Genomic DNA, 57,671 nt, shown 5'->3' on the forward strand with positions numbered 1-57,671 from the left:
AACATTAATAGAGCTTTAGTAGCTTGCTGATCAATGGAAGTTGTGAGGTGTCCAATCGTAGCCGGACTCCATTAGGGTAAATCAATTCTATGCTTCCCGTTATTTCCGATTTAGGATGGATGGCAACAAATCCCCCGCTCACGGATGCCTCCTCTTGTGCTTTCTTTTTCTTCCAGTAATAGAAGGTGGAGGGCAAAAGGCCCTTTTCCTTGCAAAATTCTCTACCGTTAAGGGAACTGTCCTCAAATTCCTCGATAAGGGCAAACATTTTCTCTTCCTTACTCATTATATACTAATTTATGGGCAAAGCTAGATGCAGGAAATTAAGTTAACAATATGTGTTTGGTGGGATGCATACGGTGTAAAGGGGAGTCTCACCCCTAAACCTCTCACAGAACCGTACGTGAACCTCTCGATTCATACGGCTCTTGTCATACAGTCGGTAGGCCTAAATAGTTAGACCAGTTTATATCCCAGTTCCCAATGGTAGAACAGATTTGGATATGACTTTGTAATGTAGGACATTTATTAAAACAACCTAATATTATAATTAAAATAGATATATCTACCCTTAGTAAAGGAAACTCATTGTTATCTCCTTCGGAAGTCCTAAAGACTCAACATTGATAACAATTCACCAGCCCATTTGGAAATACTGGAGCATCCTGACCCCTAAGCTATTTTCTCTCTGGTTTTTGTTTATTTAATAGATACTATTAAATAAAATCCTATTTTCATCAATTAATAGGTCGTTTTAAAACGTACTGCCGGTAGTTTGTATTTAGAAAAAGCTATGAGTAAAACAATAAGATTAAACAAGGCTTTACGCGAATTAAATATCTCGCTAGATAGGGCCACCGAATTTCTTGCTTCAAAAGGTGAAAACATTGAGGCTAGACCAACCACCAAATTGAACGAAAAACAATATAATCTACTTGTAAATCAATTTGAATCATTTAAAAATAAACGATTAAATATCGTATATAATTCAGAGCAAATACAAAAGACCTTACAAGAATTAGCAAGGGTAATAGAAACATCCAATATTCAAAATTTAAACCAGGTACTAGAGACCAATTTAGATTCAACAATCTCAAAAAGACAATCGGTTTTAAATTTGACCAAAGCATTTAAAGATGGGAAATTGGTATTAGTTTTAGGTGCTGGAATATCTTTGGATTTTGGTATTCCAACTTGGAATAGTCTTTTACAAAAATTAATGGTTCATACAATAGAAAAGGATAATGAAAAATCTAATCTTTTATCGAACTTATTTAATAAAATATTCACCCCAACCCCTCTTATTGCTGGTCGATATCTTCAGAATTATTTTGAGAATAACAATTCGTCATTTGAAAATATGGTAAGAGATGTTATCTATGAAAAAGTAAAGAAAGAAACAAAATCACCACTATTAGAAGAAATAGTTAAACTATGTGTAGCACCTGGAAAGCGTCCAAATTTGGACTCCATAATAACTTATAATTTTGATGATATTCTAGAATACAAATTAGAAGAAACAGAACTGGATATTCCGTTCAAATCTATTTATGGCATTGGTATGGACGTTCGAAATGATGAATTACCAATATATCACGTTCACGGTTTTCTTCCTGAAAATAAAAAACTTGATAAACTAAACGCAATTACGTTTGGAGAGAGAAATTATCATCAGCAGTATTCAGATATTTATAGTTGGAATAATATTGTTCAAATTAATAAATTCAGAGAAAACGCGTGTATATTTATTGGAAGTTCGCTGACCGACCCAAATATCCGAAGGCTTTTAGATATAGCCTTAAAACAAAAAGGTAATAATAGAAAACATCACTATATTTTCAAGAAAAAAATTAACAAGTTATCCCTAACTAGTAAAATTGAATTCGATGACTCTTCAAAAAAAGAAGATATATTAGATTTGCTAATAAAAATGTATGAACGTTTTGAGGAGAACGACTCCTCTTCCTTTGGTGTAAAAACAGTTTGGGTAAACGAATGGAATGAAATACCTGAAATTCTAAAATCAATAAGAGAACACGCAACCTAACTTTGGATTCTATGCAAAGTACCAATCCCTAACATGGGGTTCTCACAATAAGCCAATCACAAATTCCACGAAAATAATTCCAAGTGTAACCTTCACAAAAAGAATATGACAGTTGTAAAACTAATTTTTAGCTCAACATAAAACACCTTTCCCAGTTCATATTGATGGCACCAACCACCTTCTGGTATTGTAAGAAATATCAACTAATTCATACTCCCTACCTCCATTTTGTTTCGTATCTTTAACGGTTTAATCAACCGCAATTTCATTTATGGCCATTACTAAAAATGCACTCATCAGGTATCATGCGCTAGATAGGTGTTTTAGCAATCCCGGCAAGAATTATGATATAAGCGCTTTGTTGGAGGAATGCAACAAGGATTTGTACGAAGCCAATCCAGATTCGGATGGCATACAACGCAGACAGCTCTATGACGATATTAAGTTTATGGAGTCATCCCAAGGCTGGTCCATAGACCTAGAAAAATTCAGAAATGGACGAAGGGTGTACTACCGGTATGCCGATCCCAATTTCTCCATAAAAAAGGAACCGATCAACGAACTGGAAGCAGAGCAAATAAAGTCGGCCATGCTGATTCTAACGCGCTTTAAGGGACTCCCTCAATTTGAGTGGATCCACGAATTGTTGCCTAAACTGGATCAGACTTTTAAGCTATCTAATCAGTCGCAGGAAATTATGAGTTTTGAAAACAACGAGTTTTTAGAAGGTTTAGAGCATATTGCTCCGTTGTTCAAAGCCATCCTCTACAAACAGACCCTAAGCATCACCTATAAAAGCTTTAAGAGTGAGGAGGACACCGTACTTACCTTCTCCCCCTATCATTTAAAGCAATACAACAATCGCTGGTTCTTGTTTGGGAAAAATGGTGATTATGAAAGCCTTACCAATCTGGCCTTGGACAGGATAGTAAAGATTGAAAACTCCAGCATCCCCTATATTGAAAACACGGAGGTAGATTTTAACGAGTATTTTGAAGACATCATTGGGGTGTCCAAATCGGCCGGAGCGGAGGAAGTGAAAATCGTATTACAGGCCGTGCCAGATCTAGCTCCTTATATAAAGACCAAACCCCTTCATGGATCGCAACGGACTATTGTTGAGAGCGATCAAGGATTTACCTTTTCTATACAGGTGATTCCTAATTACGAATTGGAAAAACAGCTGCTAGCTTTTGGAGAACAACTCAAAATATTGGAACCAGCAGAACTTAAGGAGAAAATTAAGCTTAGATTACAACAAAGTCTTAACAATTTTGATTAGTGCACTTCTGATGCACACAAAACCTATATATTTACCATCGCATTAAAATAACGAGTATTATATGAGTACAGGAGAATTAAAATCGCAGATAGACCAGATATGGAATACCTTCTGGACCGGGGGGATCTCCAATACCATTACTATTGTAGAACAACTCACCTACCTTATCTTCATTAAGGATTTGGACGAGACGGAAACCCGTAACGAACGTAAGGCCAAGCGCGGTTTTAGTTACACCCCCATCTTTGGGGAACATCAGCAAAACTTCCGATGGAAGAACCTTAAGGAAATGGACGTAAACGATCGTCACAATATTTTTAGCAATACCGTGGATGGTATCTTTCCTTTTATACGTTCCTTAGGAAAGGAGAAAAGTTTGTTCAGCACCTATATGCAAGGCGCCTCCTTTGGTATTTCAAAACCAGTGGTATTGGATCAGGTGATGGAAAAACTGGAACGCATAGATATGACCAACCAAGATACCAAGGGCGATATCTATGAGTATTTACTCTCCAAATTGGAAGGCGGGGGTACGGCCGGTCAATTTAGAACACCGCGTCATATCATTAAGCTCATGGTAGAGCTGATGAAACCTACGCTGGAAGATACCATCTGCGACCCATCCGCTGGAACTGCCGGTTTCTTGGTAGCTGCCAAGGAGTATATAGATAAGCACACCGAACTTACGGAGCTGGACAAATACAGCGATCATATCAACCAGACCATGTTCAACGGAACTGAGTTTGATGCTACTATGCTGCGTATTGCTTCCATGAACCTATACTTGCACGGAGTAGAGGAACCCAATATTGTGGATGTAGATGCGGTGAGCAAGGACAATACCGTTTCGGACGCCTATTCCTTGGTATTGGCCAATCCACCCTTTAAAGGCACCATAGACAAGGAGAGTATTGCACCCGGATTACAGAACGTTACCAAGACCACTAAAACAGAACTATTGTTTTTGGCCTTGATCTTGCGTCAATTAAAGACTGGTGGCCGTGCAGCCGTTATTGTTCCGGACGGGGTGTTGTTTGGCAGTGGCAAGGCTCATAAGAGCATCCGGCAGGAAATTGTGGCAAACAATAAGTTGGAAGCGGTGATCTCCATGCCTTCCGGGGTCTTTAAGCCCTATGCAGGAGTAAGTACCGCCATCATCATCTTTACCAAAACAGGCTCTGGCGGAACGGACAAGGTGTGGTTCTACGATATGGTGGCCGATGGGAAGAGTTTGGACGACAAGCGAAACCTGTTGGTAGACCAGGAGCTTTTTGAGGCCTTTAGTTTTGGCGAAGGGGCCGAGGCCCTTACCGAAGCGGAGCAGAAAGCCCTGCACGATAATTTCAACCTGCCCGATATTATACGGCGTTACCCTAACCGAAATTCGGATTCCGAAGCGAACCGAAAACGTACGGAACAGAGCTTTTTGGTACCGTTTAAGGAAATTAAGGAGAACGACTGGGACCTGAGCATCAACCGCTATAAGGAAATCGTGTATGAAGAAGTGGAGTATGATGCACCAAAGGTGATTATTGAAAGAATAAAAACCTTGGAACAAGAAAAAGCCAAATTATTGGACACTTTGGAAAAACAAGTATAAATATGTTAAGAATCTTTACCTGTTTCGATTTCAGGTAAAGAGAATAAAATTATTTATACATGATGAACCTTTAGAAAAATTAAAAAGAATATCAGAATTAAAGTCTGAAAGCACAATCTTAAAAGTATTACCTATCAAAAATCTAACTAAAATATCACAATATATAGAGCAAGTAAGAGGAGTTTCATATGGTAAAGCTGATGTGTCAGAAAAACCAATAGATGGATATATACCCATACTTAGATCAAATAACATTAAAAATTCCAATATAGACCTAGAGGATTTAGTATATGTGAACCCGTCAAGAGTTAAAAATAGGCAATTTCTTAGGTCGGGTGATATATTGATAACTGCTTCAACGGGAAGCATAAAAGTAATCGGAAAGAATGCATACTGCGTTAAAGATTATGATGCCTCTTTTGGTGCTTTTTGCAAAGTTGTTCGACCTAAAAATATTGAGGCGACTTATTTGAAACATATGTTTCAATCTCCTCAGTATTTTAGTTATATTCAGAATGTTGTTAATGGAGCTAATATTAATAATATTAAGAATGAGCATTTAGATAATTTCAAAATCCCCCTCCCCCCCCTTGCCACTCAAAAGCGCATCGCACAAATCTTGGATGATGCGGCGGCCCTGCGCGATAAAACCGCCCAACTCCTCAAAGAATACGACGCCCTAGCACAGTCTATCTTCTTGGAGATGTTTGGGGATCCGGTAACTAATCCGAAGGGGTGGGATTCAGAAACAATTAATAACTGTAGTAAGAGAATTCAAATCGGCCCATTTGGATCCCAATTACATCAGTCCGATTATCAAGATTTTGGTTTTTCTTTGGTTAATCCAACAGATATTATTGACTCTAAAATTAATATAAATAGATGTAGAAAAATAGATAAGAATAAATTTGATTCATTAACTAATTATCATTTAGAAATAGGGGATATTATTATGGCAAGGAGAGGAGATTTAAGTAAAATAGCTTTAGTCCAAGATAGAAATTTATTTTGTGGTACTGGAAGCCTTTATATTCGTTTCAATAATAGAATCATTCCAACTTTCTCAAAATACTATATTTCGCATAGTTCAACTATATCAAAGCTATATGAAAAAGCAAGAGGTATTACCATGGCGAATTTAAATAAATCAATAATAAAAAATCTTGATATTATAGTACCGCCAATAGACCTCCAAAACCAATTTGAGGAAAAAATTGCGTTGATAGAGCAGCAAAAGGTACTGGCCAAGCAGGAGTTGAAAGAAAGCGAGGATTTGTTTAATTGCTTGTTGCAAAAGGCGTTTAAGGGGGAAATACAATGAACAATAAACAGTTAGCAATGATCAATGATGAACTTCTCTGATTAGGCTTGACCGGTTTTAGAAATTGAGTTCATTCAGTGGCGCCCTTTTTGTTCCTTGTTTAAAAAAGAGTCAGGATAAGTATTAATCGGATAAAAAATAATTTTAATATAAAGAAAACTAAAATAGGGTCAAGATGGCCGAGAAGAACGTTTAGCACAATTATTATCATTTGGAACATACGCCAGATGAGGTACTTATACCAAAGTCTAAAGATGACACATTTATTTGTGCACCTAAGGACACTACGGCAAGCAGCAAGCTTGTTATATGGTAAAGTAAGATGTTGTTCATAATTTGAGCTGTTATGTTTAAGACAGTTAATACAAAGATAACAATATTTATACCTGAAAAGAGTAGCGACATCGTAACCAGAAGTGGTGAAAATGTCGAAAGAGCACTGTTCAATCATAAGCCTGCTACTAGTAAATCTTGGCCCTTATTTTAAAACTTATATGGAAGATCATCCTTGGATTAAACTGAAAAAATATCCTCATATTGGTTTCCCTTTAGAACCTAAGGATATTTCATATTTAGAGAACTATATAACAAACCCTGTTATAATAGCAAAACATAGTTTTCTTCCTTTATTACACCGTACCATTTTTCAAAGAAAATTTAGAGCAAACACCAACGGCTTTAAAAATAAAAGTAAAAAGCGAAGGCGTGTACATTTAGAACCTAAAGCCCGTGAAATATTCTTTGCTGGTCATTTTGATGCACAAATCTATTCGTACTACAGTTACATACTTTCAGAAAAATATGAAACTTTTCTAAAAACCAAAAGTTTTAAGAAAGCTATCGTTGCATACAGAAAAATTGAAATTGAAGGCAAAAAGGATAAACACAAGTGCAATATAGATTTTGCATTAGAAGCCTTTCAGTTTATTAAGAATAATAAAGAAAAAGAGCTTACTGTTATTGTTGCAGATATAACTAAATTCTTTGATAATTTAGATCACAAAATTCTTAAACAAAAATGGTCAGAAGTTTGGGATGCTTCAAAAACATTACCTAAAGATCACTACAGAGTGTACAAGTCTCTAATCAATATGAGATATGTAAACGAGGACTTATTATTTAGAAATTATAAGGACAGGATATGGGTTAAAACGTACATAGAGAACGATTCAAAAAAATCCCAAAAGCGGCAAAAAAGTATTAAGCACAAACGATATTTAAAAGATAATAACGCCATTGCCTATTGCGATAAAACTGATTTTTTCAAAAACAGTTTAAACTTAATTACAAAATCCACAAGGTCAGAAGGAATACCGCAAGGAACTGCGCTTAGTGCAACATTAGCCAATATTTATATGATGGATTTTGATCAAGCAGTTCAAGATTTTATAGATAGTGATAATGTAAAAGGATTTTATCAGAGGTATAGCGACGATTTAATTATAGTCATCCCGAGGGAATTTCAAGAAGAAACCATAAAACGTCTGCGTTCATTGGTATACAATAAAGTAAAACTAGAAATACATACGGACAAAACAAAGGTGTACCAGTTTCAGGAAGTCAACGGTACATTTAAAGGTTTTGAAGTTGATGAATTAACAGGAGAAAAAACCAACAAAGAATTGGAGTACTTAGGTTTTGAGTATAATGGACAAAGAGCAATTTTAAAAACGGCTGGCTATTCAAAATTCTATAGAGCGATGAAACGATCCTTCAAACGATCGACATCCCTAGCCATTAACGCCAAAAGCACTGATGATAAAATTCATAAAAGCGCGTTATATAAAAGGTTCACTTATAAAGGAGCAAAGCGTCGCAAGCTATATACGCCAGATCCTCTAAATCCTAATAAGTTCAAAGAAAGTTTTCGCTATGATTGGGGTAATTATCTAAGCTATGTAAATAAGGCTAATGATGCTTTCAGGCATTTCAATCAAGGAGATCAAATCAAAAGACAGTCCAGAAAGGCCTGGTCAAACTTTCATGTTTTAATGGTTAAATCCCTTAATAAAATTGAAACAAAAAAGAAGTTATCTTCTTCATATAAAAAGAAAAGCTAAAATTAAAGATAAAACCCATTGTTACTGGCAAAGATTGGATATAAGGGGGCACCATTCTTTGTCATAAAGACCCGTATTTGATCCTTAGTAGGAGGTCATGAGTCAGCTACCAGCCCCTACAACCTTGGGGAAGGTTGTTTAATCTTTTTTAGTAGCGGAATGGACGCGGGACTACAGCTTGCCTGCTATAGTAGGAAACAAATTACTAAATTCTTATAAATACCGTATATTTAGTCTTTTATTACCTTAGTTTATGAATACCAACTTTCAATTTCTAGAAGAGGAGTTTTCTACCTTCTTCGATAGAGCATCCAAGGCAGAACAATTGGTGATTACGGATCCCCGCACCTCTTTGTTGTACAGTCGTATGGCTTTGGAGGAAGCCATCAACTGGATGTATGCCCATGATGCAGAATTGGAAAAACCTTACGATACAAGCTTAAACAGCTTGATGATGAACCATGAGTTTAAGGCTCAATTCAACCATAAACTATACAACGAACTCCACATCATAAGAAAAGCGGGGAACCTGGCTGCCCACAACAAAGCTGTGAATGATGTGGACTCCCACAAATCCATTGATGCTCTCTTCTATTTTGCCAAATGGTTTGCAAAATCGTACAGTCAGGAACCCCTAGGGACCATTGGTATTTTTAATTTTGATTACATCCCTAGAACAGGGGCGAATACGCTTTCTAAAAGGCAAATTGAACAGCTGCAGCAAAAACTGGATAAAGAATTAAGCAAGCACCAAGAGCAGCTAAAGGAAAAAGAGGAAGAACGACTCAAACTTGCGGAAAAGAACCAACTCTTTCAACAACAAATAGAAGCCTTACAGGCACAAATTGAAGCCAATAAGGTAAAAGCCAATACCCAGGACGAGGTACAGCATCCAAGGAATGAGGCAGAAACCCGAAAATACCTTATAGACGTGGCCCTGCGTGAGGCTGGCTGGGATTTGTCTGGGGTAAATGACAAGGAATACAAGGTGAACCATATGCCCAAGGCTACCAACCGTAGCGAAACTGGTTATGTAGACTATGTGCTCTGGGACGATGATGGGCTACCATTGGCATTGGTAGAAGCTAAAAAGACCTTGGAAAGTGCTTCCAAAGGCGAAAATCAAGCACAGCTCTATGCAGATAGTTTAGAGAAAATGTACGGCCGCCGTCCGGTAATGTACTATAGTAATGGCTATGAGACCTATCTCTGGGACGATCAGTTTTATAAACAGGCAAGACCGGTACACGGATTTTATACCAAGGCAGAATTACAAACTCTCATGTTCCGCCGTAAACACCGTAAGGATATCCGTACCGCCCCTATAGACACCGATATAGCCGGACGTACCTATCAGATGCGCTCCATAAAGAGTATTGCGGAACACTTTTCCGGGTACGATAAAAGTACAGGAAAACTCATTGGAACCAATAGAGGGGCTTTATTGGTTTTGGCAACCGGGACCGGAAAAACACGGACGTCCATCGCCTTTTCTAAATTGATGTTGGAGTGCAACTGGGCTAAACGCATCTTGTTTTTGGCCGACAGGATAAGCCTGGTGGAACAGGCCAAGCGGAACTTTGTTAAATTCTTGCCACAGCATGCCAGTGTTAACCTTTTGGAAGAAAAGGACAACCCCGATGCCAGGATTGCGTTCTCTACCTACAAAACCATGATAGGGCTAATAGACGGGAGCCGCTCGGACGAAGGGAGGTTCTATGGAGGAGGTCATTTTGATCTGGTGATTGTGGATGAAGCACACCGTTCCATCTATAAGAAATACCAAGCTATTTTTGAATACTTTGATGCCTTGTTTTTAGGACTTACGGCCACCCCAAAAAATAATATAGACAAGAACACCTATCACGTTTTTGGCCTGCCAGACAAGTCCCCTACCGATGCCTATACCTATGAGGAAGCGGTTCGGAACAAACATTTGGTTCCCTACAGATCCATAGCCGTACCTACTAAATTCCTACGGGAAGGGATAAAATACCAAGACCTGTCCGAAGAAGAAAAGGAAGCCTTTGAGAAGGAAATATTGGATGGCGAGGAAGCCACCGGAAACGAATGGATTTCCTCTAGTGAGTTAAACGACTGGCTGTTCAATAAGCCAACCGCCATTGAAACCCTGCGATACCTGGAAACGCACGGGATTAAAAAACGAGGCGGGGACGAATTGGGGAAGACCATTATCTTCGCCAAAAATAAAAAACATGCGCATTTCCTAAAGGAGATGTTCTTGGAACTGGACAAAGAAAGGTATGGGAACGATTATGTAAAAGTCATTGCCCATAGCGAACCCAAATCAAAGGAATTCATCAATAGGTTCTGTGATGAGGAAAAAGACCGTTTGCCTCAGATCGCGATTTCCATAGACATGATGGATACCGGGATAGACGCCCCTAGCTGTGTGAATCTAGTATTTTACAAACCTGTAAAATCCTATACCAAGTTTTGGCAAATGATAGGGCGTGGCACACGACTCCGACCCGATCTTTTTGGCGTTGGAAAGGATAAGACCCATTTCCTCATATTCGATCTTTGTCAGAATTTTGAATTTTTTGATGAAAATCCCGAGGGCATCGAAACCACTGCACAGAAAAGTTTAACCGAAATCCTTTTCGGCCTACGCTTGCAGTTGGCCCAATACCTAAAGAGCGATCAGTTTAAGGACCAGAAGGATTTGCAAGACTACCGCCAAGAATTATTGGATGGACTACATGGGGAGATCGCGTCTTTGGATATCACCAGATTCGATGTGAAGATGAAATTGCAGATCGTACATGAATTTGGCAACAAAAACAGGGAAGTATGGAACCATTTGTCAAAAAAAGACTGTAAACAGATCGAAGACGAACTAGCGCCTTTAGTGAAGCCCAAAAAAGGGGATTCGGACTTGGCACGCTACTACGATAAAATTCTTTATTCCCTCATTGCCAAAAGACTGGAGACGCCCAATAGCGAGGCCTTTGTAAACGATTTGGTTGTGCCCATCACCAAAGTAGCCGGCACGTCTAAAAAACTTTTGAAAAAAACGACTATTCCGGCCGTAAAATCCAAGGAACCTTTGATTAAACTACCCCTAGAGGAATCCTTCTGGAAGATAGATGGGATTGCCCATTTGGAAAAATTGCGTAAAGGAGTCCGGGAATTGGTAAAATATATAGATCCTGTGGATCAAAGGTATGTTACCACCGATTTTGAGGATGCCATTTTGGAAGATAAGGTGGTTATCCGCGACATGGCTAGCGAGCCACAAGAATCCTATGCTTCCCCCTTCCAGAACAACCTGCACCGTTTGGAAGAATTGATAAGGGAAAACAAGGACCATGTTACTATAGAAAGGATACGGAAGGGAGAGCAAATTACCAAGGAGGAATTACAGGCCCTGGAACAAATTTTATTTACGGATAAACTAAGCAAGGAATCCATTGAGAAAGAGCTGGGCAAGGAGTTTAATTTAGTCCAATTCGTCATCGCCCTAATGGGCTTGAGCGCAGAAAAAGTAGACGAAGCCTTCTCCCAATTTATCAATGACTATAAATTGAATGCGATCCAAATTCAGTTCCTGGATACCATAAAATTGTTCCTGACCAAAAACGGAAAAATAGATCCCACCAAATTATACGATTCCCCCTTTAAAAACTATCACAATATGGGAATAGATGGGGTCTTTAACGAGCAACAGGCAGACATCATTTTTAAGATCGTAGCCGATTTCAATACCCATCAACAAGAGGCATAGAATTATTTTAGGCACTATCCGCAGAAGAAATTTGTTAAAAACTTAGAAGGGGCTGATCGTTACCAAAGGTCAGCCCCTTCTTTGTGGATGAAAATCCCTTATATCCCAACTTCCATAGGGCAACATCCTTGACTAATCATAGCAAACACCCCTAATTTTCAATTATTCCAATTGGGTGCAGATAGAGTGCACGCAACAGGTTCATATTTGCAGTAATCATCTTAAACACTGTAACTATGAAACATTTTTTAAATCACTCAACCCTTCATTTACCTACTAGCTATAACAACTTACTAAGAGTGAGGTAACACTACTATAGGAACTGCTCCCCTAAATGGGACAAATACATCTGCATTCAATTTAAAATCCAAACATAAATAAAGCCTACTATGAAAAAACTAGTAATTGCAATCCTTTCTTTAACCGCCACCAGCGTAATGGCGCAAAAACAACTCGACGAACTTTCCTTCGAAGACACCCAGAACGCAGCCATATTCGAAAATATCCGGAACAACACCAAAATTCTAAAATATACCGCTGCAGATGGCTCTGTATTGAAGGTGGGCGACACCCTGGTGATCGGATTCCCGTCGGGAAGCATAACCGCTACTACAGCTGTAGGCGGCGGGTACCGGGTTGGAGCCGCCAAAGCACGTTCTAAGACCAAGAGCAATTTCCAGACCATTATCATGGGCAAACCAGCAGGTTTTGGCAACATCATGTCGGCTATGGCCGGAGAGACACCGAACAACGCAGGGGCCGAAATGCAAGGGGAAATTGTGGTGATAGCCGAAATGTCTGTCTTCCACAAGGGAAGTAGAAAGAAACCCTTGGCCTTAACCGTCCTTTTGGGAGAACCCAATGGAAGGGCCTTTGGAATCAACAAATACCTATCCGTTACGGACTATGAAAAATCCGTCCTCGCCGGGGAAATTAAAAGCATCAATGCCCCCTTGACCCGGGAAGAGGCCATCGCTAAATTAAAAGAATCCAAGGATCTGTTAGACCTGGGAATATTAGATGAGGAAGCCTACCAAGCCTTGAAAAAAGAATTGACCCCGCTAATCGTTTCGGAATAAAGATGGGAACAATGGCAGAAAAAAAACTAAAGAATAATAATTTAAAAATGAGAAAGATGAAAAAAATATTGGTATTGGTGGTATTCACCTTTATAAGCATGAGCACTATGGCGCAGGACAACTATAGGGACGTTGTGTATTTAAAGAATGGCAGTGTGCTCCGTGGGGTCATTACGGAACAACACCCAAACGTGTCCATTAAACTAGAGACGGCAGACCAGAGCATTATTGTATTCCAGATGGAGGAGATCGAAAAGATCGCCAAAGAGCCGTAAACGCAAAAAAGGGAACCCAAACGACCTAATTCCGGAATGGAGTCAGGATATGTAGGTAGTATTGAACTGGGATATCAGGCGGGGTTTTGGGACTATGGAATGGATCGCTGGAAACTGAATGTCGTCCAAAGCTATGCCTTTAGCCCAATAGTATCCTTAGGGGTTGGAACTGGGCTACGGTATTATCGAGAGTCGGAGGCCGCTCTCATACCGTTTTTTGCCAATGCCAGAATAAATTTAATGGATGCCCCTTCCACACCCTTTATCGCCTTTGATATTGGCTACAGCCTAGATGCCACCTATAGGTTTAAAGGTGTGGGCATGCTACTGAGTCCCACTTTGGGGGCCCGTTTTACGACCTCTGAGGGAACCACTTTCACTATAGGGGTAGGGTATGAGATGCAAAAAATGGATTTTTTATATATGTATAATAATGGGGAGTACTACGATATAGGATCCTCCTCCGAAAATTCTGGGGCCCTAAGCATCAGTGTAGGGATATTGTTCTAAAGACAACGATTCTTGCGCCTTTTTAAAATGAATACAGATAAAAAAAATAAAACAATATAACTTAAACCTTTTTAAAATGAAAAAATATGTAATTCTACTAGGCATTTTACTTTCTTCATGTTACACCTATGAGAGAGTTCCAATAACCATGGAACCTTTTGATAGGACCATAATGGTAGAGGGAATTAAGAACGATTTATTTGTAAAGGCTAATAATTGGATGGTAGAAATTTTCACTAGCCCCAAATCCGTCATTCAATTTTCGGACAAAGAAGCTGGCGTAGTTACTGGTCGATATCTTTTTAAGGATTTTGGATCAACGATAGTAATGGGGGAAGTGGTCGATTTTGGACAGATTTATGCTATCATTAAATTAAATGTCAAAGATGGAGCCACGAAAATCACTATAGACGCAGGAAATTTCACCGAAATACATAGCAAAACAAATGAGAGCTACCGATATACTAAAGCAAAGGCAGTTCAAGAGATACAAGTTCTAATGGACAACTACGAACAATATTTAAAAACTACTGATATCTCTTTTTAAAAAGAAATAATAAAAATGGAGGGCTATATCAAGGATCAGAATCGACACTCACCTTAAAACAGGGTTGTAAATGACTGAATGTGAAGCAGTAGCTTGTTATATGTATTGATCATATTTATAACATATAAGATGTTATGCCTACCTATTCCTGGCACAAAACGAAACGAGATATGGTTGAACAATTATTTGTTTTTTCAGCCTCCTAGTTAAACTAAATGTTTTTAGGACAGTTCAATTCCCGCGGCAAAGAACTTTAATTTATCAAGAATAAGCCTGCTTCAGTAAAAGATAAACAAGGTATATATCAGTAAACTTTTATGTACCTATGTACCAGTTACCTTAAAAAAAACACGACTAAATGAATATTAAACATAACGAAATTGAAATTCAACAAGAAAATCCTTTTGCTAATTGTAAATTGAATAGGCAAAAATATTCCGTAGTTTTAACCAATATAATCAAATCATATCCTTACGGATTTGTACTCGCCCTAAATAATAAATGGGGCACAGGAAAAACAACATTTGTAAGAATGTGGGAGCAAGATTTGAAAAATAGTGGCTTTCGAACCTTATACTTTAACGCTTGGGAAAATGATTTTGAAAATAATCCTCTCATAGCTTTAATGGGCGAATTAAAAACCCTTACAACAGAAGATACTGAACCAGAATTCAAAAACACATTAAAGAAGGCATCGACTTTAACGAAGCACATTGTACCAATAGTAGTAAAAGCAATAGCTGATAGATATATTGAAACCGAAGGAATTAAAGAGGCCATCGCTGGAGTAACTAAAGGATTGTCAGAGACTTTTGAGAATGAAGTTCACGAATATGATAATAAGAAAAAAAGTATTTCAGATTTTCGTCAAGGCTTATCCGAATTCATAGTAAATACGAACGAAGGAAAACCTTTAATCTTTATTATTGATGAATTAGACAGATGCCGACCAAATTATGCTGTTTCTCTATTGGAACAAATTAAACACTTCTTTTCTGTTCCAAACATTGTTTTCATTTTATCTATTGATAAAGAGCAACTTGGAAATGCAATTAAAGGAGTATATGGAAGTGATAACTTGGATGCTGAAGAGTATTTAAGAAAATTTATTGATTTAGAATATTCTATCCCAGAGCCAGAAGCAGATATATTTTACAGATACTTATATGATTATTTCCAATTCGATAAATTTTTCCAGTCACCAGAAAGACTAAATATTTATGAACTAACATCAGACAAATCCTTTTTTCTTGAAACTTGTAAATTATTATTCACAAATTCCCAAATTCCTTTAAGACAACAAGAAAAAATATTTGCTCATTCGAGATTAGCTTTAAGGAGTTTCACATCAAATATGTATGTTACCCCAAATATTTTTCTTTTACTTACATTCATAAAAATCATAAATAATGATTTTTATGAACAAATGAAAGGTAAAAATTTAAGTATTTCTGAAGTTCAAGAAAGCTTTTTAGCCCTAATCAAGATTAAAATCAATGATGATACTGAAAGACAATTAATGCGGTTAGAATTATCCCTAGTTAACGCGTATAATAATTATATTCAAGATGGGTATAATCAAAAGGTTTTATATGAAAGGGTTGGGGAAACTGGAAAAAACAAACCACTAATAAGCTCAATCATCAATAAAGAAGCGTATAATGAGACAATGAACATCATTAAAGGTATACAACAAAGTCGTAGAGAAGGAGATTTAGATTTATCTCATTTCACCAACAAAATAGATTTATTAGAAGATTTAAAAACTTAAATCATTAAAAATCTGTGGAATGAATTTACCTCTAGCGAAAAGATTTCTATTAAAAAAGGGATTCTAAATGCTGATAATGGAAAACTGACTTCTCACTCAAACGTGTGAGAAATTTCATGAAAAGTGGTTATAAAATACTGTGGGGAAAGGCTGTAGCTAAGCTATAGTATTAAAGTTTTGTCTAGTTGTATGATGCCGCCAAATCAGTTTAATTTTGCATTTGAAACTTAAACAAATAAGCACCAGCAAACAGCTTTGACTTGGCGGAGCAGGAATGGACATTGCTTTCTTTCTCTCTCACCGCCTATATCTCGGGCTTAGGCAAACATTTATAACTCTTCGCATATTCCTTTTTAGAAAAAGTTGTCAAGTATATTGCGCAATATACTTGACAACAACCTACACTTTCTTATATTTGCATTCGATAAACAGTACTTATCAATGAATGTAACAGAGAAAATAGAGCGTAAGATCAGCAAGATGAAGGAAGGAACTACCTTCAAGTATCAGCAGTTGGGTATTGACAGGTCTGAATATAGTGCTGCCACCAAGGCTATTGAGCGATTGATCAGGAAAGGGCTTATCAAAAGGGCAACTACAGGAGTATTCTATAAACCCAAACAATCTGTGTTTGGTGAACTTAGGCCACGTGAAGAAGAATTACTAAAACCCTACCTCTTTGAGGATGGGAAACAAATTGCATACATTACCGGAGGATCATTGTACAATCGCATGGGATTAACCACACAGGTTCCTAAAACCATCAAGGTGGCAAGCAAAGTAAAACGGGTCACCACCAAGATTGGGAAAACACAAGTTAAACCTGTTAAAAGTTATGTGGACGTAAGCAATGATAACTATTACTTACTAGAAATCTTGGATGCACTGAAAGACTTCAGGACCATTCCTGATCTGGACAAAAAATCAGCCATAACGCTACTTAAAAACAAGATCAGCAAACTATCTAAAAATGACCTTTCAAAAATAATCCGCTATGCCTTGAAATACCCGCCACGAGCAACAGCTTTTCTAGGTGCTATATTGGAACTATTAAAGAAGGATAACGAACTTGAGAGTCTGAGAGCAAACCTGAACCCACTGACCAGCTATAAACTCGGAATTAAAAAAGAATTATTGCCAACTGCACCAGAATGGAAGATTAACTGATATGAATTTACACCGCAACAAAGAACTATTACAGGATGCAATCCTCGCCACCGCAGAATATCTGGATATGAGAGATATTTATGTGGAAAAGGATTATTGGGTAACCGTTGCATTATATGAAATATTTCATTCAGATATAGCCGATCAATCAGTTTTCAAGGGGGGTACCGCACTTTCAAAATGCCACAAACTGATAGAACGATTCTCCGAGGATATTGACATGGTCGTACTCCAAAATAAAGGTGAAAATGACACCCAATTAAAGAAGAAGATCCGAGCAATTAGTAAGGTAGTGGGAAAGGTAATTCCGGAAGTAAACGTTGAAGGGTTAACCAATAAAAAGGGAAACATCCGGAAAACGGCTCATCAGTACGACAAGTTATTCGAGGGAGATTTTGGTCCAGTAAGGGAGCACGTGGTAGTTGAAGCCACCTGGTTAGGGAATTTTGAACCCTATTCTAAAATCCAGGTCAGTTCCTACGTATATGAAATGATGAAGTCCAAAGGACAAGATGCACTTATCGAACAATACAGCATGGCACCTTTCCCCGTTCAGGTATTAAGCAATCTGAGAACTTTTTGTGAAAAGATCATGAGTTTGGTAAGGTTTTCCAGAACACAAGACCCAATAACCGACCTGAGAAATAAAATCCGTCATGTGTATGACATTCATCAAATGCTGAAAGATGAAGAAGTACGGAAATTCTTTAGCGATAATGATTTTGGTGAGATGCTGATCAAAGTGGGGAAGGATGACATAATCGGCTACAAGAACAATAATGACTGGATCCCTGAACATCCTTCCACTGCAATCATATTTGACCAACCAGAAAAAACATGGGAACAACTGAGCACTGCATACAACAATGATTTCAAAGACCTAGTAACAGGTGATTTTCCAGCAGAAACAAAATTAATTGAAACCCTGAACCGAGTTGCCAATCGGCTTAAAAATGTAGAATGGAACATAACCTAACATTTACGGATTTCGTCTGCTAGATATTTGTTTCCTTATGGCACCCTGTCTATTGTATATTATCATTTATGGATATTACTGCCACCATATATACTGCAATTCAAAAAAACAAAATCACATTTCTAATTCGATCCCTAAAATACCTACATCCCAAGCCAATTCCCCTTGTACTTAGAATAATCCGTAAGCTCATCCTTAAACCCGTTATAGGCTTCCTCCTCTTGGGAAGTGGTAGGGCCCATGAGCGTTTCCAGGGCGTTATAACCTGTCTGGAGCATCCTGGCCTGTGCTCTTCGGTCCCGCTCCGTGGTGACGGCCACCAGGGCCTCCTTGAATCCGTTTGCCATATGGTGCTCCACTAGTTCGGGCGGCAAATTGGGTAATACACCTTCCAACACGTAACTATACGCAGCCTGTTTATAAAGTCCGCGTTCCATTAAGTGCCCCATCCAAAGGCTTTTTAAATTGTCCTGTCCTTTGGCTATTATATTGTTCAGGATGATCGACTGCGTGGCCATGGCACTAGAAAGCTCAGGGGACGATTGCAAATAGTCCTGCATTTTCGTTGAAAGGGCGATCGCTACCGAATGTTTGGAATACAAGGAGCCTACCCAGAGTTTTCCTCCCTGCTGTTCAAAATAGAAGCCCCTGGCATTGAAAAAGGCGATATAGTCCTTGGGCGATTTCTCAAAGGGCGCCTGCATCCTTTCGGCATAGCAATGGTAGGCCTGTAGGGCCAAGGTATCGAACCGCTCCCTAAAGGTTGGGGCCATAGCGTTATAGAGTTTCGGGAATACCATGGGCAAAAATAGGGCGGTGGGACCCGGTTTTATTTCTTTGGCAGATTTGCCGTGCAGCAGCCCTTCCAACAACTTTTCATTTTCATCTGCAAAACCAGGAAGGGAATAGGGGTTTGCACTCGTCTGTAATAGCTCTCCGCCCAGATCCACCGGTACTTGGTGGAGCTTGGAGTTCGCATAGGTCAGTGTTCCCTCATTGTAACGTACGCCCAGACTTTGTACAAGCGCACCAAGGACCTCCCTTTGGTCCAGGGTATAGGTGAACAGCTGGTTCCTGGCCCGTTGGATAAGGTCGGCCTTCTTTTGCAATTCCTGCTTTTCCTTATTAATGGCGGAAGTATATAGCTTCTCACTAAAAGGATAGTAGTGGGAGGCGATCACCTTCCATAAGTTCTGATTATCGGTATGTAGGTATTTCTTAAGGAAGAGAAAACGCTCTGATTTCATCATTTCCCTAACCAAAACATCTAAAGGCGTTTTCAGGATATGCTCTGAGAACAGTGGCTTGTACCTTAACTCCCTATAGGTCTTTTGGAAGGCTTCCCTTAAACAGCGTTGGAACTCCAATGCCAATTGCCTGCTATCCATATACATTTGGGTGTGTTCGGTTTGGAACAATTCGGGGTTCTCATGGATACCAAGGTCACTAGCGATCTCTTCGCTGCGCAGCACATAGCCCGATTTATCATGGATGGTGAAATCCTCCACCTGTCCCTGGTCGTTGTAGCTTAGCCTACAATCCAGATTTTGATGGGCGCCTAGGATGTCCGGGAGATGCTCGGGGCGAAGGGTCCTGAATAGCTTATAGGTGGTGCGCACTTGCTTTTCCAAGCGTTTTTTCACCATGGGCAATAGGGCCGATTCCTTATTGCGCTCGAAGAGCTGTTGGAGTTTGGGACCGGAGAATTGGGGGTGTACGGTATAGCCCCCAATAAAACGGGATCGGTACCCTTCCTTGGTCGCAATGCCATAAGTCACCCCTACCCTACCGGAACGCTCCACTACCTTCAGTTGGATATGGTACTTTTCAAGTAGTTTGGCAAGCTGTTCAAAACTCCGAACCTTATGTTTTTGCAGGGTATTGTTCAGTATATCCTGCATATAGAATCGGACCCCGTTTCCATCCTGGGGGTTTAACTGGGGCGTTTGCTGTTTGGGAAGCTCTCGGACCGTCCTTTTATTTGGCGAGCGGGAAAGCCCAAACTCTTTCTCCAGGTATTTCTGGGCGGCCATGCTCCTTCTATAGTCGAAGGAAAGGTTGATCTGGGTACAATTTTCCCTGATGGTACTGGAGACAATGTGAACGTGCTCGTGCTCGGTATCGTGATGTCGTACCACCATATAGGGCTGCTCCCCATAGCCCATGTATTCCATATAGGCTTTGGAAAGGGCCAAGAATTTAGTATCGTCCAGATGTTCGCCACGAGGAAGATTCAATGTAACATGTACGTAGCGCTTTTCGGAGGCATGGCGGAAGCCCAGAAAGACGAGTACCTGTTCGAAGACCTTAAGATTGGTATCCGTATCGGAATAGGTATTGTGGAAGCCGAGGATGGTAGATTCCGGTTTCCCCAGAACGTATTTCAGAACGCCCTGTACTTTGTTCCGATATAGGAGTCGTGCAATCATGGCAGGTTCGTATTGTTGATTATCGTATTCAAGGTAGCTACCAATTCATTGGCCTTTTCCATCTCGCGCACAAGGCTTGCATTGGGGCTCCTTAAGTTCTTGTAATGGGCCACTTTTACCAATTGATTGAGGTTGTTTCCTATTTTGTTCAGTTGATAATTAACTTTCGGCGTACTAACCAGTCGTTTTTCCGTTTTCTCTACCTCCTTGTTCAGAATGAGGCTCCTTAAGAAAGGGCCCACCGTACCTCTTTTCTGGAAATCGACCTGATAAGACCGTAAAAGCGCCTTCACTTTTTCCAGTTCCTCGGTATTGAACCGGAGCGTGATCGCATGCTTTCGCTTGCTCTCTCCCAACCGTTTCCTACCGATGTTGCCAGTTCCCATTATTTTTCTTGTTTTTTACTGCCGAGGGCAGCTTTTCACTTCGTTAGAAGTAGGAGTTTTGCGTTGCGCAAAACATAACTTGCTATCCGTTAAAAACGGATAATCCTATATAAATATAACACATCAAAACACAACCTAAAAGACTTATTTACAGTATCTTACACGTCAAACCAATTAAGGGTAATTAAAGACCAATATAGACCAGCACTGGTTCTTAATGGTCTTTAATTCATTTGAAAAAATAGTAGAAAACGATAAAAATAGGTCGAATTCATAGCGAGGGAGAAAAAGGGCAAGGGGTTTTTCACCCTTGTGCTTTGGTGCGGCCCCGAGGCGTTCGGGCAAGAGTGCTGACGAAAACGTCCCCTAACCGATTATTGGAAATATGGGGAGGGACAAGAATAGGTTCGGAAGGTTGGTCCGATGGCCGCAGGGCGATGGCATATCTTATAAAGTTAATTTCTACAGAAAGTCTAAATAAATGTGAGATTTTAAGGGAGAAGCGTTAGATTAGTTTCCTTAGCTAATTACAGCAACCAGCCCCTTCCTGAACGGGAGGACATTCTACCGAACCATATGAACAGTAGACACAACAATCGCCTTCTATTGGCTTTAGCAATGTTTTACAACTTTCACACTCATAGAAGAACTGGCAGGCAGTGGTAGGCATCTTCTCAGTTGCTTGATGACCGCACTTAGGGCAGGTGATTGTGGATTCTAACTTTATTTCCATTATTTAATTATTTTGTATCCTGAGCTCAGGATGGCGGTTTCTATTTCTTCAAGGTTCACCTTGGTTTCATCATATTTTACGATTGTATTTGCTGATTCATAATCTGCCTTAACATGAAGTATTCCATCAAGATTGCTAACTTCACTTTCAATATGTGCTTCGCAACCTTCACAGGTCATTCCTTCTATGGTTACTCTTATTTCTTTAACGTTCGACTGATCCGTGTATAAGATTTCATTCCTAGAGTCTGAACTGAAATAAAAAATATGGGAATAGGATGGAAATGCCAACATCAATCCCGCAAATACCGTAATTATAAATAGGAAGGATTTGGATTGCCAAAAAGATGGTTTTGCATCATCCTCACAGGCACAGGCGATTTCCTCCTGTGTTTTTGGTCGAAGTTTCTGATACCAGGCAAAAACCAATACGACGATTGTTAGGCCGATTAGATAAGGCCGATACGGTTCCACCCAAGAAAAGGTGGATACAATGCCGCTTGTTCCTGCCATCAATGCCAGAACTGGGGTGATACAACAGATTGATGCGGCTATGGCCGTAAATATTCCAGCGTAAACTACCCTGTTCGAAGTTTTTCCAGTTTCCATATTATGCTACTTTTCGATTGCTGTCAATTGTTGAGAGGGCCTTATTCAACACGGTCGTATTTTCCTTGACCAAAGAGTAATAAAGGGTTTGGCCATCACGCCTCATTCGGATGACCCCTGCATCTTTCAGCTTACGGATATGCTGGGAAACCGCAGGAGCGCTCATCCCAAGTATATCCGCAATATCACAAGGGCAAAGCTCCTCTTCCGTATTCAAAAGAAAAAGGATTTTCAAGCGCACCTCACTGCCCGCCAATGCAAATATTTTGCTTATCTCCTGAAAACTGGAGGATGAGCTTTGTATGGTTTCTTTACATCTGGAAAGCTGCTTATGGTCAGCCTCTTTACGGGTACAGGATATTTCTAGTTTCATATGTAGCAATTTATTACTTTTTAACGGTGATTCTAGGGCTTGCCGCCAGAACGACCCTTTCGGGCTGGCGCTCAGCACCGATACGCGAACTCGCTCTTTTCTTAGTAAGGCTTTAGTCGGGAAATAAAATATATCCTTACGTAATTAAGCAAATACTTAAATAATTTATTTATAAAGATAGATTTTGCTCAGTAACTAGGCTGGATATCGCTAACTAATATAGTTTCGACCAATGAACTTTTACACTGTAACTATTTATTTTACGAAGGCATTAATAGTTTTTTTCAACTCATTGTTATTCAGCTAAAAAAAAGGTGATAAAAGCTAAAAGCAGCCTCATTAAAGAATATGGCAAGAACACGGATGAAGATCGTTATTATGGTTACAACACCTAATATTTAAACTTTTTTAGCGCTGGTATTTAAAGCAGTTTTTCCATTGGTATTCTTTACTCTTCTATACCTTCGATTTTGTGTTACATTCTTTAATTCCACTTCATATTCTGTAGCCTAACAGCATTCAATATTGCCAATAAGGCCACTCCCACATCCGCAAAAACTGCCTCCCACATCGTTGCAACGCCACCAGCACCCAAAATCAGGACCACTGCTTTCACCCCAAATGCCAGACCAATGTTTTGCCAAACTATACGACGTGTGGAACGGCCAATTCTAACAGCTTTTGCAAATTTACTGGGTTGGTCCGTTTGAATAATAACGTCTGCTGTCTCAATGGCTACATCACTGCCCAATCCGCCCATTGCAACACCTACATCACTTGCGGCTAATACCGGCGCATCATTTATACCATCCCCTATAAAGGCCAACCTATTATTGTTTGCAGACATCAATTTTTCAACTTCGTTCAATTTATCTTCCGGAAGCAGACCACCTTTTGCCCAATCCATACCCAATTCTTTGGCGACTTGTTGGGTAATGGAATCCTTGTCCCCTGAAAGCATTATGATTTTTGAAATTCCTGACGCTTTAATTTGTTCAATGGCCTGGTGCGCATCTTCCTTCAACTCGTCCGCAATGGTTACATATCCTGCCAATTTCCCTTCAATGGAAACCATTACGATCGACTCTACAATATTGTCGGTCTCAACGGGCACTTCCAAATTGTTAGAGGTCATCAATGCTTTATTTCCGACCAAAACTGTTTTACCGTTTACTGTTCCTTTCAATCCTTTTCCTGCTATTTCACTTACTTCGGAAGCTTGAAAAGTGTCGCCATCAGCTTTATACTCCATAATGGCCCTGGCAATGGGATGGGTGGATTGTTCTTCCATCGCCATTAGGTATTTCATCATTTCGGCTTCCTGCCCGTCCGGCAGGCGGGCGCTCAACGCCCCATTGCTTATAACGACATCTTTGATTTTAAAGACACCCTTGGTCACGGTACCGGTCTTGTCCATCACTACGGTGGTTACCTTTGTCATTTCATCTAAAAAGGATGCCCCTTTAAAAAGGATCCCATTCTTTGAAGCTGCCCCCAATCCGCCAAAATAGCCCAACGGGATCGAGATTACCAGGGCACAGGGACAAGAAATAACCAAGAAGATCAAGGCCCGGTATAGCCAGTCCTGAAATATATACTCATCAACGAAGAGGTAGGGCAAAAAAGTCAATGCAACTGCCAAGTATACCACGATAGGGGTATAGATCCTTGCAAATTTTCTGATAAACAATTCGGTTTTTGATTTACGTGCGGTGGCATTTTGGACCATATCGAGGATTCGGGCAATCGAACTATCCTTAAATTCTTTGGTGGTCTCGATTTCAATTACGCCATCTAGGTTGATGCTTCCCGCAAATACTTTTTCGCCCTTCACTATCGTATCGGGTTTGCTTTCCCCTGTTAATGCTGCTGTATTGAATGAACCTTTTTCAGAAAGTAAAATACCGTCCAAAGGGATTTTTTCGCCAACGCGTACCTGTACTTTTTCGCCGATAGCTACGGATTCCGGACTTACCGAAATGTAATCGTTATTCCGATATACCCGAGCTTCATTGGGCCGTACGTCGAGCAAGGCTTTTATATTGCCTTTGGCACGATTGACCGCCGCATTTTGGAAGAGCTCGCCAACCGCATAAAAAAGCATTACTGCCACAGCTTCAGGATATTCACCAATGGCGAATGCACCCATGGTGGCAATGGACATCAATAAAAACTCCGTAAAGAAATCGCCATTTATAATGCTGTTCCACCCTTCCCTTATCACAGGAAGACCTACGGGAAGATATGCTGCAACATACCATACGATCCGAATCCAACTCTGAAAAAATTGGGCGTCAAAATAATCCCATCCTATACCCACAATCAAAAATACAAAACTGAAAATTGCCGGCAGATAGGTTTTAAGTTTTCCTGGGCTTTCTGGGCTGCTGTGGTTTTGACCACCTACATCTAAATGTTCGCCTTGATGTTCCTGGGTAGTAAGATCTCGAAGATTTTGTTTTTTCTTGCTCATATCACTCTTTTTATTCCATTATAAGTTTTACCGTAGCTAGGCCCGTTCCTTATATTATAAATCAAAATACAATACCTTGGACGTGGTAAATAATTTGGTTGCTCTATCCTAATTACAATATTTCATCAATTAAGTGAAATATAGGATGCAATGGAAGTGCATTTACTGGCCATTACATTTATCGCAAATGCCCTTTACCACCAAATTCACATTCTCTGCCTTAAAACCTTCGGGCAAATTGATATGTGGGATTTTATGCGCTGTTAGGCAAACTGTTTCATTACAATTTGCACAATGAAAATGCAAGTGTAGATCAGTATCCACGTCACAATTGCAATTCTCTTCACAAATAGCATATTTGGTACTACCGGTACCATCATCTATTTGATGGGCGACACCATTTTCCACAAAGGTTTTTAAGGTCCGGTACAATGTTGTCCTATCCGAATTATGAAAGTGCGCTTCAATATTGACCAAACTGACCGTTACTTTTTTGTTTAGGAGATATTGTAGGACCAACAAGCGCATTGCAGTGGGCTTTACGTTATTATTCTCCAGTATTTGCTCTAAATCAGACATTTTGTTATAAATCAAAGCGTTTTAAAGAATCTCCTGTTTTTATCTGAAAGGCATCCACTATATCCGTTATATAGATATTCCCGTCCCCAGGTTCTTCCGTTCTTCCGTTTTTTAAAATTATTTCAATTGCCCACTGGGCTTCCCCATTCTGGCAGACCAATTCCAGCTTTACCACTGGACTATCGGTAATGTAAAAATCCAATGAGGGCCTGGCTCCTTTAGCCTTAAAGGCTCCTGTGCCCTCGGCCTGCGATAAGGTCATACTTTTAAACCCATTGTCGGTCAGCGCTTCAATAATTCTTTGTATCCTGTTTGGTTTTACAAATGCTTTTATTTCTTTCATAGTATGCATCTTTAAAATGATAATCGATTTAGAGCCGATCCTGCTTTTTGGTTTTCAACCAACTAATGAAGACAATCCACAAACCCGGAACCAAAATCGTTGTTTGTTATTGGATTAATGGTCGTGATCCAGTTCGTCCTTGACCATTTCCGAGGATAGGTTATAGGCTCCGTTTATCACGACTTTGGCATCCTTTGAAACTTCAGCGGGAAGATGGACCTCTACAAACCCTAAATCAGTAACGCCGACCGACACGCGTATCATTTTAAATTTCAATTTGTTCGCTTCCAATTTTTTATCTTCATCCAAAATAAAAATAAAGGAATGCTCCCCTTCTTTTATAACGGCAGCTTCCGGTACGGCAAATCCCTTTTTCTCGCCCTGCACTATGCGCCCCTGCACGTACATACCCGGCAATAGGTTTTTATCCTTGTTTTCTATATCTGCCAGAACTTCCAAAGCTTTTGGGTCGGTATTAAAGGTCTGTCCTATAGAGCGAACGGATGCCTTAAACAATTCATTTGGACGTGAAGTGGTTGAAAAATGTATCTGTTGCCCTTTTTCGATTTGCCTTATGTCCTTCTCATATACCTTCAGATTGACATAAATCATCGAGTTGTCGCTTATCGAGAACATTCTGGATTGTGGTGCCACATAATCCCCAAGGCTAATTAGTACTTGATCCACGTAGCCACTTATGGGCGCGGTAATGGGAGCCGCGGAATATATTTGGCCTTCAGCCACTTTGTCGGGATTAATGCCCAACAGTTTTAACTGGGATCCCAAACCATTGACACTGGAGGAGGTTGAACGATATTTTGACTGCGCCATCTGAAATTCCTTTCCTGAGGACACGCCTTTTTTATAAAGGATCTGCTTGCGTTCAAAATCCTGTTTCAAAAAGACCAGTTCGTCTATTTTCTCCTGATACTCCTGTTGCATTGCAATGATATCCGGGTGTTCTATATATGCCAATACCTGACCTTTATTTACGTTATCGCCTGGTATTACTTTTATAGAACTCACATTTCCACCAATAAACGGACTAATGTTCGCCTTGTCCTGTGGAAAAAGCTCCAGCGTTCCCGTAACCTTTATGTTGTTCCCTAAATTCCGTTCCTCCAAAGTTCTCATTTCCAAACCAATGGTTTCGGCCTGTTGCTTTGTGATTTCGACAACGCCTTCTTTCTTAGCCTGGTCTTCTTTGGCCTTCGCCAGTTCCGTAGCGGAACCTTTCTCCTTATTACCGGACTCTGAACCTACTTTAGTATTACAACCTATCAATAAAGAGGTTACAAAAACTAAACTAATTATAGATATATATTTCATTATTATTTGCTTCATTTTGAATTATAGATTGCCCAATTGATATTGCATATCGATGGTCTGCTGGTTAAACTGGTTTATGTATTGTAAATGGTTTTGTTTGATTCGGATGGCACTGTTGAGAATCGTTATGTAAGTGATATAGTCTATTTCACCTTCTTTTGACGCCAATTGTGCTGTGGTAATTTGTTCCTCTGCTAAAAGCAATGCGCCTTCTTGGTAATATTGCAATATCTTTCTAGTTTTCTCAAGGGATTTTAGCAATTGCGCCACCCTGCTTTCGGTTGTTGCCTTTTGCTCCAAATACTGATTCTCCGCTACCAATGCGTCTGCCTTGGCTGCCTTGACCCTTGATTTCTGTGGAAAAAACCATAGCGGAATGCTAATACCGGCCTGATAGGTGTTGAAGCCTGACACTGCATCCACAACCTGATTGCCATACGATAAACTGAATTTTGGTAGGAATTGTGATTTCTCGACACCCACGTTTGCTTTACTTACCTCGGCGTTTTGCAACGCATATTGCAATAATGGGTTATTGACCACCGAAGTGGAATCCATTGTCGCCATAAAATCCAATGTTTTGTATGGTTCATTTATGGTTTCAATGGATTCATCGGTTCCCAAATATTGTTTTAAGGCGCGTTTGGCAATTTCAATATCATCAAAAGCTTGTTGTCTTAATACCTGGATCTGTTGAAATTCGGAAGCGGCTGAAATAAATTCCAACTTACCTGTTTCCCCCGTATCATACCGAAGTTGGGCAGCGGTCTTAAAGCTGGCATAGATACTGTCCAATTGGTCTGCAAAACGCAACCGTGCTTTGTAATAATTAATCTGGTCATAGGCCTGCATCACATTTCGCACCAACTGTTGTTCACTGGCCACATAAAACTTTTCTCCCAAGGCAATACGCTCTTTGTAAAACTTCGATCTTGAAAATCCGGAAAGCAAATCAATGTTGCCTTGTTGCACACCAATAGTTGTCTGAATTCCGGGGAGATTATTTCCATATTCTTCTTTGCCAGTGAAAACTTGGGTGCTACCAAAGTCAAAGCTGCTGCCTTTCATTGCCTGTTCGCGTTCTATAAAAGCTTGGCTCTCTTTAAGCGATGGGTAATTCTGTTTTGCCATAGCAATGGCCTCCTCTACAGTCAAGGTCCTTGGAATTGTACCTTCTTGATCGGTGTCTTGGGCAAATGCAGTTCCAGAAGCCATCAAACCGCCAACCATCAAGAATACGGTTACAATGTTCGTTGATTTGCTGACATAGCTTACACCTCCATCGGTATTGTCTCGTTCCTTTCTCGATTCCAGCCAATAATAAAGAATAGGTAAAACCACCAAGGTCAGAAATGTTGCCGTAAGCATTCCTCCAATGACTACCGTTGCCAATGGTCGCTGTACTTCTGCCCCACCAGAGGTGGAAACCGCCATTGGGATAAAACCCATGATTGTTGTAATGGCAGTCAATAAGATTGGTCGTAAACGTTCGTGCGTAGCTTCGTAAATACGCTTCTTTAAATTGGTCATTCCACTATCTTTTAATTCATTGAGTTTGTTTATGAGGATTAGTCCGTTTAACACGGCAACCCCAAAGAGAACAATAAACCCGACTCCCGCCGAAATACTGAAAGGCATTCCACGAATCAACAAAACGAAAACCCCACCAATGGCCGCCAAAGGCACTGCCATATAGATCATCAAGGCCTGTGAAAACGAATTCAAAGCAAAATAAAGTAGAACAAATATTGTCAGTAGAACGATTGGCACTACTATCATCAATCGGTCTGATGCACGTTGAAGGTTTTCAAATGAACCTCCATAGGTAACGTAATAACCTGGTGGCAGTTCAACTTCCATTTCCAGTTTTTGCTGAATTTCCTCGACCATCGATTTCACATCGCGTCCACGGACATTTACACCCACAGAGATACGACGAGAGGTGTTGTCCCTTGAAATCTGCATCGGCCCGGATTTATAGCTGATATCCGCCACTTCCTTTAGGGGCAATTGAGCACCGTTCGGTAGGTCTATATAAAGATTTTTAAGACTATTGATGTCTTGCCTAAATTCCTCAGCCAACAGGATGACCACATCAAAGCGCTTTTCACCTTCAAAGATCACACCTGCCTTTTCGCCTGCAAAGGCGGCACTTACATAACCATTTAGTTTGTTTACGGTTACACCGTATTGTGCCATTTTTGCGCGGTTATACACCACCGTCATTTGTGGTAGCCCGCTTGTAGCCTCTACGTTAAGGTCTGCTGCACCCGGAACTTTTCGGATGACCGCGGCGATTTCCTGTACCTTGTCTGCCAATACATTCAAATCTTCTCCATATAATTTGATGGCCACGTCCTCACGGATCCCGGTAAGCAGTTCATTAAAACGAAGCTCTACAGGCTGAGTGAACACGAAATTAACGCCAGGTACAACGGCAATTTTTTCTTGAATCTTTTCTATGAGTTCCTCTTTACTGTCTGCGGATGTCCATTTACTCTTGTCCTTTTCAAGAATAATGTAACTATCGGCAATATCCATGGGCATTGGGTCTGTGGGGATCTCGGCCACACCAATTCTTGAAACGACCGTTTTTACTTCCGGAAATTCATTAATCAGATTCTGAAGTTTTTCTGAGGCCTCAATGGATTCAGTGAGACTGCTTCCAGGTTTTATCAAGGCCTGAAAGGCTATATCCCCCTCATCAAATTTTGGGATAAATTCTGCTCCCATATTACTGAAAAGAAATCCTGCAATCAAGAATAGCACAACCGCGCCTATAACGACTCCTGCTTTAAAGCGAAGAGAAAAATTCAATATGGGCAAATAGGCTCGATTCAAAGCACCCATAATTTTATTACTGATTCTATCAATCTTATTTTCAAATTTAGCAAACCAACTATTTTGGTTTTTGGCAGGTTTTAAAAATAATGACGACATCACTGGAACGTAGGTAAGACAAAGGATAATTGCGCCTAAAACGGCAAAACCAAATGTAAACGCCATTGGTCGGAACATTTTCCCTTCCACACCGGTCAAAAACAGAATAGGTGTAAAAACAATAAGAACAATTAGTTGACCGAAGAAGGCAGAATTCATCATTTTACTTGAAGAGTCATAGGCGATTTCATCCATCTCGGATTGTCCTATGATAGTATTGGATTTTTTCATCCGTTGATGAATGTGAAAAACCGTTCCTTCCACGATAATCACCGCGCCATCTACAATAATTCCGAAATCTATTGCTCCCAAGGACATTAAATTCGCCCAAATGCCAAATTGTTTCATCAAAATAAATGCAAATAATAAGCATAAGGGAATTATCGAAGCAGCAATCAATCCACCACGAAAGCTTCCCAAAAGAAGTACCAAAACGAATATGACGATAAGCGCCCCTTCAATTAGATTTGTTTTTACGGTACTTGTAGTTCTCTCAATAAGCTCGCTTTGGCTTAAAAACGTATCGATATAAACGCCTTCAGGCAAGGATTTTTGAATTTCCGTTATACGCTTTTCAACATTGTCTATAACGGTGCTCGGACTTTCGCCTTTCAGCATTAATATTTGTCCACCCACAGATTCGTGGCCATCCTGTGTAAAAGCACCATAACGCACTTGACTGCCATATCCAACCTTTTCAGCCACATCTCGGATTAGAATAGGGTTACCATTTTGTGTAGTGACCACTGTATTTTCCAAATCTGAAATGCTACGCGCCAAGCCTTCGCCACGTATAAAATTGGCCTGATGGTTTTTTTCAATATACGCCCCTCCCGTGTTTGCGTTATTATCGCTTAATGCTTCAAAGACCTGGCTCATAGTAAGTCCAAAGCTTTTAAGTTTATCGGGGTTTAGAGCAACCTCATATTGTTTTACATAACCACCAAAAGCGTTTACTTCCACAACTCCAGGGACTAATGCCATTTGCCGTTTAACGATCCAATCCTGAATGGTACGAAGATCTGTTGCATCGTATTTTTCTTCATACCCTTCTTTTACTTTTAGGGTGTATTGGTAGATTTCGCCCAGACCTGTGGTTATGGGTGCCATAAATGGCGTACCAAAACCTTCAGGAATTTCTCCCTTCACTTCGGCTAATTTTTCTTGTACCAATTGCCGGGGAAGGTAGGTCCCTGCTTGATCTTTAAAGACAATGGTTACTACGGACAGACCAAACCGAGAGATCGAACGCAGCTCGATAACGTCAGGAAGATTGGCCATTGCCAATTCTACGGGAAAGGTTACAAATTGTTCAATGTCCTCAGTTCCCAAATTGGGAGCAGCTGTAATCACTTGAACTTGATTGTTGGTAATATCGGGCACAGAACCCAAGTTTATAGTGGCCATAGACCAAATACCGGTACCGACAAGCACTACTATAAAGAGCCCAATAATAAATTTATTGTTAATGGAAAATGAAATGATCTTGTTAATCATAAATAAGTATTAATTCAATTGAAAACTTACGATGCGAACAGGTGCAGCGTATTTATATGGCGATGCCCATTTTGAGAAACATCACGTTAGGATATAGCTATCCTTAAAAAATTGAATTATACTTGAGGGGGTTGGAAAAGGGATTCCAGGTATCGGGAAGTGAAGTCTACGTCATGTAAGTTAAACCGATTTTTCCCTTCAAACTTTAGTCGATTGGTCAAAGCCGGGTTGTTGTTTGCAATAATTAACACTAAATGACAACATTGATTATGGGAATGAATTGGTGCATTCTCCTTATCTTGGTTATTATGATGCCCTTTATTTTTTGCATCCTTGTCAATGTAATCTTCAACTACATATTCAAAGAATGAGTCACCATAAACTTTATGATCTTGATAATGGGAAAGAATACTTGAAATTTTATCAAATGTTTCACAAATGTCCATATCTACGCTAATTCCCTGAAAAAGGAATAAAATAGACATTGATATTGAAACGAGTGTTCTCATAAAGTTTTACAAATTTACGGATTAATGAGTGCAACTCAATTGCAAAGGGAGGAATATCCTAGCCCCCTAGAATGTCCGTTTTGTAGTACTGTTCAGATGTCATCTGATAAGTTCTATTTCCTGTTCCATTTATTATTCTTTTTAGTAGTTCCTGCTTAAATCCCATTTTTCGTAATAAGAAAAGTGTATTTAAACTTCTCTTTTATTTAATAGAAATCGACTACTTTTTCGATACTCAAAATAAGCATAGTTTATTTTTCCCGCATCTTTTATTAGTTTACACTCTTAACCTTTAAATGCCCAAGATGGTTTTTTGAATAAGTAAGAGTTAGTTTCAAAACACAAAAATTGGATTTAGAAGTTGATGCGCTATTAAAAGCGAAGGTTCTTTTTAAGAATATTTTCTCTGATTACATTTCAGGAGAAATTTTAAGCACCTACATTAATTGCCTAGTGATCTATAAGTAGCAACTGCTGGCGCCACAAAAAGAACCTTACACCTAAAATCTTATGGATTAAACAATTAAATATTTATATTTAGATATCACGATATACAAATATCCAGATATCAACATATTTAGATATCACGATATACAGATATCCAGATATCCAGATATCAACATACTCAGATATCACGATATACAGATATCCAGATATCAACATATTCAGATATCACGATATACAGATATCCAAATATCAACATATTCAGATATCACGATATATAGATATCCAGATATCGGCATATTCGGATGTGTACCAAGGTTCCTATATTTATAGGAAAATAATCTCCCCCAAAAAACATAGTTAAAGGAATTCAATCTACGCAAGACCTGTTATAAGACTTATATTTTGGAAACAAGAATAATCAGTATCGTTGGGGAGAAAGGAGGAATAGGGAAAACCACCTTAAACTTAATCCTTGCTTCCAATTTTTATTATGCCCATGGAAAGAAAGTGGTCCTCTTGGATGGGGACGATCCACAGTATTCCATCTATCAGAAAAGGCAGCGCGAACTTAGCCTCCTGGCTGAAACGGCTGCCAAGGGATTGGACCTCTATCCCATTGAGCGGGTAACGGTGGACACCCTAAGGGATACCATTTTAAAATATTATGGTCTGGTAGATTATATTATTTTGGATCTACCGGGAAGCCTAAATGTAGAAATGGTAAAAGGCCTATTATATGTTGAACATATTTTTATTCCCTGTAGTCACGATGAATTGGAAATAGACAGTACCTCTAATTTTTACTTTACCTTAAAAAGCAATTTTCTGGAAAATGATCAGCGGGTCTTAAAAAGCGTACACCTATTTTTCAACAAATACCAGTTGATACGTAAAAACAAGTTTACCGTACTACGGCAACAATTTCTAAACGCTGGTATCCCCATGATGGAAAGTGTGGTCAAGGATAAAACAATCTATAAGGAACAATACCGCAATACCCTACAAGCCATCCCGGAAAATAAGGAAGAAGGTGTTTTGGGCATCAAGAGCTTCCTAAGGGAAGTAGCGCACTTATCAAATCTAAAAACACAAACGTAATGGGAAAAAAGAAAAAAGTCAGCACCATGGACCTGCTCCAGCAATTAGCCGATAAAAACCAAGAAACCAATAGCACCTTAAAACAACTCCGGCGAGACCGATTGGAAAACAAGCCTACCGGAAGTTCAGCTACCGAAGGTAGAACGGATTCCGCAACAGATCCACAAGGGAAGCAACCTCCAACAAAAATCACAAAAAACAACCGAAGGTCTAAAAATCAGCTAGAGTTACTGCTGCAAGTGGACACAACCAAGGGTGAAAATGAACGCATCTTATTGGCAATTGACAAGGACTGCGCCATGAGGTTCGAAAAAATAGCGCTCGGGATCTCTTATAAAATGGGAATCAAAACTTCCAGAAACGATCTTATCCGTAAAGTCCTATTGGACTATACGAATAAAAATTACGATAAATTGATTGCACTTATCGAACACCATTAATAGTAACGAAGTGAGCATAACTTGGTACATATTCATCGCGCTTTCCCTACTCTGGTATGGGTATCTCATTTGGTTATTCGTGATAAAAAATGACGATACCTCAAAAAAACAGCTAAAAAATATTGATAATTTGCATATAAATAGTAAATTAGTATATAATTCAGAAAATGATCCTACTAATGTAGATGCTGTACTCAACCAATTACACGAAGCGGAGGACGCTTCAGAACTATTGGAAGCATTTAGAAAAGGGTCATTGGAAGAAGATTCGAATTCCTTAACTCACAGAAAGCATGAAAAACTCACCATCATCCGCACCAGGAAGTCCGCCGGGAAATCCCCGCCGGATTCCAAAACTTGAAATCTATCTTTTCTTACTAGTCTACCTTCTGATAATCATGAGCTCGTATGGCCAATTCGACCAGCTCCTGCTGGAGGCACAGGATTTCAAAAACGACTCAAAAACCCTTTCCAAAGAAATTGTCGATATCATAAAGATCATTGCAGGAGTGGCCATTGCCATTACGGGCTTGACCTATCTCTACATCCGGGACCAGCAAACCGATTTGGCCAATAAATTGGGAAAGATCATCATCGGCATCGCCATATTCTTTGCCTTGATTGCCATCGGGGAGGAAATCGCCAATATTTAAATTCCTTCACCATGAGCAATTCTCACCTACCTATTAGGAAAGGCCTGCAAAAAGAAGCCTCTTTTTGGGGACTCAAAGCCAGGTACATCTATTACTTCGTATATCTCTCAGTTGCCGCCATTGTACATGGACTGCTGCTGTCCCTATTTCTCCCCACATTCCTCGCCATGCTAATTTCCGCTGCCCTTATGGGGTTCGCTTTCCTAATCATCCTTTTTTACTCCCGCACCTATGGTGCCAACGGTTTTATCAAAAAAGTGGCGGATACCTCCAGGCCCAGTGCAATCAAACTAGTCCATAACTTTAAAAGTCTACTACTATGGAAAAACAACTAGCACTTTGGGATGTATTCCCCATTTACGGTTATGAACGACAAGCATTGATAGCTAAGGAAAAAGGCTGCGTGACCATTCCATTACAGCTCACCCTCCCAGAGGTATTTACCCTGGATGCCCAAGATTATAATACACTCCATAGCCTGTTCACCAATATCCTGACCATCTTGGGCCCCAACAGGCTTGTACATAAACAGGACCTTTTTTTCCAAGAGAACTACTCGCCTATTTCAGAAAGGCTGCAGGGGGATTTGATGGAAAGGGCAAATGAGAACCATTTTACCAACCGTCCATTTTTGGTGGGTACCCATTACCTGTACCTCAGTATGGTGCCAGAAAATTACCTAAAGTTCAATCCTAAAAGGGTCAATGCTTTTTTAGATAAAGACAGGGAGTTTTACCTTACCAATCCCATTCCAATGGAGTTTTTGGACACGAAGGTTATGATGGACTTTGAAGCCCAGGTCCAGGAGGTAAACAAGCTTATCAATTCCTCCGAATTGATGAAATCGCGCATTCTGAACTACGACGATCTCTTTTCCCAAAATGGACTATATGCCAAGTACTTTGGACTTAGCACACAAAACCTCTCGTTGAAAGATATCGATTTTAAAGGGAACGACCTTCGGGTCGGCAACAAACGCGGAACGTTTTATACCCTTGAAAACCTGGACCAATTTAGCAAGGACCATGTCAGCACCTATGAATTCTATGGCAAATTTACCTCCAAAGAGCAGCCCTTCCCCATTGGCAACCTTTTCCCATTGGGTTTCAAGATTCCCCATGAACATATCATCAATCAATACCTCTATATACCCGACCAGGACAAGGTCTTGTCCGGATTTCGCAAAAAGGCCCGAAATCTCAGGCGATTTAGCAATGGCAGAAAAGATGATCGCAATACCATTTATTCGGATCAGATCTATGACTATACCAAGGCTTGTATAGAGAACCATCAGGGAACGGTCTTTTACCATCTTAATGTCTTGGGCATCGAGGGGCATAGGTCACGACCCAATGACCTTCATACCAGCCTATCGGGAGCCTTCAAAAAATTAAGGATACACCCCAAACACAATACCATAGACAGAAAGAATTTGTTCTTTGCCGGGGTTGCCGGGAACGCCATTGGGATCTCTGCGGATATGTATGTTCCCATGCCGATGGAAATGGCCGCTTCCCTACTCTATTTTGAAGGCGGATACAGGGATGCAACAAGGGCCGTAAACGGCCTGAAGTTGGTCGACCGGATTACGGGCCAACCACTCTCGGTTTCCGTTTACCGAGAGCCGGAAAGAAAGAACTGGATATTCAATCGCGGGATGTTGGTCGCCTCAGGGTCCGGTGGCGGAAAATCCTACTTTACCAATCACTATTTGGCCTCGGAACTGCGACAAGGCGCAGAGGTCATTATCATGGAAGATGGCAACTCCTACGATCGGTTGATCGAAGTCTTCGACGGGCGCACCCTACAGCACCAGGACACCGATCCATTTACCTTCAACCCCTTTGTTTTGGACAGTTATGATTATGTGGAGACCAAGGGTAAAGGCAAGGTGCTTATAGAGAGTAAGCGCACCTACCTTATAACCTTATTGAAACTTATCACGGGCACCCAGGATAATGTAGGGAAACCGGAAGTTATAAATACGGTACTGGAATATTTAATTACTTCCTATTACCAATGGATGTGGCAAAATAAGAAGGGAGATTACAAATTTGATACCTTTTTCGATTTCTGTGCAAGTCATCTAAAGACCTATGTTGCATCGAAAAAAATTCCAAAGGACAAATTCGATCCCCATGTATTCATCTTTCTATTGGAGAAATACTATGGCAACAATGCTAGGGGAGATCTGTTAAACAAAGTGGATGACCGAATCTCTAAATTGGGCCATGAAAAATTGGTGTACTTCAAGTTGGGAAAACTGATCGACAACGAGCTGTTGTTCCCCATTACCGCACTGATGATCATGGAGGTCTTCACCAAGAAGATGCACGATCCCTCTAAATTGTCCATCAATAAAATATTGGCGGTGGATGAAGCCTGGAAAGCGTTGGCAAAACCAGCATTGGCGCATTACTTTAACAGTCAATCCAGAATGGCTAGAAAATTGGGCGGACAACCGATCTTCATTTCACAAAAGGTTGATGACTTTACCGCTTCGGACATCATAAAAAATGCTATTGTAGTAAACTCCCACATCAAGGTCTTTTTGGATATGCGCGATTTTGCGCAATCCTTCGGTACCATACAAGCGCTTCTAGGCTTGGGAGAAAAACAAAAACAATTGATCCTGTCTTTGAATAAAGATTTGCCAAAGGACAGAAACTATCGCGAGGTTGCCATTTGCTGGATGGACAAAATAAAGGTCTATGGGGTAGAAACCTCCATGGAGGAGAAATGTATCTATGAAACCAATCCCACGGAGAGTGATCGGATCAAGGCCTTACACCAAAAAAACCATGGCAACTGGGAGCTAACGGCCAAGGCATATGCCCAGGAGGTCAATACACGGAAAACCATCGCACCATGAAACGGACACTAACTTTTTGGAGCCTGCTGGTACATCTAGCCCTTTCTTCTCAGATTCCCGTGACGGATGTGGCCACCAACGCCAGTATTGGGATGTCCAATAGTCAGCTAATGAATATCAACACCCAGTTGCAAGCGGTAAACACCAAATTGTCCCGATTGATCAACCTCATGGAAAAAAACAATAAGGAAGCCATAAAGTCCAGTAACATCCTAAAGGAAGAACTTGAAGCCAAGAAAACCGCCCCTAATTATGTAAAGCTCTCAACGGACGTCAATAGGGCCGTCGATTTAAAATCTAAAATCCTAGAAGCCTATCACAGTTCCAAACAGACTGTTACCGCACTGGAGTTTTTAAACAAAGAGGAAACCGACGAATTCTTAAGCTACACCACCAACGCACTAGTGGAGACCGGCAGTCTAATTAAGCAATGTAGTGACATCCTTCACACCAAAGCCATCATCTTGCCCGAAGAGCGCTTAAAGATGGTTTCAGGGATCAATCGAAAGCTGGAGGGAATCCTCGATAATTTGATTGCCTACTACCATAAGCTATCCCAGATTAACTCCCTACGAAAAGCACGGCGCACCTTGATCAACCTAAACATAAAACAGCCATGATATGAACCCTACCACTAAAGGAATACGAGAATCGGTCAACGAACTTTTCGACCAGTACATTTTGGATGCCTACGAATTGGTAGCGCCCATGCTAGAGATAGGTCAGGTTTTTGCCTGCATCGGTATTAGCATCGTCGGACTCCTTACCTTGTTGAACAAGGACAAAAGAGCCAACCTATTCTCCTATTTGAATTGGGTACCCCTTGCCTTTGTGTTATTTAATTACCGGGCCCTTACACTGACCATCCTGGAGTTCTACCAAAGCATTGGCATGTCGTTAAGGGCGAATGACATATCCTGGGACGTGCTCCATATCAAGATACTGGTTGCCCAAACAAAATCCATGGCAGATTATGGGGTCTCCTACCTGCTGCTGCAGGGAGATCCAGAGGCCCTGCAGGCGTTGATACTGGGAGCCATCACCTCTGGGGTTACGGCGGTAGCTTCCGTTATATCCGCAGTGGTTTTCATTGGGATAAAGGCCATGTCGGTCGTATATCTATTCGTACTTATCATATTCGGGCCCTTGAATATTGGGTTGTCGTTCATCCCTATCTTCTCGGGAATGTGGAAGGCCTGGTTACAGAAATTCATGAGCGTGTGCCTGTGGATCCCGATGCTCTACCTGATCGATAATTTTATGCTCCATGTGCTAGATAAATTGATCACCTCTCTATTATCTACAGAAGAAGCCAACTTAGGCTTGGTACTTACCAGCGGCCTACTAATGCTGATGAACGTATTTGTCTATTTAAAAGCCCCCAACCTAGCAAATTTTATAGTTCAGGGAATGAATATAAGTGCCAATCACCTAAAAGACCGAACCAAGCACTATGTCAAAAAAGTAGCACAGACCACTGTTGATGCGAAAACGGGCGGAGCTACAAAAGGGGTAAGAACCCTAATACAATAACCCGTTCAACGATGAAATTTCAGTTTGAGCGAAATCAAAAATACAAATGGACGATAAATATAAGATTTTCAACGATTTAAATAGGGTTACTGCTAGGAGCAACCAGGTGATATGTGTATCTTTAATTATAGTATTTGTCACCACTCTCCTCAATATCTTTTACACCTACAAGACAAGCGAAAACGCGAAAAACAATTTCTACCTGCTCGATAATGGCCAGAAATTGGCTACCGTGAGGATTAAGGACTACAGACGGGCGATGGACATATTATGTGAAGGACACCTTACCAACTTTCACCAGTTGTTTTTTGCCATGGAACCTGATCTACGACATATAAAAAGAAATATTGAAACCAAGGCGCTCTATATGGCAGATCACTCGGTTCAACGACTGTACAATCGTCTGATCGACCAAAACTATTACGAAGATATCGCCAAGAGCGGCTACTCGATAGAGGTGGAGACAGATTCTATGCAAGTGGACTATTCCAGGTATCCTTATGCCTTTAAATACTATGGGAAACAACGGATATTAAAAAGTGGGAATACGGAATACCGAAGCCTGGTCAGCCAGGGGTATTTGATGGAGACCGGCGCTACCAGTAATAATTTAAATGGATTAAAGATCACAAAATTCGATGTCTTAAAAAATCGGGATTTACAATAAACCAACCTATGAACCGCAACATGGAGAAATTCAACCTTTGGTTAAAACGGCATAAGCTATTTGCTTTTACCGCTCCTATCATCGTATTTCTTGCGGTATTCTTTGTCATGTCCAGTATCAGCTCCAACCATAGGGAACTACCCTCACAAAGCCCATCAGGGGGCTATAATAACAGCCTACCCGACCACGACCAGGAGCTCAATGTTTCCGGACCAAACGACATCTATAAAAAATCCAGGTTAGACTCCCTGAATCAGTTAAGACCACCAGGCCAATTTAAAAACTTGGAACAGGGAAAAACCGAGAACGACTCCTTGGAACGAATCTTAGAGGAGCTTCAAAATTTTTCATTTGGTGAAAGAAAGGAGGGGCGTCGGGAAAATAACCATCCCACCTCCCCTTCAGCATCCTCCCTTAAAAAAGATAGTCCAAAAGTTTCCGAGGCCCAAAAAAAGTTGGCCTATAGAAATATGCTCCTTCAGGCAAGGGAACAGCGCTTGACCCGTAATCAGGATTATTCTGCCCCCTATATGGAATCTACAACCACAAACCATGCCGCCAGTCCCTTATTCAAAGCAGCAGTCTACCGCGACCAGTTTATTTTACCTGGAAACCGGGTCACCCTAATTTTAAGGGAGGACATTCAGGTCAACGGTAAGCCCTTCCCTAAGAATACGTTTGTTTATGCCACCGCAAATATCCAAGGATCAAGAATACTGCTGGAAGTATCCAACCTGGCCAACATACCAATAGCCTTAACGGCCATTGATCAGGAAGATGGCATGGTGGGGCTACACAACGAACGCGCAGGTCAATTGCTACAGGAATTCAAAGCGGACGTTCAGCATCAAGGTATTGAGGAACTATCCAATACCGTAGGAGAAGCCACCGACCTTCCTATGGCACAGCACCTTATCCGTTCTTTCGGCAATTTCTTTCAAAAGAAAAAATACAAGCAACGGGACAAAATACTTTTGGTAAATGGGGACCGTGTATTGCTAACACCAAAACAACGTACACAATGAGAAAAGTTTGGATTCTCTTATCGGCCCTTTTCGCAAGTTGTACGTTACCTGCCCAAGCATATAGCGATACCTTAGAAATATCGAAGCACTTTAAAACGATTCTGATTTTCCCGGAGAATATTGCTGAAAGTAGCATCGGGAACGATTTTGGCTTTATCGTGGATTTACCAAAGCCCGAGGGTGGGAAATATAGTGGACGAATCGTTAAGCTTTCTTACGATGAACTCGCCACCGAAAATAAAGGAACCACCAATTACTTGGTGATCACCGACTCGGGGAAGGTCTATGATTTTATAATAAAACTTGTACCCGTTCCCCAGCAGACTACCTGGTTCATTGATAGAAAAATAGCTGTCGCCAATATTGGCAACAAGCCTGTATTGGAGCGGAAAGCCAAGGAAAAGCCATTTTCCAAAAGTGATGTGGAAATCCAAAGGAAAAGGATCGGGCCGATGGAGAACACGCCTGCTGAATCAAAAATCAGTGAGGGTATAATAGCGACTTCAATAGATTTGTATCAAACTGACCCTATGGAATATATTAGGCTAAGATGCTATTACATGCAATTCGACAAACCGAAGATCAGACGGTATTTTTCCAGATCGGGCAATGTGTTTATTTGGCTTAAAGGAGTCTACTACAATCAGGACGAGCTTTACTTCCAGTACCGTATCGAAAACAAGGAGGGAGTGGATATGGACATCAATTTTATTAAGCATCAAATAGCCACCAACTATAAAAATAGCAGTAGCAATCAGAAAATTGAACTGGCACCAATTTATACGTATAAACAGCCAAAAAGGGTGGCGGCAAAAAGTGAGAATAACTTTGTGGTGGTTTTTAAAAAGTTTGCTTTGGACGAAAAAAAAGAAGTGATGGTTGAATTGGACGAGGAAAATGGCAATCGCAATTTCTCCTTACGCATTGGCCATGAAATCATTAATAATCCCATACATTTTTAATTATGAGGTATCACATTTCCATCCTAGTCCTTTTTATCTCCACCTTGATGTTCTCACAAGGCAGCAATTATGCTTCCTCTATTGGTCTTAGCGGAGGCTATGCCGAGGACGGTTATGGGGTAAAGGGCACCTTTAATTATCACCTGAACCGAAATCAATATGCACAACTGAGCATATTTGCTGCCATAGCCGAAGACAAAGGGTCCTTTAATATTCCTTACAATATATTCACCGTACAGCCCGGCTACTTCCTAAAAGTATGGGAACAAAAGAACTTTAAACGCTATGCCGTAAATCTCGGAGGAGGGGGCCTTTTCGGGTATGAAATCATCAATAACGGTAACAGCACCTTATCCAACGGGGCTATTTTAGATGCCAAGAGCCAATTTATTTATGGCGTGTTTTTGGGGTTCGAAGGGGAGGTAACCTTGAACAATGATTTTTCCCTTCTGGTGAAAGCCAATGAGTATTACCATATCAACAGTGACGTCGGTCAATTCTATCCCTATGCTGGTTTAGGGATACGGTATTTCCTATTCTAAAACCTGATAAGATGAAAAAAATTGATTCAAACACCCATATCAGCATTGGTCTGCTACTTGCACTTCTAATCCTTATTTTTTCCTGTAGCAAGGATTTTGAATCGCTGGTGCTCGATAGTTTCGATTTTTCCTTTACCGGAGAGCATCCTACGGAAACCTATCTATTTGAAAATACCAGGACCTCCTTCACCTTAACACCGGAAAAAGAAATTTCCACGATAGCCTATTTTATAAAATACCTGCCCAGCAACAAGAAAGGGTATTTTACCACTTTAGAGGGAGATACCATTCGACCTCACGACACCTTGCAGGTAAAAACACGGCAATGGAACTACAATTATGTCGCCATTGATACCGGAACGCACCAAGTAAGATTTATGGCTTGGGATACCAACGCAAATAAAAAAGAACTCAGCTTGGCCTACAGGGCCCACTATGCCAGTTTTAGTTTTTTATTGAACAAAGGGGTAAACGAGTTTATCATAAATTCCAAAAACCCGATCAATGCCACCTTATTACGAGACAAGGAAACATTGGATCCCAACAATAAGAACGATTTTGAGATTACCTATCAAATCCAGAACGGAACTGGAAAACTTTATATAGACGACCAAGCTTTTGATGCTGGAACGCCCTTTTTCCTACCTAAGGGAATAACGGAACTGCGGTATCTTCCTGAAACCTTGGGGGAGCATAAACTTAGTTTAACAGCCACAGCACCGGATGGGGCCACCAAAACTGAAGAATTGTTGTTTACGGTAGTCAACCTGGATTTTACCATTAACACCACCGCAGCTTCCACCGTAGTGGAATTGGACACGAATCTGGCCATCGCCGTAGACCTTAACACCCAGGACGAGGAATCCAAGGTAAACTATGAAATAACGCATTCTTTCTCCGCTACCAGTGAAGGAGCTGGTACCGTAAGGGACCAAAATGGAGGTGTTATGGAGCCAGGTCAGTATAGGGCGATTATACCCGGCTCCTATAATTATACCTTTACGAGCAAGGAATTGGGGAACCGAATGATCTATTTTTCGGTAAGGGATTCCAATGCACAAACCAAAAGGGATAGTGTAGCGATCGAAGTAGCGAATATTCCCTTTTCGTTCACTGGAAATTCGGGGAGTAACTCCGTATTTATTAACGAGCGCACCCAATTGAACTTCAATTTAAAATCGAACGGAAATACGGAAATCATTCAATATAGCCTATCGCATCAGCTACTGGAAGGCAACGGAAGGGTTGAAAAAGGTGACGGCACCCTTTTGCAAAACTCAAAAGAGTATGAGGTAGAGATAGGCGACTTTTCATTATTCTACTATCCAGAATCCCTAGGCTCCCACCAAATTGCATTTATGGTAACCGATAATTACGGTCAGGAAGTGGGTCCTGTAGTGATCGATCTGGAAACCAAACAGAACGATTTCACCTTAACTATTACCCCCTCAAAAACTTCGGAATTCGTCAACACCCCCATCAACACCATTATCGATGTCGATGAAATTCCAGAAGGAACCAACGATATGTACGAGGCCTTTTATTCATCAGGGAAAAATAGTTCGCTCCAGGTGAACGGGACTACTTACGAACCAGGAGAAAAATTCCAATTGGGCCCCAATAATAATAACGTGGTTTACATTGGAGCGGAACCTGGCCAACACAATCTGGTGATTAGCGTAGAGTCTGGTGCGAATGTCACCCATACTGCCAGTACCGTGATCGACTATAAACAAATAGACTTCCTTTTTACTGCGGGGAGCCAGAAATCGGATATTTCCGTAGGAGAAACAACCTCCTTAAACTTTAATATTTCCGAGAACGTGGGTACGTCCAATTATAAGATGCGTTACAGCCTAAATGGAAATGCCTTGATAAAGGACGAGAATGGTATTCAGGTAAGCGCAGGAAACATTTATGAGGTGCCTAAAGGTAATTTCAATTGGAGTTTGGAGGGGACCGATGAAAGCAATGTAGAATTGGTCTTCTATGTCCAAAACGATACTGGCTTGGAAAAATCCGCTGCAATCACCGTTGCGGTAACACCCAAGGATTATAATTTCTCGGCAAATGCGACGCAGTCCAAAACGTATACCGAAACCCCTGTGCCTGTAAACTTCAATATCTCCGAAATAGGTATTGGAGGGGATAGTTATACCATGTATTTTTCTTCTGGGAACAATAACGGGACCTTTGAATATAATGGAAATACATATTCGGCAGGCGAGAGTTTTAGCGTCCCTACTGGTTCGTTCCAAGGGATGTACACTGGGCTGACGGAAGACACCCATCAAGTCGCTTTTACCGTACGGTCTTCTTCCCAAGTAGAAAAAACCGCCAACGTTTCCATCGAAATTGAAAAATACGAGGAGTTCTTTGATCTAACCGTAAGCCAGTCGACCCAAGATAAATTTGAAGATCAACCATTTTTGATCAATGTGGTCACCAATGCACCTGCTGGACATGATTCTGAGGTAACCTATGAAATGACGTTCCAGTTCTCGGGAATGAACGGAGGATATATCAACCATCGAGGGATCATCTATAAGGAAGGTGAAGTGATACCGTTGGAATATGGATCGGTAGCCATGCAATTTTACCCAGAAATCGATGATAGTTTCACCATAAATTTCCGGGTCGAGAATTCAACGGGAATCTCACAAACCACCAGTGAATCCATAGAAATGTTGAAAAAACCGACCGTAGCGGTTAAGGGTGAAAAACACAATATCAGTTGTGGAGGACTTAACGGCTGTGACTACGTGATCCGAATTTACACCTGTTTTGCCGCCAATTGTTCCGAGGCCTATAATGGAGCAACATTACAACAGGTAGAGGTACGTGTTTACAATAGAAAAGATAAGCGTTGGGACACCATGTTATTCAATTATAATGACGCCAAGGGATCTGGTGTAGAACGTTATTTTGAACTTGAGGAGGAGCCTAAGGAGAGTAAACTAAGATACCTTGACCAAGACTATGAGATACGCGTACAAGACAGTAATGGTCAATGGAGTGACGTCATAAGAGGAACAATTGTAAGGGTTTAAAGCAACTAGCTTTTCTTAAAAGTTATAGTCACTAAGACATCTGTGCCGCCAAGGTTGTCTTGAGTTTCTACTACTAATTTGTCCTTTTCAAATTTCATGATTTTCATCTCTCTACGAGAACCAAAAACAATACGATTATTATTGATAAGTTGATAGGTATCGGATTCAATTGTGGTAAAGGCTTGATTCCCCTCACATGCCAATCCATTTTCATTTATACTGAAAGATCCATCCTCCCCCTCACCTCTTTCGGCAAAAAATGTTAGGTTATCCTTTATACATTGTTTAATTTCCTGAGTGTTGAATAAGTCTATATTCGATGTCCCATCACCATTGATATCCACCGCTCTATCGGTCATAATAGCCGTATATTCCCACTGTCCTAACAAGGCCTTGGCCTTATCACTTTCTGAAACATCGGCGTCATCTTTATTGCATGAGAATATTAAGATTAAGGGGAAAACATAGAAAATTACTGATTTTAATTTCATAACTACCTGTATTAGACCACTATAAATATAAACATTCTGATTATAAAACCCGTAAATAAAAAAATGCCTTATCGATTCTAGCGGTGGGAGATTAAAGGCAAATAGCACTTTTTCAGTGCTGTTTGCTTTTATGCGCGGTTTCGAGGAGGTTGACAACTAAGAACGAAACTCGACCAAAGGATATGGACGTAGTCCGTAAGTTTGGAAGAAGTGTAGTCGCAAGCTTTTCAACTTCCGCAGAAATATGGGAAAGAATGATTAAATCCGCTTATAGGGATTGGTTCCACCCCTTTTCCTCTCCATTGCTTGGATCAAAATTCCTTCCTGGTTCTTGACCAACAGATTGGTCATAGCTATTGCCCTTGGCTTTTCGAAATTCGTCATTGAATTCAGCCATTCCCGCTTGTAGTGCCTTTAGGTTACCGTCTTCTGAAACTAGCCCCTTGAACATTGGGGTGGATAAATTGAGTTCTTTGGCCAATTCATATCCCAGATTAAAGGCCTGCAAATAATCCCTATCTACTTTTATTTCTTCTTTCATCCTTTAAAATGTTTCGCGTGCGTGATTTTCTATAAATTCATGAAGGGATTCCCTATCGTACAGAATAGTTCTTGGTTGGGGTTGAGAGAACCTGATCTTACCCTCATCCCTTAATCTCTGTAAGGTAGAGGCAGATTTAATATTAAGTATGGACAAAGCCTCCTCCCCATCTATCCATTTGGAAGGTTTATCTTTCCTAGTGGCCTCAATATGTTCTACTACCTTATCAAATAAGGCGTAAAACGCTTCTTCTTGAAGACATACGACTTGCATGAAATTAAATTTTAATATTATATAACTGGACGTATTTAAAGGGGACTTTTATTACCTATAAGATACGAATTATGTGAGTTCCATTCAAGTCTTTTTAGTCTAAATGTCAGTCAATTGGATGAGTTACATAAAATACTATTCACCTTGGAATAAATTATCCCCAGCAATAATTACTTAAAAAATAAAGCTTTATAGTTTTCACTTGCACTGGGAATAAAACAATACTTATAAATAGATCAAGTATTTAGTCATAAACCTAAAGTAAATTCAAAAGTCAATAACCCTTTCCAAAGCATCATCAATTTCCCGATGCATAAAATTGGATTGATAATTTACCGTTGTAGTTATAGAAGAATGGCGATATAATTTCTGCAACATTTGAATAGGAATCTTATCTCCAGAAATATTACCGAAACTATGTCGTGCAATGTGCATACTGAGTTTTTTTTCAATCCCCAGTTTCTCGGCGACCATTTTTAATCGCCTATTTAGGTTTCTTGTGATAGATTTCACTCGGATTGACACTTTGTTATGATCGTTTAGATTAGTTCCCTTTAAATAATGAAAGACTAAGTCATTCTTGTCTTCTTGCCTAGATGTATATTGTTTAAGTAGCATTTTTGCCTTCTTAGGCACCGCTAGGGAAACAATTTTTTTATTTTTTCCCATTCTATAATATAGTCGTCCATCTTTAAAATCGGAACATTTCAACTTTAATAGATCTCCCACTCTTATTCCGGCGAAATAGAAACTCATTAGCCATGTGTTAACCGCATTCTGTTGAGCTTCCGACAAATCGCTCACTCCCTCGAGCAATTTAATTTCTTCCTTGGTTAAACCTATTTTCTCACTTTCTGGAAACTTTATTTGAATTTTTCCTTTCCCAAATGGATAATTGCTGTCCTCTACATGATATTCATTTCTCGCTAAATTATAAACTGTTCTTATTAGCATATGGTAATTGACCACAGTTCTTGGAGAAACTTTTCGTTCATAAAGTAAATGTGCCTCAAACTTCTTCAGCAATTTGACATCCAAATCGGTAAAAGACAATTTTTTACAGCCTAAAAACTCTTTGAACACTATTAATCTTTTTTCTTGGTTGTAATGTTGGTCAAACTTTTTTCTTCTTAAAATATTTTCAAGGAATATTTCACTTGCTTTAAAAAAATCAAATTCATCCTCGGTTGTTATTTTTCTTGCTATAATGGTTACCGAGGATTTGTTATGGCTTGTTTCTATTTCCAAAGCAGCATCATGTGCTTCAGAAAGCTTTTTTAAAAGTAGATTATTAAGACGTGCTGAATTTGGGTGACTATTCCTTGCCAATCCTTTAGTATCATCCCAATCCTTTTTCAATATATACTCTCCAGTAAAAATGAACTTTGTTTTTCTATTTTTTGTCAATCGTAAAACAATGGGAAATGTTTTATCCTTCTTTTGATAATTTTTACGTAATATTATCTTAATGGTGGCCATATCTCACTGTCTAACAATGCTAAAGATACAAAATCCATGTACAACATATGTACAACATTTGATGGTTTTTAATGGTTTTAAATCAATTTAAATTGTTAAACGCAACTGATAATCTACTGTTTTAGAGCTATTTAAGACCATTTAAGTACAGATCTTTGGAAATTCATAACCCGGAGGTCTCGGGTTCAACTCCCGATCTCGCTACAAGTAAATTAGGGAAACCCTGGAGATAATTCTTCTGGGTTTTTTCTTTTAAAATACAAGTTATTACAGCACAGCTATTTATAACTCTTTACCCCTTCCTGTAATTAGATACGTTAATGGATTACTGCTGAAAATTCACTTACAAATCCTGTGAGGTTGACCGTCTCGAATCTTTTACTCTCCCTCCTGAACACTAGTTAGGTTTGTATTTGTTAATTTAGTTTTTTAAAAACGCAACTAGTCTTATCCAACGTTGACAACAAGCATTAAAAAATGAAAAAACAGCTTATTACAGTATTATTAATAATATTTACACTCCAAGTTTCTACTGCGCAATTAGAAAATTTACAATGGTTAGATATTGAATTATCTAATTACAAATATCCTTATCCTGTTGCCTCAATCCACTTAAACATACAAGAGCAAAACTTAAAAATGGCTTATATGGATATTAAGCCAGAACACTATAACGGTAAAAACATTGTACTACTTCACGGAAAAAATTTTAATGGTGCCTATTGGAAGACCACAATAGAAGCCTTAACTAATGAAGGTTATCGTGTAATAGTACCAGACCAAATAGGTTTTGGGAAATCGTCTAAACCCACTCATTTTCATTACACATTTCAGCAATTAGCACAAAATACCAAGGTCTTATTAGATACCTTAAAAGTAGATAAAGTCTCTGTCTTAGGACATTCTATGGGTGGAATGTTAGCCACCAGATTCGTTTTAATGTATCCTGATATTAGTGAAAAACTTATTTTAGAAAATCCAATTGGTCTAGAAGATTGGAAATTAAAAGCGCCCTATAAACCTGTAGAATGGTGGTATAAAAATGAACTAAAAATAACCTATGAAGATATAAAGAAGTATCAGTTAATTAATTATTACGATAATAAATGGAAACCCCAATACGACGAATGGGTAAATTTACTTGCAGGCTGGACACTTAACTCCAATTATAATACCATTGCCTGGAATAATGCATTGACTTTTGACATGATTTTTACACAACCTGTGGTATATGAGTTTAAAAACATTAGCACACAAACATTACTCATTATTGGCACTAGAGACCGAACCGCACTAGGCAAACCCTTGGTTACTGAAGAAGTGCGAAAAACTATGGGATTGTATAACGAATTAGGAAAGAAAACGCAACAGGCAATACCTAATTCAGAGTTAGTTGAATTAGAAAACGTGGGACATTTACCCCATATAGAAAAATTTGAAAGCTTTATTAATCCCTTAATACGATTTTTAAAAAATTAACGATTACCGACCTAGGCCCAAATAATACCAACCAAAAAAAGGTCATTCTTGGTAAATATTTGGCTCATTCTATTATACATTAATAAGAACATGATAGGAGGTTACCATTTAAACCCTTAAAAGTAATTGTAGTGAATATACCCCTACTTTATGCTTTTTCAGCCTAAATTTGAAACAAGTTCCATTAAAAAAATGATTTATCATTTTAAAAATGTGTCCGAGTTTTAAGGTAAACTAACAATGCTCAAAACATGCCCATTATAGAAAACAACTATAGGACTTAACAGAATCCTCGGAAGATTATATTCTCATTTAGTGAGTAACTATCAAATAATATAAAAATGAATAAACTAGAGGGTAAAACAATTTTAATTACAGGTGGCGCTTCTGGAATTGGTAAAATAATGGTTCGTTTACTATTAGAACGAAACGCCAAAGTTATCATCTGGGATATTAATCAAGAAAAAATAGACGAAACAATAGCGCAATTCTCTAACAAAGGGAAGGTTTTTGGTTACCATGTAGATGTTTCCGATATAGCGCAAATACAAGAATCAGCTAAAAGAGTTAAACAAGAAATAGGTATTGTTGATGTATTGATCAATAATGCTGGAATAATAGTTGGTAAATATTTTAGCGAGCATACGGTATCTGATATTTCCAAAACAATGGAAATTAATGCAAGTGCCCCTATGCATATCACCAAGGTATTTCTAGATGATATGATGGAACAGAATTCTGGACACATTTGCAATATTGCTTCATCTGGAGGGCTCGTTTCCAATCCTAAAATGTCTGTTTACGCTGCCAGCAAATGGGCGCTAATTGGTTGGTCTGACAGTCTGCGATTGGAAATGAAACAATTGAATAAAAAGGTGAATGTTACCACCATAATGCCTTACTACATCAATACAGGAATGTTTGATGGTGTACAATCAAAAATACCAATACTTGAACCAGAAGCTACAGCACTAACCATTGTAAAAGCCATTGAGAAGAATAAAAAAATGTTGAGTATTCCTGGGTATATATACAGGTTTACACGCTTTGGTCAGGCTATAATGTCGATTAATATTTTTGATTGGTTTGCGGGAGATGTTCTCGGAATTTACAAAACAATGGAGCATTTTACAGGTCGTAAAGAATAGTAATATTTTAGGGGACATTGTAAAGTTCATCTGACACTTTAGACCTACCCAATACTTTAAACCTGCTTAAATACGAACTTTTGTGGAAATTTATATTTAAGTAAGTAACATACAAAATATTGTTTTTGGGAGTCTTTTAAACTAGGTATTTCAATACAAAGGTGTTAGACCTAGTTATCATTAAGAATGCATATAGTGAACTCTATTTAAGTAATCTGATCAAAATCAATAAACTGAATAAACTTAATATTTATGAAATATATATTTCATTTATTAATCCTTACAACCCTTATTATTGGCTGTAAGGAAACTTCTAAGCAAAACGAAATAGAAAAGCCATCACAAATTAAGCTTGAAAAAAGTGAAGAAAAATTAACAGATAGTATTCAGATAAAAAACATTCAAATAGGTTCGGAAACCACTAATGACAAGAATAGGTTTCATTCTTCTTACCCAAGCACTACCTATACTTTCATTAATGATCACCAGGAAGAATTCACCCAAACCTACTTAAATGAATTTAAAAATGCAGCAAAAAAGGAAAATGATAATGCTGTTGCAGGATTAGATTTTGGTCAACATTTTGAATTAATAGAAAGTTCACCTTCAATTATTGCTTTTTTAATAGAGCGTTATACTTCTTATGGGAATAACTATGACACACAATATTATACCCATATTTATGATTTAAAAGAAAAAAAGGAACTTCAATTCTCAACTCTTTTTTCTCCACAAAAAAACTTTAATAAGCTTGCTGAAATTGCTAAATCGAAAACAGAAGATATTTTAAAAGAAAAAATCAATTCAATGGAAGGTCTAACAAATAGTGATAGAAATACTATTTGGAAAAGCACTCTAGACATGATTGCTGAAGGAACCAAACCCACCGATAAAAACTACCATGCCTTTTCTTGGGATAAATCTGGTAACCTAACTATTTATTTTGATAAATATCAAGTAGCATCAGGTAATCATGGGAATATTCAGGTAACACTTTCTCCAAAATCCTATCAACCTTTAGTAACTAAAAAGTATCAATCTGTATTTCATATACAACGGGAAAAAATAGACACATCAGCATCTTCCATAGCGCGGGACAGTATTTCCCAAAAAACGTTTGAAATAGACTGCAGCAAAGAACCTTGTATAGCGATAACCTTTGATGATGGTCCAGCCACACACACTACACAACTTTTAGACATATTAAAAAAGCATAATGTAAAGGCTACATTTTTTGTTTTAGGTAAATCTGCCAAAGTGCAAAAGAACACCCTGTTAAGAGCTTATAAAGAAGGACATCAGATAGGAAATCACAGTTGGGATCATAAGGATTTAAAAAAGCTATCGGAAGAAGCAATTGCTAATCAAATAATTAAAACTAATGATGTAATCTCAAATATCACAGGGGAAGAAGTACAGGTTATGCGTCCGCCTTACGGCTCTTTTAACGACATGGTGAAAAATAAAGCCAATATGCCCATAATTTTATGGAATTTAGATCCATTGGATTGGAAGGATCGAGATGCTGATATTGTAGCAAAAAGAATAAGTGAGGCTAATTTAAATGGAATAGTATTGGCCCATGACATTCATAAGTCCACCGTAGAAGCTATGCCCGAGGTAATTTCTCATTTTAAGGAAAAAGGATATCATTTAGTAACCATAGACAACCTATTTGCTGATAAAAAGCTAGCAAATGGAAAAGTTTATGACCGTAGACGATAAAAAAAAGTGATTATTCTATTTATCTTCTAAAAAATTCAATAGATCACGGAACGGGCTAGTGGCATAAATTTATAATCTCACTTTTTGAATAAAAGAAAACTATGATTAAACAAGATTTTACGGAACAAACAAAAAGAGCTTTTCCGTGGCTGATAATGATCTTAATGTCCTCCGTGACATTTGTGGGAATCCTGTCCGAATTAATGCCTTCCGGTGTCTTACCACTTATGATGGCCGATTTAAATATTAGCGAAGTGCAAACTGGTAATCTAGTGGGATACTACGCTATAGCTTCCGCTATTTTTGCAATTCCTCTCATTTCTGTGACCATGCATTTTAACCGTAAATATCTATTGTTACTTCTACTTGCTGGCTTCGCAATTTCTAATATTATAGCCGGACTTGTTCACAATTATACCATCATTATAATTCTTAGAATTATCGGTGGTATTTGTGCTGGGGTAATGTGGCCAATGATTGCTGCTTACGGAATGCGATTGGTAGGTGAACAGCATCACGGGAAGGCAATAGCAGTTATCATGGCAGGCACTACATTGGGGATTAGTGTTGGGATGCCTATTATGACCACTATTGGAAATGATTATGGCTGGCGAACAGAGTTTATAGGGTTAGGTATTGTTATTATCGGTATTGCTTTAATCAGTTTATTTGCTCTACCCTCGATACCCGGGGAGAAACTAACTAAAAGCTCCTCCCCCTTTGCACTATTAAAAATACCAGCAGTTTTAATTGTGCTGTTGCTTACCTTGCTTGGCGTAATTGCACACTATGGGGTATATGTATATATCACAAGCCTTGTAGATGAAATTCAGCTTGCTGGTGGTGTTGAAAGGGCGTTATTGTTTTTTGGAATTGGATCTTTAATTTCTGTCTTATTAGCTATAAAACACACCGATAAACACCTTAGATTGCTCACCATCCTAATGTTTGGCTTGCTGATTATCTCCATGGTTATTTTTCTAACATTAGGTAAAACAACTATAATGGGGTATTCTGCCTTCTTTTTATGGGGACTTTCATTTGGACCCTTAGTAACTTTGTTGCAGGCAGCGGTGAGCAGACAGGTAGATACTGCCAAAGACGTCGCTACCTCTGTACAATCTTCTGTATTTAACTTCTCTATTATGATTGCTTCATCCGCCGCTGGAATGTTGCTCCGAATGTACTCGCCCATGAGTTTAATTTATCTTGCCATAGCTTTGTCCATTCCAGGTATAATTATTTCATTTTATTCTAAAAAAGCATTAAGCTGACCTATATAGAAGCTATTGGGTTTAATTTGAAAACAGTCTTTTAAAGGATAAGGTAATAAGGGATTTGTTGATTATACCGCAATTTCGTAGTTATTAAATACAACACCTTTACATTAAAATTGGTAATTTTAGACAGCATTGATTTATAAAACATAAATTCTAAAAAATAAGACAAATGAATTATAAGAATATTACCGTAGCGGGAAGTGGTGTTCTAGGCTATCAAATTGCTTTTCAAGCTGCTTTTCATAATTTTAAGGTGACAGTTTATGATATTAATGATGAAATGCTAGACAAGGCAAAAGCTAAATTCAGCATAATGAGTAATGCTTTTAAAACAGATTTAAATGCCAATGAAGAACAGTTAGCTGCTACTTATGCCAATTTAAAGTATAGTTCTAATCTTGAAGAAGCCGTAAAAGAGGCCGATTTATTAATTGAAGCTGTTCCAGAAAACCCAAATATAAAAACCGATTTTTACCAAAAGTTAGCAAAGGTTGCCGTAGAAAAAACAGTATTTGCTACAAATTCATCTACGCTTTTACCAAGTCAGTTTGCCGATGTAACTGGTCGTCCTTCTAAATTTTTAGCTCTTCATTTTGCCAATGATATTTGGAGGAATAATACTGCTGAAATTATGGGACATCCAGGTACAGACCCTAATGTCTATAAAGACGTAGTTGCTTTTGCTAAAGCTATTGGCATGTTAGCTTTGCCTTTACAAAAAGAACAACCAGGTTACATTTTAAACTCTTTGTTAGTGCCATTTTTAAGTGCTGCAACAAGTCTTATGGCTAATGAAGTAGCTGACCCTAAGGTTATAGACAAAACGTGGATGAAAGCAACTGGAGCTCCATTAGGCCCTTTTGGGATTATAGATGTTGTAGGTATAAATACGGTGTATAACATCAATAGAATGGCTTCTGAAGAATCAAAAGACCCTTTAAAATTGAAAGCGACCAAATACTTAAAAGAAAACTTTATTGACACCAACAAATTAGGAGTTTCTACCGGAGAAGGTTTTTATAAATATCCTAATCCAGCTTACCAAGAAGATGATTTTTTAAGTTAAAGTAGGGGTTTGTTTATTAACTCCTAATGCGGAGCTATTGGATTCTAAATTAGAAATTAAAACATAAAAACTAACTTAGAGGAATTGTCCATAGGGGTAATTGACAATACCTATAGAAATCATTTTGCCCCCCGCCTCCACGGATTCGGGCAAGCACGCCTGAATAGTACGGGCAGGCCCGCCTTAACGCATTCGGGCAGGTCCGCTTGAATGGACCAGGAAGTTAAATAAACGGGGAGTCAAATCCACTAAGTGAAGAAAACAAGGAAACCCGGGAAGTAACATTTCTGGTTTTTTGTTCAGTTTATTTCTTAAGACTAACCTTCCCCCTACTGACCAATATCATAGTTTAAAAAAGTAGGTGTATTTATTTTTATAGAAACCGATAATTGGAGGACTTATGAAAAAAATATTAATTCCCACAGATTTTTCCGAGAACTCCAAAAACGCAATTCGTTACGCGCTTGATCTGTTTAAGGAGACTCCTTGCCATTATTATTTGCTGTATGTTAATGTAGATGGTTCAAAACATTTTGAAAACCCAGTTTATAATTTGGGTACTAACATCTTGGTGGACAAAAAACCTAAAGTTATAGATGAGAGATTAAAAGATTTAGTAAAACTTATAAACTCCGCTTCCACCAAGAATCAGCAACATCAAACTACTACGCTTAGTGAAGAAGGTTTTTTTCTTAAAGCCATACGAAAACATGTCTTGGATAAGAATATAGAACTTATTGTTATGGGAACCCGTGGAGCTACCGAGATAAAGGAGTTTTTTATGGGCAGTCATGCTGGGGACGTAATCACTAAGGTAGAATGTGATGTTTTAATTATCCCAGATAAGGCGCGTTATACAGCCTTTAAACAAGTAATCTTCCCTGTAGATTTTGAATCGCCCCTAAGTGAAGAGATTATTAAAACCACCCGACAGTTAATCGGTTCACAAAAAGCTCATATCAAACTACTCTATATAACAAAATCTGGAATCCCACTAATTAAAGAGATAGAGATATTACAAAAACAGTGGATAGAAAAGCTTTCTAGAATCCTACTCAATCCTATTAGCTTTCACAGGGTAGTCGCCAGCAAAATTGAGCATGGTATTGACCATTTTGCGAAAAGTACCAATGCAGATCTTATTATCATGATATCCAAAGATTATGGACTACTACATAGACTGTTTTTAGACACCACGGTAGAAGAAGTCAGTTTTTGCACGAAAATTCCCCTTCTGTCTATACAAGGTTCCTGATTTGAAATCCTTTAAACTGACCTTTATCATGGTTATTGAAAATTAGCTGTTTTAATTTTACTATATTATACTAAATAAAAACACTATGGTTCGCATTCTTTTACCCACCGATTTTTCTGATAATTCTTTTGAGGCTATTCAATATGCTACAAAAGTCTATAACAAGACGGAATGTACTTTTTATTTACTACATACCTATACCCCAACCGTTTATCAATCTGACTACCTAATGGGTAGTCCGGAACAAATAGAATTGGGAGATATATTGCAAAAAAGCAGTACTAATCAATTAGAAAAGTTAAAAAGTAAATTGGAGGATACCAATGGGAATCCTAAACACAAGTTTATTGTTCACTCTGCCTTTAACACCCTAATGGGTGAAATTTCTTATATGGTAGAGGAAGAAAACATAGATTTGATAGTAATGGGAACCAAAGGCGCTACAGGTGCCCAAGAAATACTATTGGGGACCAATGCTGTACACGTAATAAAACGTGCTAAGTGTCCAGTATTAGTAGTACCTCCAAATTATGAATACGAAGCCCCCAAGGAGATATTATTTCCCACCGATTATGAGATCACCTATGAAAAGGAAAAAATGAAACCACTACTTTCCATAGCAAATCTTCATAATTCTAGAATAAACGTAATGCACGTGCGAGCCGGCTATGAGCTTAATCCTTCTCAGGAGAAAAATAAGGCCCAACTAGGACAAGTATTAGAGAATAAAGGACAATTCCATGAAGTGCCAGACAACGGGATTATAACAGCTATAAACGAATTTCAGGTGAAGTCCAAATCTAACTTTTTAGTAATGGTGCAAAACAAACACACCTTTATAGAGAGATTATTCATTGAGCCGGTGATTAAAAAAATCGGTTTTCATGTTACCATACCATTTATGGTCTTACCACAACTTTAAGCTTAAGTATTTACACCGAGCTAAATAAAATATATAGCTCTTTAATCCATTTATGGGGGATATCCATCGCTTATTACAAAAAAAGCAGACAGGTATCCCTCATTTTACTCTTGCTATAGCCAACTGACCATTGTCATAGTT

The 57,671-nt window shown here is 39.2% G+C and carries 49 protein-coding genes; 33 read left to right on the top strand and 16 right to left on the bottom strand.

What is annotated here, in order from left to right; genetic code table 11:
• Nucleotides 1-4 precede the first annotated feature (4 nt).
• Nucleotides 5-286, bottom strand: coding sequence for an IS66 family insertion sequence element accessory protein TnpA (tnpA, locus tag H344_RS0111790; RefSeq protein ID WP_034256521.1), 282 nt, complete (start codon nt 284-286; stop codon nt 5-7).
• 507 nt (nt 287-793) lie between these two features.
• Here tnpA and H344_RS0111795 point away from each other — a divergent pair.
• The 13 genes from H344_RS0111795 (at nt 794) to H344_RS0111855 (ending at nt 18,383) form a co-directional block, all read left to right on the top strand.
• Nucleotides 794-2,047: an SIR2 family protein gene (locus tag H344_RS0111795; protein ID WP_205667166.1), complete on the top strand. Its 1,254-nt coding sequence runs from the start codon at nt 794-796 to the stop codon at nt 2,045-2,047.
• Nucleotides 2,048-2,318: 271 nt separating this feature from the next.
• Nucleotides 2,319-3,329, top strand: a complete 1,011-nt coding sequence (locus H344_RS0111800; protein ID WP_026810513.1) for a helix-turn-helix transcriptional regulator — start codon at nt 2,319-2,321, stop codon at nt 3,327-3,329.
• 61 nt (nt 3,330-3,390) lie between these two features.
• Complete coding sequence (locus H344_RS0111805; RefSeq protein WP_026810514.1) at nt 3,391-4,929, top strand: type I restriction-modification system subunit M; 1,539 nt, start codon at nt 3,391-3,393, stop codon at nt 4,927-4,929.
• Between the two features lie 202 nt (nt 4,930-5,131).
• Nucleotides 5,132-6,250: a restriction endonuclease subunit S gene (locus H344_RS0111810; protein ID WP_051254286.1), complete on the top strand. Its 1,119-nt coding sequence runs from the start codon at nt 5,132-5,134 to the stop codon at nt 6,248-6,250.
• Nucleotides 6,251-6,744: 494 nt separating this feature from the next.
• A complete protein-coding gene (locus H344_RS0111815) occupies nt 6,745-8,310 on the top strand; it encodes a reverse transcriptase domain-containing protein (RefSeq protein ID WP_026810516.1) in 1,566 nt (521 codons plus the stop codon).
• Nucleotides 8,311-8,563: 253 nt separating this feature from the next.
• Nucleotides 8,564-12,058, top strand: a complete 3,495-nt coding sequence (locus tag H344_RS0111820; protein WP_026810517.1) for a DEAD/DEAH box helicase family protein — start codon at nt 8,564-8,566, stop codon at nt 12,056-12,058.
• 389 nt (nt 12,059-12,447) lie between these two features.
• Nucleotides 12,448-13,137, top strand: coding sequence for a hypothetical protein (locus H344_RS0111825; protein WP_026810518.1), 690 nt, complete (start codon nt 12,448-12,450; stop codon nt 13,135-13,137).
• Nucleotides 13,138-13,193: 56 nt separating this feature from the next.
• Nucleotides 13,194-13,412 carry a hypothetical protein gene (locus H344_RS0111830; protein WP_157378250.1) on the top strand — a complete coding sequence of 73 codons (219 nt, stop codon included), beginning with the start codon at nt 13,194-13,196 and terminating at the stop codon, nt 13,410-13,412.
• Nucleotides 13,413-13,448: 36 nt separating this feature from the next.
• Nucleotides 13,449-13,922 carry a hypothetical protein gene (locus tag H344_RS0111835; protein ID WP_026810520.1) on the top strand — a complete coding sequence of 158 codons (474 nt, stop codon included), beginning with the start codon at nt 13,449-13,451 and terminating at the stop codon, nt 13,920-13,922.
• Nucleotides 13,923-13,998: 76 nt separating this feature from the next.
• Nucleotides 13,999-14,469, top strand: a complete 471-nt coding sequence (locus H344_RS0111840; RefSeq protein ID WP_026810521.1) for a DUF4468 domain-containing protein — start codon at nt 13,999-14,001, stop codon at nt 14,467-14,469.
• 358 nt (nt 14,470-14,827) lie between these two features.
• A complete protein-coding gene (locus H344_RS0111845) occupies nt 14,828-16,240 on the top strand; it encodes a KAP family P-loop NTPase fold protein (protein ID WP_026810522.1) in 1,413 nt (470 codons plus the stop codon).
• A gap of 441 nt (nt 16,241-16,681) precedes the next feature.
• Complete coding sequence (locus H344_RS0111850) at nt 16,682-17,407, top strand: DUF6088 family protein (RefSeq protein WP_026810523.1); 726 nt, start codon at nt 16,682-16,684, stop codon at nt 17,405-17,407.
• 1 nt (nt 17,408) lies between these two features.
• A complete protein-coding gene (locus H344_RS0111855) occupies nt 17,409-18,383 on the top strand; it encodes a nucleotidyl transferase AbiEii/AbiGii toxin family protein (RefSeq protein ID WP_026810524.1) in 975 nt (324 codons plus the stop codon).
• 143 nt (nt 18,384-18,526) lie between these two features.
• On the opposite strand, the gene H344_RS0111860 is transcribed toward H344_RS0111855, so the two are convergent.
• The 11 genes from H344_RS0111860 to H344_RS0111910 form a co-directional block, all read right to left on the bottom strand.
• On the bottom strand, nt 18,527-20,812 hold the full coding sequence (locus tag H344_RS0111860) for a relaxase/mobilization nuclease domain-containing protein (protein ID WP_084148792.1): 2,286 nt from the start codon (nt 20,810-20,812) through the stop codon (nt 18,527-18,529).
• The gene (locus H344_RS0111870; protein ID WP_026810527.1) at nt 20,809-21,198 is read right to left on the bottom strand and encodes a plasmid mobilization protein; all 390 of its coding nucleotides are present in this window, start codon (nt 21,196-21,198) and stop codon (nt 20,809-20,811) included. The genes H344_RS0111860 and H344_RS0111870 overlap by 4 nt, the downstream gene beginning before the upstream one ends.
• A gap of 523 nt (nt 21,199-21,721) precedes the next feature.
• Nucleotides 21,722-21,931, bottom strand: a complete 210-nt coding sequence (locus tag H344_RS22125; protein WP_084148793.1) for a GDCCVxC domain-containing (seleno)protein — start codon at nt 21,929-21,931, stop codon at nt 21,722-21,724.
• A complete protein-coding gene (merTP, locus tag H344_RS0111875) occupies nt 21,931-22,539 on the bottom strand; it encodes a mercuric transport protein MerTP (RefSeq protein ID WP_026810528.1) in 609 nt (202 codons plus the stop codon). Before merTP ends, H344_RS22125 begins: the two co-directional genes overlap by 1 nt.
• Nucleotide 22,540: 1 nt before the next feature.
• Nucleotides 22,541-22,912, bottom strand: a complete 372-nt coding sequence (locus tag H344_RS0111880) for an ArsR/SmtB family transcription factor (RefSeq protein ID WP_026810529.1) — start codon at nt 22,910-22,912, stop codon at nt 22,541-22,543.
• 484 nt (nt 22,913-23,396) lie between these two features.
• Nucleotides 23,397-25,385, bottom strand: a complete 1,989-nt coding sequence (locus H344_RS0111885; protein ID WP_026810530.1) for a heavy metal translocating P-type ATPase — start codon at nt 25,383-25,385, stop codon at nt 23,397-23,399.
• Between the two features lie 162 nt (nt 25,386-25,547).
• Nucleotides 25,548-25,964, bottom strand: a complete 417-nt coding sequence (locus H344_RS0111890; protein WP_026810531.1) for a Fur family transcriptional regulator — start codon at nt 25,962-25,964, stop codon at nt 25,548-25,550.
• A 4-nt stretch (nt 25,965-25,968) separates the two neighbouring features.
• Entirely contained in the window at nt 25,969-26,307 is a 339-nt protein-coding gene (locus H344_RS0111895) for a P-II family nitrogen regulator (RefSeq protein WP_026810532.1), read from the bottom strand.
• Between the two features lie 114 nt (nt 26,308-26,421).
• Entirely contained in the window at nt 26,422-27,636 is a 1,215-nt protein-coding gene (locus H344_RS0111900; RefSeq protein ID WP_026810533.1) for an efflux RND transporter periplasmic adaptor subunit, read from the bottom strand.
• Nucleotides 27,637-27,657: 21 nt separating this feature from the next.
• Complete coding sequence (locus tag H344_RS0111905) at nt 27,658-32,073, bottom strand: CusA/CzcA family heavy metal efflux RND transporter (RefSeq protein ID WP_026810534.1); 4,416 nt, start codon at nt 32,071-32,073, stop codon at nt 27,658-27,660.
• A gap of 116 nt (nt 32,074-32,189) precedes the next feature.
• Nucleotides 32,190-32,582: a hypothetical protein gene (locus H344_RS0111910; protein ID WP_240484978.1), complete on the bottom strand. Its 393-nt coding sequence runs from the start codon at nt 32,580-32,582 to the stop codon at nt 32,190-32,192.
• An 849-nt stretch (nt 32,583-33,431) separates the two neighbouring features.
• Here H344_RS0111910 and H344_RS0111920 point away from each other — a divergent pair.
• From H344_RS0111920 to H344_RS0111980, 13 genes are read left to right on the top strand one after another with little or no spacing between them, the layout of a single operon-like run.
• Complete coding sequence (locus tag H344_RS0111920; RefSeq protein WP_026810536.1) at nt 33,432-34,127, top strand: ParA family protein; 696 nt, start codon at nt 33,432-33,434, stop codon at nt 34,125-34,127.
• Complete coding sequence (locus H344_RS0111925; RefSeq protein WP_026810537.1) at nt 34,127-34,567, top strand: hypothetical protein; 441 nt, start codon at nt 34,127-34,129, stop codon at nt 34,565-34,567. The genes H344_RS0111920 and H344_RS0111925 overlap by 1 nt, the downstream gene beginning before the upstream one ends.
• A gap of 10 nt (nt 34,568-34,577) precedes the next feature.
• Complete coding sequence (locus H344_RS0111930; RefSeq protein WP_157378252.1) at nt 34,578-34,928, top strand: hypothetical protein; 351 nt, start codon at nt 34,578-34,580, stop codon at nt 34,926-34,928.
• A complete protein-coding gene (locus tag H344_RS0111935) occupies nt 34,861-35,220 on the top strand; it encodes a TrbC/VirB2 family protein (protein ID WP_157378254.1) in 360 nt (119 codons plus the stop codon). Before H344_RS0111930 ends, H344_RS0111935 begins: the two co-directional genes overlap by 68 nt.
• Nucleotides 35,221-35,231: 11 nt before the next feature.
• Nucleotides 35,232-35,555: a DUF4133 domain-containing protein gene (locus H344_RS0111940; RefSeq protein ID WP_026810540.1), complete on the top strand. Its 324-nt coding sequence runs from the start codon at nt 35,232-35,234 to the stop codon at nt 35,553-35,555.
• The gene (locus H344_RS0111945; RefSeq protein ID WP_026810541.1) at nt 35,540-38,092 is read left to right on the top strand and encodes a TraG family conjugative transposon ATPase; all 2,553 of its coding nucleotides are present in this window, start codon (nt 35,540-35,542) and stop codon (nt 38,090-38,092) included. Before H344_RS0111940 ends, H344_RS0111945 begins: the two co-directional genes overlap by 16 nt.
• On the top strand, nt 38,089-38,712 hold the full coding sequence (locus H344_RS0111950) for a hypothetical protein (protein WP_026810542.1): 624 nt from the start codon (nt 38,089-38,091) through the stop codon (nt 38,710-38,712). The genes H344_RS0111945 and H344_RS0111950 overlap by 4 nt, the downstream gene beginning before the upstream one ends.
• A 1-nt stretch (nt 38,713) precedes the next feature.
• On the top strand, nt 38,714-39,625 hold the full coding sequence (locus H344_RS0111955; RefSeq protein WP_026810543.1) for a hypothetical protein: 912 nt from the start codon (nt 38,714-38,716) through the stop codon (nt 39,623-39,625).
• Nucleotides 39,626-39,671: 46 nt separating this feature from the next.
• Nucleotides 39,672-40,292, top strand: coding sequence for a hypothetical protein (locus H344_RS0111960; RefSeq protein ID WP_026810544.1), 621 nt, complete (start codon nt 39,672-39,674; stop codon nt 40,290-40,292).
• Between the two features lie 8 nt (nt 40,293-40,300).
• Nucleotides 40,301-41,317 carry a conjugative transposon protein TraM gene (gene traM / locus H344_RS0111965; protein ID WP_084148795.1) on the top strand — a complete coding sequence of 339 codons (1,017 nt, stop codon included), beginning with the start codon at nt 40,301-40,303 and terminating at the stop codon, nt 41,315-41,317.
• Nucleotides 41,314-42,279, top strand: a complete 966-nt coding sequence (locus tag H344_RS0111970; RefSeq protein WP_026810546.1) for a DUF4138 domain-containing protein — start codon at nt 41,314-41,316, stop codon at nt 42,277-42,279. The genes traM and H344_RS0111970 overlap by 4 nt, the downstream gene beginning before the upstream one ends.
• 2 nt (nt 42,280-42,281) lie before the next feature.
• Nucleotides 42,282-42,821, top strand: a complete 540-nt coding sequence (locus H344_RS21070) for a conjugal transfer protein TraO (RefSeq protein WP_051254287.1) — start codon at nt 42,282-42,284, stop codon at nt 42,819-42,821.
• 11 nt (nt 42,822-42,832) lie between these two features.
• Nucleotides 42,833-45,871: a TraQ conjugal transfer family protein gene (locus H344_RS0111980; RefSeq protein WP_026810548.1), complete on the top strand. Its 3,039-nt coding sequence runs from the start codon at nt 42,833-42,835 to the stop codon at nt 45,869-45,871.
• Between the two features lie 5 nt (nt 45,872-45,876).
• Here the strand turns inward: H344_RS0111980 and H344_RS0111985 are convergent, their stop codons facing one another.
• From H344_RS0111985 to H344_RS0112000, 4 genes are all read right to left on the bottom strand, one after another.
• Entirely contained in the window at nt 45,877-46,362 is a 486-nt protein-coding gene (locus tag H344_RS0111985; protein ID WP_026810549.1) for a hypothetical protein, read from the bottom strand.
• Nucleotides 46,363-46,630: 268 nt separating this feature from the next.
• Nucleotides 46,631-46,903: a hypothetical protein gene (locus tag H344_RS0111990; RefSeq protein WP_026810550.1), complete on the bottom strand. Its 273-nt coding sequence runs from the start codon at nt 46,901-46,903 to the stop codon at nt 46,631-46,633.
• 3 nt (nt 46,904-46,906) lie between these two features.
• A complete protein-coding gene (locus H344_RS0111995; RefSeq protein ID WP_026810551.1) occupies nt 46,907-47,176 on the bottom strand; it encodes a helix-turn-helix domain-containing protein in 270 nt (89 codons plus the stop codon).
• Nucleotides 47,177-47,443: 267 nt separating this feature from the next.
• Nucleotides 47,444-48,655 (bottom strand): site-specific integrase, encoded by a 1,212-nt coding sequence (locus tag H344_RS0112000; RefSeq protein WP_026810552.1) that lies wholly within the window; start codon nt 48,653-48,655, stop codon nt 47,444-47,446.
• Between the two features lie 477 nt (nt 48,656-49,132).
• Here H344_RS0112000 and H344_RS0112005 point away from each other — a divergent pair, with 477 nt between their 5' ends.
• The 7 genes from H344_RS0112005 to H344_RS0112035 all read left to right on the top strand — a co-directional run bounded on the left by H344_RS0112005 (nt 49,133) and on the right by H344_RS0112035 (nt 57,530).
• The gene (locus tag H344_RS0112005; protein ID WP_026810553.1) at nt 49,133-50,134 is read left to right on the top strand and encodes an alpha/beta fold hydrolase; all 1,002 of its coding nucleotides are present in this window, start codon (nt 49,133-49,135) and stop codon (nt 50,132-50,134) included.
• Nucleotides 50,135-50,475: 341 nt separating this feature from the next.
• The gene (locus tag H344_RS0112010; RefSeq protein WP_026810554.1) at nt 50,476-51,282 is read left to right on the top strand and encodes an SDR family oxidoreductase; all 807 of its coding nucleotides are present in this window, start codon (nt 50,476-50,478) and stop codon (nt 51,280-51,282) included.
• Between the two features lie 252 nt (nt 51,283-51,534).
• The gene (locus H344_RS0112015) at nt 51,535-53,007 is read left to right on the top strand and encodes a polysaccharide deacetylase family protein (protein ID WP_026810555.1); all 1,473 of its coding nucleotides are present in this window, start codon (nt 51,535-51,537) and stop codon (nt 53,005-53,007) included.
• Between the two features lie 101 nt (nt 53,008-53,108).
• Nucleotides 53,109-54,281, top strand: a complete 1,173-nt coding sequence (locus H344_RS0112020) for an MFS transporter (RefSeq protein WP_026810556.1) — start codon at nt 53,109-53,111, stop codon at nt 54,279-54,281.
• Between the two features lie 175 nt (nt 54,282-54,456).
• Nucleotides 54,457-55,353 carry a 3-hydroxyacyl-CoA dehydrogenase gene (locus H344_RS0112025; RefSeq protein ID WP_026810557.1) on the top strand — a complete coding sequence of 299 codons (897 nt, stop codon included), beginning with the start codon at nt 54,457-54,459 and terminating at the stop codon, nt 55,351-55,353.
• Between the two features lie 400 nt (nt 55,354-55,753).
• On the top strand, nt 55,754-56,608 hold the full coding sequence (locus tag H344_RS0112030; RefSeq protein WP_026810558.1) for a universal stress protein: 855 nt from the start codon (nt 55,754-55,756) through the stop codon (nt 56,606-56,608).
• Between the two features lie 85 nt (nt 56,609-56,693).
• Nucleotides 56,694-57,530, top strand: coding sequence for a universal stress protein (locus H344_RS0112035; protein WP_026810559.1), 837 nt, complete (start codon nt 56,694-56,696; stop codon nt 57,528-57,530).
• Nucleotides 57,531-57,671 lie beyond the last annotated feature (141 nt).

It is taken from the genome of Arenibacter latericius DSM 15913, assembly GCF_000424985.1.
GTDB lineage: Bacteria > Bacteroidota > Bacteroidia > Flavobacteriales > Flavobacteriaceae > Arenibacter > Arenibacter latericius.

What these genes read in the sequence shown, in the direction of transcription:
- tnpA (WP_034256521.1), bottom strand. Translation starts at nt 286, where the DNA reads ATGAGTAAGGAAGAGAAAATGTTTGCCCTTATCGAGGAATTTGAGGAC.
- H344_RS0111795 (WP_205667166.1), top strand. Translation starts at nt 794, where the DNA reads ATGAGTAAAACAATAAGATTAAACAAGGCTTTACGCGAATTAAATATC.
- H344_RS0111800 (WP_026810513.1), top strand. Translation starts at nt 2,319, where the DNA reads ATGGCCATTACTAAAAATGCACTCATCAGGTATCATGCGCTAGATAGG.
- H344_RS0111805 (WP_026810514.1), top strand. Translation starts at nt 3,391, where the DNA reads ATGAGTACAGGAGAATTAAAATCGCAGATAGACCAGATATGGAATACC.
- H344_RS0111815 (WP_026810516.1), top strand. Translation starts at nt 6,745, where the DNA reads ATGGAAGATCATCCTTGGATTAAACTGAAAAAATATCCTCATATTGGT.
- H344_RS0111820 (WP_026810517.1), top strand. Translation starts at nt 8,564, where the DNA reads ATGAATACCAACTTTCAATTTCTAGAAGAGGAGTTTTCTACCTTCTTC.
- H344_RS0111825 (WP_026810518.1), top strand. Translation starts at nt 12,448, where the DNA reads ATGAAAAAACTAGTAATTGCAATCCTTTCTTTAACCGCCACCAGCGTA.
- H344_RS0111830 (WP_157378250.1), top strand. Translation starts at nt 13,194, where the DNA reads ATGAAAAAAATATTGGTATTGGTGGTATTCACCTTTATAAGCATGAGC.
- H344_RS0111835 (WP_026810520.1), top strand. Translation starts at nt 13,449, where the DNA reads ATGGAGTCAGGATATGTAGGTAGTATTGAACTGGGATATCAGGCGGGG.
- H344_RS0111840 (WP_026810521.1), top strand. Translation starts at nt 13,999, where the DNA reads ATGAAAAAATATGTAATTCTACTAGGCATTTTACTTTCTTCATGTTAC.
- H344_RS0111845 (WP_026810522.1), top strand. Translation starts at nt 14,828, where the DNA reads ATGAATATTAAACATAACGAAATTGAAATTCAACAAGAAAATCCTTTT.
- H344_RS0111850 (WP_026810523.1), top strand. Translation starts at nt 16,682, where the DNA reads ATGAATGTAACAGAGAAAATAGAGCGTAAGATCAGCAAGATGAAGGAA.
- H344_RS0111855 (WP_026810524.1), top strand. Translation starts at nt 17,409, where the DNA reads ATGAATTTACACCGCAACAAAGAACTATTACAGGATGCAATCCTCGCC.
- H344_RS0111860 (WP_084148792.1), bottom strand. Translation starts at nt 20,812, where the DNA reads ATGATTGCACGACTCCTATATCGGAACAAAGTACAGGGCGTTCTGAAA.
- H344_RS0111870 (WP_026810527.1), bottom strand. Translation starts at nt 21,198, where the DNA reads ATGGGAACTGGCAACATCGGTAGGAAACGGTTGGGAGAGAGCAAGCGA.
- H344_RS22125 (WP_084148793.1), bottom strand. Translation starts at nt 21,931, where the DNA reads ATGGAAATAAAGTTAGAATCCACAATCACCTGCCCTAAGTGCGGTCAT.
- merTP (WP_026810528.1), bottom strand. Translation starts at nt 22,539, where the DNA reads ATGGAAACTGGAAAAACTTCGAACAGGGTAGTTTACGCTGGAATATTT.
- H344_RS0111880 (WP_026810529.1), bottom strand. Translation starts at nt 22,912, where the DNA reads ATGAAACTAGAAATATCCTGTACCCGTAAAGAGGCTGACCATAAGCAG.
- H344_RS0111885 (WP_026810530.1), bottom strand. Translation starts at nt 25,385, where the DNA reads ATGAGCAAGAAAAAACAAAATCTTCGAGATCTTACTACCCAGGAACAT.
- H344_RS0111890 (WP_026810531.1), bottom strand. Translation starts at nt 25,964, where the DNA reads ATGTCTGATTTAGAGCAAATACTGGAGAATAATAACGTAAAGCCCACT.
- H344_RS0111895 (WP_026810532.1), bottom strand. Translation starts at nt 26,307, where the DNA reads ATGAAAGAAATAAAAGCATTTGTAAAACCAAACAGGATACAAAGAATT.
- H344_RS0111900 (WP_026810533.1), bottom strand. Translation starts at nt 27,636, where the DNA reads ATGAAATATATATCTATAATTAGTTTAGTTTTTGTAACCTCTTTATTG.
- H344_RS0111905 (WP_026810534.1), bottom strand. Translation starts at nt 32,073, where the DNA reads ATGATTAACAAGATCATTTCATTTTCCATTAACAATAAATTTATTATT.
- H344_RS0111910 (WP_240484978.1), bottom strand. Translation starts at nt 32,582, where the DNA reads ATGAGAACACTCGTTTCAATATCAATGTCTATTTTATTCCTTTTTCAG.
- H344_RS0111925 (WP_026810537.1), top strand. Translation starts at nt 34,127, where the DNA reads ATGGGAAAAAAGAAAAAAGTCAGCACCATGGACCTGCTCCAGCAATTA.
- H344_RS0111935 (WP_157378254.1), top strand. Translation starts at nt 34,861, where the DNA reads ATGAAAAACTCACCATCATCCGCACCAGGAAGTCCGCCGGGAAATCCC.
- H344_RS0111940 (WP_026810540.1), top strand. Translation starts at nt 35,232, where the DNA reads ATGAGCAATTCTCACCTACCTATTAGGAAAGGCCTGCAAAAAGAAGCC.
- H344_RS0111945 (WP_026810541.1), top strand. Translation starts at nt 35,540, where the DNA reads ATGGAAAAACAACTAGCACTTTGGGATGTATTCCCCATTTACGGTTAT.
- H344_RS0111950 (WP_026810542.1), top strand. Translation starts at nt 38,089, where the DNA reads ATGAAACGGACACTAACTTTTTGGAGCCTGCTGGTACATCTAGCCCTT.
- H344_RS0111955 (WP_026810543.1), top strand. Translation starts at nt 38,714, where the DNA reads ATGAACCCTACCACTAAAGGAATACGAGAATCGGTCAACGAACTTTTC.
- H344_RS0111960 (WP_026810544.1), top strand. Translation starts at nt 39,672, where the DNA reads ATGGACGATAAATATAAGATTTTCAACGATTTAAATAGGGTTACTGCT.
- traM (WP_084148795.1), top strand. Translation starts at nt 40,301, where the DNA reads ATGAACCGCAACATGGAGAAATTCAACCTTTGGTTAAAACGGCATAAG.
- H344_RS0111970 (WP_026810546.1), top strand. Translation starts at nt 41,314, where the DNA reads ATGAGAAAAGTTTGGATTCTCTTATCGGCCCTTTTCGCAAGTTGTACG.
- H344_RS21070 (WP_051254287.1), top strand. Translation starts at nt 42,282, where the DNA reads ATGAGGTATCACATTTCCATCCTAGTCCTTTTTATCTCCACCTTGATG.
- H344_RS0111980 (WP_026810548.1), top strand. Translation starts at nt 42,833, where the DNA reads ATGAAAAAAATTGATTCAAACACCCATATCAGCATTGGTCTGCTACTT.
- H344_RS0111985 (WP_026810549.1), bottom strand. Translation starts at nt 46,362, where the DNA reads ATGAAATTAAAATCAGTAATTTTCTATGTTTTCCCCTTAATCTTAATA.
- H344_RS0111990 (WP_026810550.1), bottom strand. Translation starts at nt 46,903, where the DNA reads ATGAAAGAAGAAATAAAAGTAGATAGGGATTATTTGCAGGCCTTTAAT.
- H344_RS0111995 (WP_026810551.1), bottom strand. Translation starts at nt 47,176, where the DNA reads ATGCAAGTCGTATGTCTTCAAGAAGAAGCGTTTTACGCCTTATTTGAT.
- H344_RS0112000 (WP_026810552.1), bottom strand. Translation starts at nt 48,655, where the DNA reads ATGGCCACCATTAAGATAATATTACGTAAAAATTATCAAAAGAAGGAT.
- H344_RS0112005 (WP_026810553.1), top strand. Translation starts at nt 49,133, where the DNA reads ATGAAAAAACAGCTTATTACAGTATTATTAATAATATTTACACTCCAA.
- H344_RS0112010 (WP_026810554.1), top strand. Translation starts at nt 50,476, where the DNA reads ATGAATAAACTAGAGGGTAAAACAATTTTAATTACAGGTGGCGCTTCT.
- H344_RS0112015 (WP_026810555.1), top strand. Translation starts at nt 51,535, where the DNA reads ATGAAATATATATTTCATTTATTAATCCTTACAACCCTTATTATTGGC.
- H344_RS0112020 (WP_026810556.1), top strand. Translation starts at nt 53,109, where the DNA reads ATGATTAAACAAGATTTTACGGAACAAACAAAAAGAGCTTTTCCGTGG.
- H344_RS0112025 (WP_026810557.1), top strand. Translation starts at nt 54,457, where the DNA reads ATGAATTATAAGAATATTACCGTAGCGGGAAGTGGTGTTCTAGGCTAT.
- H344_RS0112030 (WP_026810558.1), top strand. Translation starts at nt 55,754, where the DNA reads ATGAAAAAAATATTAATTCCCACAGATTTTTCCGAGAACTCCAAAAAC.
- H344_RS0112035 (WP_026810559.1), top strand. Translation starts at nt 56,694, where the DNA reads ATGGTTCGCATTCTTTTACCCACCGATTTTTCTGATAATTCTTTTGAG.